Below are 56,415 nucleotides of genomic sequence, written 5' to 3'. Positions count from 1 at the left end.
GAAGATGCTGGATGGGCTGTATCTTAATTTCTGCCACGATTCCTTGAGGGCTTTTGGAATCAGTAATTTCTGATAAAACCTCCGGAGTTACGATGGTTACCTTCGTATCGACCTTGATTTTATCAACAAAGTCTTCCAGAACAAAGACATGTTCAATCGGAGCCTGATGATTGACAGCTTCTTCATAAAGATGCCAGCCTTCAATCAGGTAAGAGTCTGTTCGGTATTTTTTTTGATGAAGTTTTTTAACTTTTTTAATCCCATTATTGGACTTAGAGGTTATAATATTCATAAGACTATTATACCACATTCACAGGAGGAGCTTCTCCGTCCTGAGTAGGAATTCCATCACAAGGAGAACAAGTATGCAAAAAGTTAAAATGACAGCCCAAGGTCGGGTTCAAGGTGTTGGCTTCCGTTGGGGAGTTTATAGCTTAGCACTAGAAATTGGAGGCATTACAGGTCGGGTCTGGAACAATGATGACGGAACGGTCACTATCCTTGCCGCCTGTGAAGACAATGCCCGCATGGCCAAATTTATCCAAGAAATACGAAAAGGTCCTACTCCTTTTTCAAAGGTTTCTTATTTAGATGTTCATCTGGCAAACTTCGAACCCTATAAAGATTTTAAAATTTCAAATTAAGTCCAGAGAACTATTGTTAATTTGATAAAAAAACAGTAGAATAGAAAGGTATTATTTAAATTAAAGGATTAAAACTCGTGAAAAAATATAAACGTTATTTACTTGCAGCCCTCAGCTTGTCTGCCCTTCTCCTCTTAACGGGGTGTGTCAGCATCGACAAGACAACTAAACAACCAACCGGTTTCATCTGGAATCTGATTGGAAAACCGATGGGGGAAGCCATCAATTTCTTTGCGACAGATCTTGGCCTTGGCTTTGGTCTAGGGATTATCCTCGTAACAGTGATCGTTCGAGTCATCATCTTCCCTCTAGGTATTTATCAATCATGGAAGGCAACTTACCAGTCTGAAAAGATGAACTACCTCAAACCGATCTTTGCACCGATTCAAGAACGTATCAAAAACGCAGAGACTCAAGAAGAAAAGCTTCTTGCCAACTCCGAATTAATGAATGCCCAAAAAGAAAACGGCGTCAGCCCATTCGGTGGTATTGGATGCCTGCCTTTGTTGATTCAAATGCCTTTCTTCTCTGCCCTTTATTTTGCAGCTCAATATACTCCGGGTATTAGCAAGGACTCTTTCCTTGGAATTGGTCTCGGTTCAAAAAGTCTGGCTTTAACCTTAGTTGTTGCTGTTCTTTACTACATTCAAAGCATGCTCTCTCTCCATGGTATCGAAGATGAAAACCAAAGAGAAACCATGAAGAAAACAGCTCTTGTAAGCCCAATTATGATTGCCGTCTTCTCTTTGATGGCACCAGCTGGTGTCACTCTCTACTGGGTAGTCGGTGGTTTCGTACAGATTATTCAACAATTTGTCATCAACTACCTCATCCGTCCAAGATTGCGGAAACAAGTTGCTGAGGAATATAAAAACAATCCTCCAAAAGCTCCAGCATCCAATGGACGTCGCGTTAAAAAAGATATCACACCTACCAATCCAGCCAACGCTAGTCGTTCCCTTCCAACTAACGGAAACAAAAAACGAAACGCTGGAAAACAACGCAACCGTAACTAATACTAGCAAAAAGGCCGAGAAGTCATCTCGGCCTTTTCTATTTCTACAAAAAAATGAGAGTGGTTCACTCTCATTTTTTTATTCTGTTTTTTCAACATTTAAGATTTTCACTTGGTAGCTTCCTGCTGGAGTTTCAATCGTCACAGTGTCCCCTGTTTTCTTACCAATTAAGGCATGACCGATTGGACTTTCATTTGAGATCTTACCAGCAAAAGCATCCGCTCCAGCTGAACCAACAATGATGTAGACATCTTCTTCGTCTTCGCCAATTTCTTGCACGGTGACTGTTTTTCCGATTGCTACTTCATCAACAGCGACAGCATCGCTATCAACAATTTCAGCATAGCGAATCTTTGTTTCTAGGCTGGAGATTTGTCCTTCAACAAAAGCCTGTTCGTCCTTAGCTGCTTCGTATTCACTGTTTTCTGAAAGGTCTCCGTATGAACGAGCAATTTTAATCCGCTCTACAACTTCTGGACGACGGACTAATTTCAATTCTTCTAATTCAAGTTCTAACTTTTGCTTTTCAGCAAGGGTCATTGGATAGGTTTTTTCTGCCATAATTCTTTCTCTTTTCTATTATTTTTTTCGAACTAAAAAGGTGTGGCATGCCACATCCTCCTTAGTTTGAGCTGCTTTCTGCTAATTTGCTATTCACGTGTTCTTCCACGTTTTTAGTGTGTTCCTCATAAGTTTTCGCAAAATAGACTTCCCCTGTCTCTACATTTGCGACAAAGTAGAGGTAGTCTGTCTTGCTTGGGTTAACGGCTGCTTCAATTGCAGATAGTCCAGGACTATCTACTGGACCAGGCATCAAACCAGTATTCTTGTAGATATTATAAGGTGATTCAATATTGGTATCAATTGTTGCGTCCTCTTTAAGAGTCGTCTTCTTACCTAACTGGCCTTGTGCGTACAAGATGGCAATATTACTTTGAAGAGGCATGTCTTGATTCAAACGGTTATAAAAGACACTTGCAATATCCTTGCGATCTTTATCAGTTGCGCCTTCTTTTTCAATCAAAGAAGCCAAAGTCAATGCCTCATTGACATCAATATTTTTAGCTTCCATAGTGTCATAGTAGGCTGAAAGATTTTGGTCCATCGCAGCTAACATTTGGTCAACAAGATCTTCCATTTTACTATCTTTTCCATAGCCGTAAGTAGCAGGAAAGAGATAGCCTTCTAGGCGGTAGCGTACGCCACTTTCTTTAGACGGCAAAGTTGCTAGTAACTTAGGATATTTGGCTACCATCTTTTCAATAAAAGCATCATCTTGGATGACTTTTAAGAATTCTTCTTGCGTATATGGAGTCTTGGCACCAGATTTGGAACTCGCATCCACAGAAACCACTTCCGCGATTTGATCAATCGTGTAGCCCTCAGGAATGGTAATTTTTCCTAAGACTGGTGGTTCCGGAGTTTTAGTCCCTTGCTCTTGCAATTTTTGAATAATGGTATCTAGATCCATACTCTTTTGAAGATTGAAATAACCGGATTGGAAGTTCCCATAATTCTTGAACTTGGTGTAATAGTTGAAGAACTGACCATTCTTAATCAAGCCTTTTTTCTCCAAAATAGTCCCAATTTCACGATTGCTAGAACCAGCAGGAATTTCAACGGTTACAAACTCTGTAGCCTTGGCATCCATGGCATTTAAGTTCGATTGAACATAGGTCACTGCAAAAATTCCAGTTGCAACCATTAAGACGAAAAGAATTCCTAGAACTGTCAAGACAATCCGCTTCGCAATGGTATTCTGTTTTTTCTTTTTCTGAACGCGTTGATCCCGATCCTTGCGCGAAACACTAGATATCGGTTTTTCTTTTCTCGAAACAGCTACAGGCTGACTTGAACTTTCTGGTTCACGAGTTGGCTCTTCGATTGGTAGAGGTGTTTCTTCTTGGTTCTCTTCGGCTACTTCCTGAATTGCAGAGACCTCTGTAGCCTCTGGCACTTCTACTCTTTCTACTTCCTCTGGAATCTCTACTTTTTCCTGAACCTCGGGCTCTTCTGATACAAGCTCAGAATGCGACCCTTCCGTCTCGTCTTCTTTGTTTTCTGGAGTAGAGATTTCTTGAACAGGTAAGTCATATTCTTTTTCAACCTGTACAATCTGTTTATTGGCTTCTTCAAGATCACGGAGAATCCGCTCTTTAAAGCTTAATAATTTTTCATTCTCTTGTTGGTTATCAGTCAAATACTTGACCCCCCTTGTCATAATCCTTAATATTATATCTTAAAAGGAATAGAAAAGCAATAGGAACGAGGCTTGAGGGACTCAAATCCTATTGATCACTTACTTGATGGGACTTCCCATACTAAATCGTACCATATTTCCCCAGCATAGTTAGAGGCCGAGCGACCTTCGTTTACAAAGCCGTTCCTTTCATAATACTCAATCAAGTAATCATGACAGGTCAAGCTAACCCCTTTGCGTCCTTCCTCTAAAGCAAGATTCTTCATGGCCTCAAGCAGGGCTTTCCCAACCCCTGAGCCTTGGGCAGACTGAGAAATCGAAAGACTCGTAAGGGTAATAAAACCACCTGGTAGATGGGACTCATCTTTTACTTCTGTTGTAAAAGAGCGGTCCTCAACATATCTAGTTTGTGTTACTGGGCCTTCTAGATAGCCTAGAAGTTGGCCATCCTTTTCAGCGACTAAAAAGCTATTATGAAACGTTTCGATATGTTTTGCAAGCACTGTCTCATCTATTGCCTCTTCTGGACTAAAATTTTCCAGTTCAATGGCAAGAATGGCTTCTAAATCATCAATAGTTGCACGACGAATGTTCATTTTTCTTCCTTTCTATAGGGATAAGTACCACATTAGGTGATAGCCCTCAACTCCTTCTTCCTTATCCCCTATCTCTAGTTGGAAATCATTCATTTCAAAATACGGAATCAACTCTTCCTGGCAGGTCACATGAATCCCTAACAAGGACTCTTGAGCTACAAGAGACTTGAGTGTGGCGAGTAGCAAGGTACCAAACCCTTGTTTTCTAAAGTCTGGAAGAATTTCCAACCACAATAGTTTTAAAGAGGATTTTTCGAACTGCTCCTCTATCTGAATTAGGCAACTTCCAATCACTTGCTCTTCAAATTCCAAGACCAGGGCCCTGAATCCATTCAGTTCTTGCTGCTTGTCTCTTTGAAAAGAAAAATTTTGGGACGTGATCTGTTCGATCTCATCCCAATCATTTTCTTTAGCAAACCGAATTCTAACGCTTGGTTGCATGGTATCTCCTTATTGAACGTTATTGGTCAAGTTCCCAAGTAAACGTTCAAAAGAATATTCATAGGTCTGGATATCTCCCGCTCCCATGAAGACATAGACGGCATTGTCATGATCTAAAAGTGGAGAAACATTTTCAGCTGTAATCACACCTGATTTCTTAATAATTTTCGCTTCTAGATCTTCCACTTTGACATCGCCATGGTCCACTTCACGAGCTGATCCATAAATCTGAGCCAAGTACACCGCATCTGCCTGGTTCAAAGCATCCGCAAACTCATCCAAGAGGGCAATCGTCCGAGTAAAGGTATGAGGTTGGAAAACGGCTACGATTTCCTTACTTGGGTATTTTTGACGGGCTGCATCCAAAGTGGCAATAATTTCAGTTGGATGGTGGGCAAAGTCATCAATGATGACGGTATCGTTGACAATCTTTTCTGTAAAGCGACGCTTCACCCCGCCAAATGTTTTTAAGTGTTCCCGAACCAAATCAAGATCAAAGCCAGCGATATAAAGCAAACCAACGACCGCTGTAGCATTCATGATATTGTGACGTCCAAAGGATGGGATTTGGAATTGTCCCAAATCTTCTCCACGGAAATGAACAGTAAAGGTTGATCCCGTAGTAGAACGCAAGAGATCACTTGCTACAAAATCATTGCCCTCTTCTTCAAATCCATAGTAATAGATTGGAGCATTAGCTGTTATCCGACGAAGCTCAGGATCTTCACCATAGATAAACAGTGCTTTGGAGATTTGTTTGGCATAATCATTGAAGGCATTGAAGACATCTTCTAGGCCAGTAAAGTAGTCAGGATGGTCAAAGTCAATATTAGTGATAATCGAATACTCTGGGTGGTAAGGCATAAAGTGACGTTCGTACTCATCTGATTCAAAGACAAAGTACTTAGCCCCTTTCGAACCACGCCCAGTTCCATCACCAATCAAATAGCTGGTATCTGTGATATTAGACAGAACATGAGACAAAATTCCTGTAGTAGAAGTTTTCCCGTGAGCTCCTGCCACTCCCATGCTGACAAAATCACGCATAAATTCACCCAAGAATTCATGGTAGCGTTGATAGGTATAGCCTTGTGCATCTGCATAAGCAATCTCCACATTATTCTCAGGTTTAAAGGCATTCCCAGCGATCAAGATTTGATCTCCAGTAAGATTCTCTTCGCTGAATGGTAAAATGGTAATCCCTGCTTGCTCCAGACCTCTTTGTGTAAAATAGTATTTCTCTACATCAGATCCTTGTACAGTGTGTCCCATCTGATGGAGCATGAGAGCCAAGGCACTCATACCAGCTCCTTTTATTCCGATAAAATGAAATGTTTTTGACATAGTTTCTCCTCCTACTGGTCCAGATTGGTCACATTGAGTTCTTGTTTAATGGGTCTTTGTTGACTATTTTGTTGATGTTTATTATAGATTTGACTCTTCTTCAAGAAATCATAATTATTTTTCTTTGGTTTTTCTTCTTGAGGGGACTCCTGAACTGGACGTTCTTCCGCAGTTTCTAAAAGAATCAATTGGTCTTGTTTCAGTCGTTCGCCATATTGGATTAATTCACCAGGATTCTCCTTTTGAAAAGGTGCTGTTGGCTTCACTTTTGCCATGAAAGAAGGGGTGATTTTTTTACGATTTGACTTAGACGCAATATCCGCTGTCAAATACGGAGCCGTCCGCTTCTTTTTCAAATCAGCACGCGCTGCTTCACGAGCTTCTTCTGCGTAGCGATTCGCCGGGCTCTTTTTATCAACAGGCTCCTTGAAATCAGGAGTCATTGGTTGCCTTCTTGACTTAGGCACTTCAAATGGTTTTTGAGGGGATTTTTGTAGATTTTTTTGATAAGGTTGCTCTGCTACTTTTCCGGTAGCAATTGGCTCCCATTCTAAATAGTTTTTATCTGTATACTCCCCAAGAATATTACTAATGAAGTCCCCATCATCATATAAATTCATATGGGGCATTTGAGTTAGCATCAATTCATCATCTGCTACTTGAGGGAAATGCTTATCCGTCATCCTATTTCTTCCTTTCGACACTTCATTAATTATAAACTATTCATTTTATTTTTCAAGTTATTCTACCGAAATACCCAAAATTTCCCGAATTTCTTCAATAGAAAGACTGGAGCGCGTTTCGGTACCATCTAATATGGTAGAAACTAAATGACGTTTGCTGGTCTGGAGCTCTTGAATTTTTTCTTCGATGGTCCCTCGGGTAATCATCCGGTAGACCTCAACATTCTTATCTTGTCCCATTCGATGGGCACGGCCAATGGCTTGATCTTCTACCGCAGGGTTCCACCATAGGTCAACTAAAATAACCGTATCTGCACCTGTCAAATTCAAACCAACCCCACCTGCTTTCAAGGAAATGAGAAAGGCATCTCCTTGACCGGAGTTAAAGGCATTGGTCATGTCCTGACGTTCATTAGCTGGCGTAGATCCCGTGATTTTAAACGAAGTCATCCTCAGAGCGTCCAACTCTTTTTCAATGATATCCAACATGCCCCTAAATTGTGAGAAGATCAACACCCGTTGGTTGCCGTCTTTGATCTGCTCTAACAGTTCTCGAAGGCTATCCAACTTCCCGCTTTCCCCAGTATAATCCTCTAAAAAGAGGGATGGCGTATCACAAATTTGACGAAGACGCATCAAGCCAGATAAGATTTCAATCTTACTGCGATTGAGTTCCTCTTCAGAAGAGCTTAGAATGCGATCTTGCATTTGCTTTAACTGAGCCAAATAGATCGTTTTTTGATCGTCAGCCAATTCATTTTTATAGGTCATCTCAATCAAATCTGGAAGTTCTTGCAAGACTTCACTTTTTTTCCGTCTCATGATAAAAGGCTTGACGTATTGAGAAATTGTCTCTGGACTCAATTGTTTAAATTCTTTTTTACCCGGAAACAAACCAGGAAGAACTATTTGGAAAATAGACCAGAGTTCCTCTACATGGTTTTCTATTGGTGTTCCCGACAATGCAAAGGTATGAGGAACATCGAATTTCCGTAAGTATTGAGCAATCTTGGTTTGAGAATTTTTCATGACCTGGGCTTCATCCAAGATGAGGTATTGGTACTGATTTTTTTCGTATTGCTCTACGTCCTGACGGAAGGAAGCGTAACTGGTAATAGCTACCTGAGGATTGCTTGCAATAATCTCGTCGCGACTTGCTTTGAGGCCATAAATGACCTCCACTTCCATTTGTGGAGCAAACTTTTCGAACTCCTCTTTCCAATTATAGATTAGACTAGATGGAGCCAAGATCAAAATCTTAGAATCTGCTGTCGCAACACTCGAGAGAAAAGCGATGGTCTGGAGTGTCTTTCCAAGTCCCATATCATCTGCCAAAATCCCCCCAAAACCGTAGTGATTGAGCATGGATAACCAGCGGACTCCTACTTCCTGATAATCTCGAAGTTTAGCAGTTACTTGTAGCTTACCTAATGGAAATTGCTCTGGATGAATCAAATCATGAGCCAAATGACAAAACTCTTCAGAAAATTGGGCATTGTCAGCTGTCTCAAATATCTGCGAGAGCTGAAAAGCTGCAATGCGATTGGTTTGCAACTGACCTGTTTTTGTCTTCTTTGCGCGAAGATTCAATAAGGTTTGACTGATCCGCTTGGTTTCTTCATCAAAGATAAGGACCTTTCCTGTTTGACTCACATAATAGTCATTCTTCTCGATTAAGGCAGTCATGACTTGGTCAACTTCAGAGGGATCAATTGAGTCAAATTCAAATCCAATCTCAAGGAGGCGACCACTGGTTTGAATAGCAATCTTAGGCTTTTCAACCTGATACAGGTTTAACAACTTGTCTGAAACTTCCACCTCTCCTAGTTGTTCAAATAATGGAAGGGTCTGCTGAAAGAAAGGATAGATTTGTTTAGGAAGAAGTGGAGACCGTTTGGTTTGAAATTGATTGGTAAAACCAGCTGCCAAAATAGTTTCAAAAACCAAACGTTCCTTATCAAAATTACTGGAATAAGGCAGATCCTTGAGTTCTTGGTCGGAACGAACGATACGGTCCTCATAGACAAAAATTACATCCAGCACGACTTCTCCTTGTTCAGACAAATCGAAAGTAAAGTGAGGTTGAAAATCATGAATATAGAAGTTACTTGGTGCTTTCACCTCACCAATTTTCTTAAATTGCTCTAAGCTATAGGTCAATTTGGTCTGATCTGACAAATCAAATTGAACATGTCTCTTCTGATCACTGGATAGGGGTAAACTCTGAACAGCCTCAATCAAAATCTTTTGAAGTGGTGAGATTTGGTGAAAATGGCCATTTGCCAAAAGAAAGCGACCTTCCACCATTTTATAGGAAGCCACTTGGACCTGTAGTTCGATAAACTCCTTCATTTCCACTACTTGGAAAGAAAACAAGCCTGAATCTTCTTGGAGTTCTTGAAAGAAAACTTCCTGATAGGTATCCATCCCGACTTCAAGGGTAAAGGACGGTAGATCCATTAATAATTGTACAGCTTCTTCAAAGAAGCTCATTGGAAAGTAAAGGTGACGGCCTCCATTTGGAAAGAAGAGGGCATCATGTACCGGATCCCCCGATAATAAGCCTTCTAAAAATCGTATCAAGGCACGACTTTCAGGGTCAAAGGCTGCGTAGGAAATCGGCTCATAATAACTTTTCCCAATTGCAAAATGGGACTGTTTTCTGATAGCTTGCAAAAATGCCACAACATCCCGCACTACATAAGTTCTCTCATCCGGTCTGCGATAGATACGAAGGGTCCACAAAAACTGACCAGAATAGTCGTCTACATGACCGGTCGCTGAGAGCCCAAAACGGACTTCTTTGCTTTCAATCTTTGGCAGGACCTGATCTAAAAACAAACTTCCAAAAGATACTTTTTCCTTTGTTTCTTGACTTTCTGTTGCATCTTGCTCCAAACCAAGTAAGAGTTCCTTCCCTTCTTCATCATTTTTTAAAAAGGCTTCTCCCGCAGCTAAATGCACACAGAATTTCTTCTTTTGAAAAAAATCACAACTACAAAAAATTGCTTGATCATCAAGACTATACCGGAGGGAGTCATTGTCAATTCTGAAATAGAGGTACTGATTCTTCATTTCCTGTAGGGATACTTTCCCGTTTTCATAGAGAAGGATTCCTTCCGAACGGATTTTCCCAGGAATTAATTTTGCCATATTTACCACCTTATGTTTATCCCTTTATTATATCATATCCCCTCTAAAATAGAAAAAAAGACAAGGAATTGCAAAAGATTCAATGCCTCATTTTACGATCATCTAAGTCCTCTTTTCTTTTTCCATTTAAAAAGAGGCTGGGACAAAAGTCCGGCCTCTCAATTGTCTTTGGATTGTCGAGCAAGACGCAGTGGTTGAGTGGGCTCTACTACGCTGATTTCATCAGCTTTTACAGCCCTACTCAACTGTGCGGAGGTGGGACGACGAAATCGAATTCTAACGAATTACCGATTTCTGTCCCACTCTCTTTTATTTTATTCTCTTATAACCCTCTTTTTTGAAATTTTTGATATGTTCTGAATAGTTGGCCAGTTCTCCAAACGTTTTTTTCTCATCGTTGGCTTTATTTAAGGCTTCAACATCTAAGTCTTGGTAGACGATCTTGGTATGAATCATCAGTCCACCTTCTTTCGTCCGACTCACATCTGTTGTATAGCCCGAAATTCCTTTTTTAGGTTCAACAATTTCTTTTTTAATATATTCGAATTCAGAGTCATCTTCAATATTTACATTAAAATTATCAGCCCAAAACTCTTCAGAGATCATTTGGTTGGATCTATGTCGAATCGTCACTCGAAGAAGAATGTCTTTATCTTTTTTCTCATAGGTTTCTTCTCTTTCAACACTGCAAGCTGTCAGTCCCAGAAATACTATGAATGTGACTACAAGCAGGAGTCCTTGTTTCAAAGTTTTCATAAACACCTACTTCCGTTTCCGAGCAATCAAATGGATCGGAGTCCCTTCAAAGACAAAGGCTTTCCGAATTTGATTTTCCAAGAAACGAAGGTAAGAGAAGTGCATGAGCTCCTCTTCATTGACAAAGACCACAAAGGTTGGTGGCTTGGTAGCGACCTGAGTCGCATAGAAGATTTTCAGACGTTTTCCTTTATCTGTCGGTGTCGGATTAATGGCAATGGCATCCATGATGACATCGTTCAGGACAGCTGAAGGAATGCGTGTATTTTGGCTCTCACTGATTTGCTTGATCATGTCTGGTAGCTTGTGCAAGCGTTGTTTGGTCAAAGCAGAGACAAAGATGATAGGTGCATAAGAAAGGTATTGGAACTGATCTCGAATATCATCTTCCCATTGCTTCATGGTGTGGTTATCCTTTTCAAGGGTATCCCACTTATTGACCACGATAATCATCCCTTTTCCAGCTTCATGGGCAAATCCAGCAATCCGCTTATCGTACTCGCGAATTCCTTCTTCTGCGTTCAAGACCATCAAGACCACATCCGAGCGATCAATAGCCCGCATAGCCCGCATGACAGAATATTTCTCTGTATTTTCATAAACCTTACCTGATTTTCGCATTCCGGCTGTATCAATCATGGTGTATTCTTGGCCTTCTGCATCCGTGAAATGGGTGTCAATCGCATCCCGGGTAGTCCCTGCTACAGGACTCGCAATGACGCGGTCTTCCCCAAGGATGGCATTGATCAGACTAGATTTTCCGACATTTGGGCGGCCAATCAAGCTGAACTTAATGACATCTGGATTTTCTGGCTCCCGATCCGTCGGAAGGTTTTCAACGATGGCATCCAAGACATCCCCTGTACCAATCCCGTGCACAGATGACACTGGCAAGGGTTCGCCCAGGCCAAGAGCGTAGAAATCATAGATGTCAGTTCGCATCTCTGGATTATCCACTTTATTGACTGCTAAAATGACTGGTTTGTGGGTCTTGTAGAGCATCCGAGCGACATACTCATCTGCATCGGTAATCCCTTCTTTTCCAGATACGACAAAGACAATGACGTCTGCTTCATCCATGGCAATCTCAGCTTGGTGCTTGATTTGCTCCATGAAAGGTGCGTCCACGTCATCAATCCCGCCAGTATCAATAATACTAAATTGGTGGTTGAGCCACTCTGCCGTTGCATAAATACGGTCCCGAGTAACCCCTTCGACATCCTCGACAATGGAAATCCGCTCACCGGCAATCCGGTTAAAGAGCGTCGATTTCCCGACGTTGGGACGTCCTACAATGGCAACAGTAGGTAAAGCCATGGTGTCCTCTTTTCTCTTATTTTTCTAGTTGGTGTTTCTTTAATAATTCTGCCGTAGCAGCTGGTTCTTCCTGTCCAAATTGGGCAGCCAATCGTTGGCTCCAAGTATCCGTTGCCCGTGCTCCAGCATAGGCAGTCTGTACTCGATCAAAGGCCTCAATCACTTCAGGAGTTTGCTCCTGGTAACTTTCTTCGAAGACAACAGCTTCTAAAGGAAGGCGAGGCTTCACAGGATGGTTCTGGTTTGGCACTCCTAAAGCCATCCCAAAGACGGGATAGGTGTAGTCTGGTAAGTTAAATAGTTTAGCCACTTCAGCCGCTTCATACCGAACCAAGCCAATAATGACGCCTCCGTAGCCTAGACTTTCAGCAGCCAGCAAGGTATTCTGACCTGCCAAGGCCGCATCTACAGAAGTAATTAATAAATTATCTGGTCCTTCTGGATGGAATTGATCCGTATGCATCCGAACCCCTTTTTCAGCTCGGTTGAGATCTCCTACAAAAAGTAAGAAAACAGAGCATTGACGAATAGCTTCCTGAGGGACCAATTGATAGAGCGCCTCTTTCTTTTCCTGGCTTCTCACTAAGATAATGGAGTAAGACTGGAAGTTCTTCCAAGAGGAAGCCATTTGTCCAGCTGTTAGGATTGCTCGGAGGTCTTCTTCTTTGATGTCCTCCTCCTTAAAACGACGGACAGAAGAATGAGATTTCATCAAATCAATAACAGTATTCATCGGCGATTTTCTCCTTCTAGGCGGACTTCTTTAGCCAGGAACTTGATTCGCTCCATAACACGCTTGGCTTGCCAAGTCTCATCTCCATTCCGAGATGTAGCAAAATGACGTTCCAAATCTTCAAAGTTGAAATTGGAGGTAAAGAAGGTTGGAAGAATCTCCTGCATCCGGTGTTGCAAAATCACTTGCAAGACTTCATCCCGAACCCAAGGCGACATTTGCTCTGCTCCAATATCATCTAGAATCAAAATTTCAGCCTTCTTGACTTGATCCAGCATCTCTTTGACTTGGCCTGTGTTGATGGCATTTTTGACATCAATGACAAAACTTGGAAAATGCAGAATCGTTGAAGAAGCCTGCCGTTTTTCGGACAAGTCATGAGCAAGGGCTGCCATCATATAGCTTTTCCCTACTCCAAAATCTCCGTATAGAAAAATTCCTTTACGGGCTTGAGGATAGGAAGCAACAAAATTGGCTAACTCTTCAAAGGCTCCAAAACGTCCACGATCATCCAAGTCGACTTTGGCTAAGGAAGCTTCCTTCAAAGTGCTTGGCAAGTTGATTAGTTGCAAGCGTCTATTGATAGCGGCTTGTTTTTGTGCCTCAATCAACTCAGGTGTCTCCTCGTAGGAAACATCCGCATAGCCCTCATTCATGACCAATACAGGCTTATACCCTCTTGCAATATAATCCTCATCCCCGAGGACAAAGCGATTCCGTTCACTGATGTATTGGTTAAACTTGGAAATACTGCGACGGATTTCAGCATCCGACAAGGCTTCCTTTTGAATAAAGGTTGCAATCTCAGGTTCGGCGAGAATTTGAGCTACCAATTCTTCATAATTGAACTGCTGTGATCGATTCATCTGGGACATGGTTTTCCCTACGCTCTCCATTTACTCCCCTCCTTGATTTAATTTTTCGAGCAAGGCCCGTTTTTGTTGTTCCAGATCAGCCTGTTCTTCCTGGCTGGTCTGGTTGGTATAGTTAGGCTGACTCCACTTCGGAACATTGGTCTTTCCAGTCGCTGACCCACTCTTAGCTGCTTTCTCTTTTGCTTTTTGTGTATGGGAGTCTTGGCGCTGGCGGATCTTCAGGACGGCCTCCTCAGCCGTTTTAATCCCCTCATAAGCAAAATCATTCCCAACCTTTAAAGCGTATTTTTCATTAAGATTGGCAGAAGCAACCTTGTTAAAGGTCAACAACAAGATCACATTTATGACTTCATCTAAGAGGCCTAACTGCGCCAAGTCAGAAACTACTTGACGTTCTGATTGGGTCACGACAGCCTTACGCGCTTTTTTAATTCCTGCTAAAAATTGACGACTGGTCTTATTTTTAGCTTCTCGGATTATGGCTTTTTCCTGCGGAGTGAACTCATCCTTGCCTTTTTCTGGTGGTTGTTGGGTCAGTTTTTGTCTCATCCGTTTGGTCGAAATGATTAAATTAGCCGCTGTCTCCTTGGCCAATAGATAGGTCTCATACCAGGTCCAATTCTTCTCTTCAGTGATGGCATAGAGAACCAAGAGATCCTCCTGTTCGTTTTCAAAACGGAGACCATCCCGCGCCATTAATTGTTTAAAGTGCTCCAAACTGAAGGAAGATGTTTTCCTCTGAGGGGTCAAAACACCATCAATCCCAAAGACAGAGGCAAAGTTTACCTTCCGTTTCTCGCCCTCTGGATTTTCAGGTAGCAAGTCACGAACTGCTGCTTCTCCTATTTTTTTCTCTAGCAACTTCTGATAAGCAACATTGGCAAAAAATTGATCTGCTTCTAGTGGAGGCACAAATCGGAACTGAAGTCCTTCTTCTGTTTCATAAACCTCTAATAAATTCATGGCAATCAAGCGGTCTAGACTTTCAAGAAAATGAGCGAAACCTAGATCCAAATGATTTAAAATGACAGCAATCAGCCGTTTTTCTTTCCCCTGATCATAGAGACTCAGCAGAAACGTATATAATTGACTTGCTTGAACACCTAATATTGGTCCATACAGGTGCGTAAAGGAGGCTCCTGTAGGCGCTAAATAATTATTCTTCAAGAAAGAAAATGAAGTATTGGGCTTCATCTATTTTTCCTTTTTCTTCTTCGTTCCTTTGGTAATCTGTTTTAAGAGACTTTCCAATTCACCAACATCCTTGAAACTACGATAGACACTCGCAAACCGAACATAGGTAATTTCGTCCAACTCTGCTAACTCGTCCATGACCAGCGATCCGATATAGTCACTCTGAATCTCATTTTCACTCTGGCTACGAATCTTTTGTTCGATTCGACCCACAATTTCCTCAATTTCGTCACTCGACACGGGACGTTTCTGAGCAGATCGAATAATCCCATTAAATATTTTATCTCTAGAAAACTGTTCCCGGGTGCCATCTTTTTTCACCACAACAAGAGTCCGCTCTTCTACTCGTTCATAAGTGGTAAAGCGATGATGACATTCATCACATTCTCTTCTTCTACGAATCGTTTTCCCATCTTCTGCCTGGCGACTATCTACAACACTAGACTTGTTTCCGCCACATTTTGGACACCGCATGGACACCCTCCTTATCGTTTCTTAATACTTTATTCTATCATATTTAGGGCTAAAGTGAAAGCAAGGGAAATAAAGAAAATCCCTAGCCTCCTGAAGGCATAGGGATTTGAATCTTATGGTAAATACAAGTCAGCTGACAAACCATAATGGTCACTGACGAGCGGCTGACTAGAGCCATCAAACACAACTTCCAGCCGTTCGATAACCCATTCTTTTGAGGTGAAAACATAATCAATCCGCAAGGGTACCTGATTATCATCCCAACCATCAATTCCAGGACCTACAGTGTAAGTCCCCTTGGTCTGACGGGCTTCAATAAAGCTATCTTGAAGAGCTAGCGGGCTCGCTAAAATGGCTTCATAACCTTCTTGACCAGCTGGATTATTAAAATCTCCGGCTAAAATCAAGGGTTTCTGCAATTGGCTAAAGCGTTCTTCTAAACGCGCCCACTCTTGTTGGAAACCTTTGTCCCACCAGGACAGGTGGACACTGGCAACCGCAATTTCTTTCCCATCTACTTGAGTTTCTGCAATGGCAATCCGTCGTGTATGATAATCTGTTGGATCATTCGCATCTGAAACCAAGAGTTCGCTTGCCTGGATTGGGGTACGCGATAGAATCGCCACCCCTTCATGATAACGGTCGTAGCCGATATGGTTATAAGCCCAAGTCCAGTGATAGCTCAATCCTTCTTCTTCTAATTTTTCAACTAAACAACGAACATAGTGATCCTGATGGATCGGCTCCGCAGAAGGAGTTGGATGGTACAAGTCATTAACAGGAACAACTGGACTTTCGATGGCCTGGTTAATTTCTTGGAAACAAATCAGATCGTATTGCTTTTCAAGAATGTCTTTTAATAAGTCCTCAAATTTTTGTTGGGGATTTTCTTCCATCCAACTATGAGTGTTTAAAGTTAAAAATTTCATGATCCTACTCTCCTAATAGAGAATTCCCTGTATCCAATAGATACAAGGAATGACTCTCATAGATTATAATTCAACCTTGGCAACCACAGCATCTGCTGGAAGTTGACCAGTTTGTGTAAGAGTGACAGATTGAATAGCTGCCGCATTTGTGAAGACTACAACTGTTGAAGTTGCACGTTCAGCTTCACGAATAGCATCCAAATCTGCTTCTACCAATAGGTCTCCCACTGCTACTGTTTGTCCTTCTTCTACCTTCACTGTGAAAGGTTTACCTTCCAAACTTACAGTATCAAGACCGATATGAACGAGAACTTCAAGACCAGATTCTGTTACCAAACCAAGCGCATGTTTGGTAGGGAAGACGCTTGTCACCTTACCAGCTACTGGTGAAACAATCTGACCATTTGCTGGTTCAACTGCAAATCCATCACCCATCATTTTTTGTGAGAAGACTGGATCTTGAACTTTTTCTAATTCAATGACTTGTCCTTCAGCAACTGAGTGAACTTCTTCTGTCACCCCTTTAAAGGCAACTTCTGCTTGTTGAGCCGCTGTCTGTTGACTTGGAAGGGTTTCAGGAATTACTTCACCTGAGTCTAACAAATCTTGGATATCTGATTTCAATACGTCCGCTTTTGGACCGTAAATCGCTTGGACCCCTTGTCCTTTCATGACAAGTCCCATAGCTCCTTCAGCCTTCCATTGTTCTTCTGTACCAACTTTTTCAGCATCTTTAACAGTGACACGAAGACGAGTCATACATGCGTCCACATCGACGATGTTAGCACGTCCACCAAGAAGGTTGATGATGTTAACTGCTTGAGAAGCAGCAGCTACTTTACCTGAACCTGAAGTTTCAGACTCATCTGCTCCACCTTCAGCTTGTTCGTAGTTTCCGTTACGTCCAGGAGTTGCGTAGTTAAATTTCTTGATCATGAAGTTTGCAATGAAGTACATGATCACAGCAAAGAGAACAGTTACCCAGATGAAGTTAATGATATCCATACCAATACCGGCTTTAATGGTCATTGGTGTACGAGTCAAGAACTCAATAGATCCAAATGAATGGACACGGAGATTGACGATATCTGCCATCGCGAAGGCTGCACCTTGTACCACTGCATAAACGAGGTAAAGAGGCATCGCTACGAACATAAACATGTACTCGATTGGTTCTGTCACCCCTGTAAGGAAGGTTGCAAGAGCAGTCGCAATCATCATCCCTTTGTATTTGTGTTTCTTATCAGGGTCTACATTACGGTAAATAGCAAGGGCAACCCCCATCAAGATACCAAATGAACCAATCATTTGACCTACCTTGAAACGAGCAGGTGTGACGGTATCCAACAAGTGTTGGTAAGTAGCAGGGTCAGAAACTTTTGTATTTCCTAAGTCAGTCACCCAAGCCAACCAAAGTGGATCTTGACCAAATACAGTAGTTCCTTTTGAGATACCAGAAAGTACTTCATAGGTACCACCCAATTGTGTGTAGTTGATTGGGATAGTCAACATATGGTGAAGACCGAATGGAAGCAAGAGACGTTCCAAAGTACCAAAGGCAAATGGTGCTAAGATTGGAGCAGTCTCTTTTGAGTTAGCAATCCAAATACCAAAGTTGTTAATTCCTGTTTGGACTACTGGCCATAAGAATGACAAGACAAGAGCCATAATTACAGAACGAAGGATAACGACAAATGGTACAAAGCGTTTCCCGTTAAAGAATGATAGGGAATCTGGTAACTTGCGGTAGTTGTAGTATTTATTAAAGGCTGTCGCCCCTACAAAACCGGCAATAATCCCAACGAAAACTCCCATATTCAAGGCAGGTGATTCTAAAACACTCGTAAAGTAATCAGCAACCTTGATAGATCCGCCAAGAAGAGTATGAACTTGTGCCTTTGGATCTTTCAACATATCTCCTGTCACACCGAACATCACACCTGTGATCCGGTTGATCAAGATAAAGGATAGACCTGCCGCAAAGGCACCACCCGCACGTTCTTTTGCCCAGCTACCACCGATAGCCAATGCAAAGAGAATATGAATATTCCCAATGACTCCCCAACCGATCTGTTCAAGAACACCACCGGCCGTCACCAAGAAACCAAGTTCTGGATTAATCATTGCAACAGTTTTACCAAGACTGATCATCAGACCCGCCGCCGGCATAACTGCAACGACCACCATCAACGCTTTACCGAATTTTTGCCAAAATTCAAAGCTAAATAGACTTTTGAATGATTGTTTATTCATCATTCGACCTCCTTATAAAATTGAAATGCCCGTCATATAAGAAAACGTTTGCATATTTCACTTACTATTATACCACTTTTTTTTCTTTTGTAAAGCCCTTACATCTACATTTTTAATTCACAAAGTTTAACACAAAAGCCTTTGAAAACCTATAATTTGAGCAAACGTTTGCTTCTTTCACAAATTTTTTTAAAAAAAATTTTTTCTTTTTACAAAAAAATCCCTTTGAGATTTCTCATCAAAGGGAATGTTTTTATTCTTGCATTTGGTAGCCGACACCTCGGACAGTTTTGATATAGCTCTTTTGTCCTGGGAGATCTATTTTTCCACGAAGATAGCGAATATAGACATCAACAATATTGGTTTCTGCTGTGCTCTCATACTTCCAGACTCGCTCTAATAGTTGCTCCCGACTGAGGACATGCTTGCTTCCCATCAAAGTCGCTAACAAATCATACTCACGACGAGTCAGGTCAATCACCTCTTCTCCCCGATACACCATATGATTCTCGACATCGATTCGCAAATTCCGATAAGAGGTGGGAACTTTCATTTGATTACAATGTTGGTCAATAAAATCACGACCTCTAAAAATAGCGATGATTTTCTCAACTAAATCACTGATCACAAATGGTTTGATGACATAAGAAACTGCAAATCGCTGGATACTCTCCATATGCTCAGAAATTTTCTCACGACTATCTAAGACTATCAAGACTGCTGCAGGACGAATCTTACTCAGGCGTTGAGCAAAATCTTCCCCACTCATATCTTCTAGTTCGTAATTGAGAAGAATTAAATCATATTCTGTAGCCTGCAGGAGTTTCAAGGCCATTTCCCCTTGTTCTACCAAATCAACTACATAGCCTGCTTTTTGAAGTTCTAAATCAATAAAGCGCGCTAAATTCTTTTCATTTTCTACTAGTAATATCCGCTTTGTCATAACCTACAATTATTTTTCGTCGTACCAAGAATAGTGGAAGGTACCTTCTTTGTCCTTACGTTGGTATGTGTGAGCACCAAAGTAGTCACGTTGCGCTTGAATCAAGTTTGCTGGAAGGTCCGCTGAACGGTAGCTATCAAAGTAAGTGATGGCTGCTGAGAAGGTTGGTACTGGTACACCTGCTTGAACAGCAAGAGCTACGATATCACGAACTGATTGTTGGTACTTAGCAGTGACATCCAAGAAGTACTCATCCAAAAGAAGGTTAGCAAGATCTGCATCACGGTTGTAAGCATCTGTAATCTTTTGCAAGAAACGAGAACGGATGATACATCCATCGCGCCAGATAGATGCGATATCTGCAAATGGCAAATTCCAGTTATTTTCTTTAGAAGCTACACGCAATTGCGCAAAACCTTGTGCGTAAGAAATGATTTTTGAGAAGTAAAGGGCTTGACGGATCTTTTCAATCAACTCAGCCTTGTCTCCTTCAAATTTGAAAGCTGCTGGTTTTGGAAGCACCTTGCTAGCGTGTACACGTTCTTCTTTATAAGTTGAAATGTAGCGCGCAAATACTGACTCAGTAATCAGTGACAATGGCACACCAAGGTCAAGAGCTGATTGGCTAGTCCATTTACCTGTTCCCTTGTTTCCTGCAGCATCCAAGATGTAGTCTACGATTGGACCATCTTGACCTTCGTCGTCTTTGCGTCCAAGGATATCCGCAGTGATTTCGATCAAGTAGCTGTCCAATTCGCCCTTGTTCCACTCAGTAAAAATTTCAGCCATGTCTTGTGCTGAAAGGCCAAGCAAGTGTTGCATCAAGTCATAGCTTTCTGCAATCAATTGCATGTCCCCGTACTCGATCCCGTTGTGGACCATTTTCACGTAGTGACCCGCTCCATCAGGACCGATGTAAGTCACACATGGTTTGCCATCTTCTGGTGCTTTTGCAGAGATTTCTTCCAGAACATCTGCTACCAATTCATAAGCTTCTTTTTGTCCACCAGGCATGATAGAAGGACCTTCAAGGGCACCTTTTTCACCACCAGAGACACCAGTACCAATGAAGTTGATACCAGAGTTCGCTAACTCTTCGTTACGACGGATAGTATCTTTGTAGAACGTGTTTCCTCCGTCAATCAAGATATCGCCTTTATCCAAGTGTGGAAGAAGGGCTTGGATAGTTGCGTCTGTACCAGGTCCTGCTTGAACCATGAGCATGATCCGACGTGGTTTTTCAATTGATTTTACGAAGCTTTCGATATCATAGCTTGGCACAAAGTTCTTTTCAGGATGGCAAGCAACAACATCTTCTGTTTTTTCTTTACTACGGTTATAGATAGCAACTGTGTATCCACGAGATTCAATATTAAGGGCAAGGTTACGACCCATTACGGCCATACCAACAACACCAAAGTTTGCTTTTGTCATGTGACACTCCTCTTTATAGTTTGCCTATATTCTACCATTTTTTGGCATCAAATGAAAGTAGAAAATCATCCCCTGCCTCTTCATGTAGAAAGATAGCTCCTATCTACTTTGAATCCAAAAACAAAAAGCGCCTGAGTTACAGTTCTCAGACACTTCCTGTTGATCGTATTAATCTTCTTTAGAAGCTATTTCAGAGGCTTCAATGACAGGTTGTTCTCCTTCTTTGAGTTTATTGACTGTCATATTGACCCCAAGAGCTCCTGCTAACAATTGACGAATATCGAATCCAGCTCCTTGAGAGACTTGATCGATACTTTGCATGATATCACCCACCATCTTAGAGGCGTTTCCTTCACCATACATGGTGATTTTATCCACCTTGGTCAATGGTTCAGCCACTGCACGCGCAATTTCAGGCAACTTGTCCACCACCATTTCGGTAATGGCTGCTTCTTGCATTTTCTTCATCGCTTCTGCCTTTTGGTCCAAACCTTTGGCTTCGGCTTCTAGTTTCAAGCGAATGGCTTCAGCTTCCGCACGACCTTTGGCTTCGATGGCTTCTGCCTCTTGCAATTGGGCAAATTTCTCTGCTTCGGCTTGAGCTTTCCGAGCTTCCGCTTCTTTTTGTGTTTCGAAAAGTTCAGCTTCCGCCTTGCGTTGGCGTTCAATCAATTCAGCTTCGGCTGCTTGTTGACGAGCATACTTTTCAGCTTCGGCTTGCTTACGGATGTTGGCATCCAATTCTTGCTCACGAACCTTAACTTCTCGTTCTTTGACTTCCGCTTCTTTTTCTTGTTTCATGATATTGGCTTCAGCTGCCACGCGCTCTTGTTCACGACGTTGCACTTCTGCCTCAATCCCTTTAGCGGCATCTGCCTTGGCTTGAGCAATATCTGCTTCTTGTTTAAGGGCTGCTTGTTTGAGTTTCAACTCATTTTGTTTTTGCGCAATTTCAAGATCGGCTGCGACGCGTTTGTCGTTGGCCAGCTTATCTTGTTCCGCTTCAACTTCCTTGCGTTCGCGTTCTGCTTTGGCTTTGGCAATCAAGGCATCTTTCTTAATGGTTTCAACATTTTCGATACCAAGGTTATCGATGACTCCCCCTTCATCAGAGAAAGATTGAACCGTAAAGGCGATGACTTCAAGCCCCATTTTAGCCAAATCTGGCGCTACGTTGTCTTGCACCTTTGAAGCAAACTCTTGACGGTCGTTGACCATCTTACGGAGCTCCATCTGACCGATGACTTCCCGCAAGTTTCCTTCCAAGACATCTTGGACAGAATTGGAAATATCTGTCGTATTCCAGTTCAAAAAGTTTTCTGCAGCACGGGCAATCATCTCATCGGTTGTCCCGATTTTCAACTTAACAGCTGCATCGGCACGGACGTTAATGAAGTCCAGTGTTGGGACTGCTTCAGATGTCCGAACATCTGTAGAGAATTGCTCAATATCAAGGTAAGAACGTTGTTCTACGAAGGGAATCATAAAACCAGCTTTACCACGCAAATGGCGTTGCTTCCGAAGACCTGTAATAACAACAACTTCGTTTGGTTTAGCGTTCACGTAGCCTTTTACAAGCAAAACTACAATAATGGCAGCAACAATGAGACCTGTTATCAACCAGCCTGGAATAAATAATGTATCCATACTTTTCTCCTTTTTCAGAGGTCTCCCCTCTGTTGTTTATAAATCCTAGTATACCAAAAGAAGGCCTTTCCTCAAAGAAAAGACCTGTATTTATGTTTAGATTTTTAATATGTCATCTCTAGCCTATTCTTCCTCAAATAATCCTTGAAGACCAGCAAAAGGACTATTTTCTTCTTTCTTAAGAGCTTGAGCTTCCTGGTACTCTTCCTCTGTCATGATTTTCCAATCATTGCCCTCGATAAAGCCGTGTCCGGCCTCTTCATCCGGAGTGAGAACTTTGAGAGGAATATTGAGCAGGATATTGTCTGCCACACTCTCACTTAGGTCAATCTTTCCCCCTTCAATGGGAAGGATCAAATCTTCCTCAAGAGCTTCGATATCTGCCTCTGACTGTGCGTCCTCAGCAAACACCTCTGTCACAGGATAGCTCTCTTGAAGCTCAACGGGTTCCATGCTTCGGCTAGAGGCAAGGACGATGGTATAGGTCAATTGGTAATCCAAGATATAGAGGCCTGTATCGTAAACGACTCGACCTGTCGCTGTCACATCCTTTAAATCAAGAATTTCTGGATTGCGCTTTTGCAATTCTTTTAGCAAATCCAATTCTTGATCAAAAGCTAGTCCTTCAGGGTTTTTACGGATTTCTTGTGTGTATAAGTTCATTATTTTGTCCTCAAATCTTCTAGATACTATTAGTATATCATGAAGCTGTCCCTTCAACCAAGAAGTCTCCTCAAAAATTTGTTATAATCATGAAAAAAGATAAAGGAAATCGGATGGCAAGAGTTTACGATTTATCATTTTCAACTGTATATACAGCTTTAGTCAAAAAAGTCTTACGAAAGGGTGGAAAAGAGACTAGCCTTGACCAAATTACCTCGCGATTAACAGGCTATTCTCTGGCGGAACTGCAAGAATGGAAAAAGCGTGACGGAAGCTACGGAGATTTCTTTCGCAAAGCTCCCGCCTATCACCCCAATCGAACACTGATTACTGGGAAAGTTTGTGGCATTCAAATTGAAACAATTCAAGATCCTTTGATGCAGGAAATTCGTCGATTAGATCGTCTGGTCGATTGGTTAAGTAAGGGGAAGACCGTTGAGCAATTGGTTGAAAAATACCAGCTAAAAGAGGAGAAGGCATGAAAAAAATCGGAGCAGTTTTTCGACAAATACGTGAAAGTCGCCACATCTCTTTAGAGGATGCTACAGGTGGCGAATTTTCACGCTCCATGCTGTCCCGATTTGAGAGAGGGGAAAATGACCTCACTACGCAACGTTTTTTTCAGGCCCTTCAACAGATCAAAACCAGCCTCAGTGAGTTTTCCCATCTAGCAGAAATCGACCAGCACTCTTTTATTCCCAAATTGTTGAAAGAGCACTATGAAAACATGAGCTTGGAACATGATCAAGCCTTGTACCAACGCTACCAGCTAGCCTATCAGAAAGATCACAAAAAAGAAAACTTCATAGCTAGCATTATTCTCAAGGCCCAAATGCTTGGCAACTATCCTGAGGTAGAGTTGACTTCTAACCAAGAGGAACTAGATTTCCTCTATGACTACCTCTTCTCTGTCATGATCTGGGGAAATTTTGAATTAAGCCTATTTTCACTGACCTCTCCACTTTTTTCCAGTCAGCTCTATCGACAGTACACAGAGGAATTGGTCCAGCGGGAGGACTTCAAGCTTCTCCTAGACTCTTCTCTTCCTGCCCTCAACTCTATTTTTCTCAATGGCTTTTTTCTGGCCATTAGTTCAAATGAATTTGAAGATGCGACCTATTTTGATCAGCTGATCAAGGACCACTTTTACTCCGAAAACGAAGCCTACCTTCGGACGGTTTATCTCTATGCCAAAGGGGAATTCCTTTATCGAAAGGGAGAAAAAGAAACTGGTCTTGAAAAGATGGAACAGGCCATCCAGGTCCTCTCTATTCTGGATTGTAAGGTCAGTGCCAACTACTACAAACAGGGCATGCAAGAACTCATCAAGGAATCCTGAAAAGAGAGTGGGACAGAAATCGGTAATTCGTTAGAATTCGATTTCGTCGTCCCACCTCCGCACAGCTGAGTAGGGCTGTAAAAGCTGATGAAATCAGCGTAGTAGAGCCCACTCAACCACTGCGTCTTGCTCGACAATCCAAAGACAATTGAGAGGCTAGGACTTTTGTCCCAGCCTCTTTTTGTTGAAAATATGCAACTTTTTGTTTTCCATATTTTTGAAGTCTACAATAGGATCATCAAGAAAAGAAAGAAGGTCCCAGCATGATAAGCAGACTAAAGAATCATCTCCTTCATTATTTCCTTAAACAGACTAGTTTTTATGTTAAAGAGGAAAAATTAGAACTGACGGAAGAAGAGAAACTGTCTCTTCTCAAGCAGGCCTTGCAACATTTAAGAGAAGTTATTTTATCTGCTAAGCATAAGGAGGAAAGCTTATGAAACTCTTATTTCGCAATCACATCTTTGCCTTACTCAGTCTTTCTCGCTTTTTAAATAGCCTTGGTGCTGCGATTTACAACCTTGTCTTTGTGGTCTTCGCGGCTAGCATGCCTCACCCTAGTCTGGCAGTTGGGATCGCCAATCTCATTGTTTTCATCCCAAGTCTTTTCACCATTTTCATCGGAATGAAGGCCGATCACACCGCTAAAAAAGCTGACTGGCTGATCCGAATGGGCTTTCTGCAAGCTATCCTTTTCGTCATCATTGCACTGATGACGAAGATTCCAGGGTACCTGGCCTTTTCAATCGTTTGCTTTCTGAATATTGTGTCAGATTGTTTAAGTGATTATCGCGGGGGACTGCAACTTCCCATTATGCAGAAGAACATCCCTAGCGAGGATCTGATGGAAGCCTATTCCTTCAATCAACTGCTTAGTCTGGTTTGTTCCATTTCAGGTCAAGCGCTGGGAGTCTGGCTTTTAGCTATCAGTCACCAAAACTTTGCACTTGTTGCTTCGATCAATGCCCTGACATTTCTCCTGTCTTCCACTTGTCTTTTCATCCGACGACGTCAACTAACCCACGAACCGATTCAAGTGGATGCTCGTCAGAAAGTTTCTTTCCTTCAAGAATGTCGAGACATCTATCGCAATGTCACCACTATCTTTGCAGATGAAGAAGTTCACAACTTTGGGAAACTTCTCCTATCCTTAATTTTCATCAATGCTTTGGGCGGATCCATCTCCGGCATCTATAATTTGCAACTGCTTCACTCCCCCTTCTTTCATTTGAGCTTTAGCCAATCGCTCTTGATCTTAGAAGCAGTAACTATTTTAAGCATGGTCTGGGCTAGCCTGACACCTCACGATTATTTTTCCAAACAAACCCTCCACCATACTCTACTGTGGATTGCAGGTGGTCTGACCATGCTTGGCATCACAAATACTCTGGTCCACTGGGATATCCTTTCCCTTCTACTCATCACTTTCCTCGGTTATCTTGTTGCAAAAATCAACCCAAAAGTTTCCAGTCTTTTAATGAGCAAACTGCCAGCTGAGAAATTAGCCTCTACCTCTAGCTTTTTGGGTCTGATGGTAAGCTTTGCCATGCCTCTTGGAACAGCCCTTTTTTCTGGCCTCGCTATCTGGAACCTCGCTCTAGCTTGGGGAATCTTTGCCATCCTTGGTTTCACTACCATCCTCTTATCTAGCAAATAAAGAGGCTGGGACAAAAGTCCTAGCCTCTAAATTGTCTTTTGATTGTCGAGCAAGGCGCAGTGGTTGAGTGGGCTCTACTACGCTGATTTCATCAGCTTTTATAGCCCTACTCAACTGTGCGGAGGTGGGACGACGAAATCGAATTCTAACGAATTACCGATTTCTGTCCCACTCTCACTTTACATTCTTCTTAGTCTTTCCACCCGCTCGGCAATGGGTGGGTGGGTATAAAAGAGCTTTTGAAAGCCGGATTCCTTTTTGGGATCGTTGATAAAGAGAGCACTACTTGCACTATCAACTTCTCGCTGCATGGGTGCACTATGATCCAGTTTCAAAAGAGCATTGATCATTCCTTGAGGATTCCGTGTCAATTCGACACTGGAGGCATCCGCCAGAAACTCCCGTTGGCGAGAAATAGCTAACTGTACCAAGGTCGCTGCTAATGGAGCTAATACGATGGCAATCAAGGAAAGGATCAGAATAATAATTTCTAAACCACTGCCTCCTTCTCGATCATCATCCCGTCTACGGCCACCGCCCCACCACATCATCCGTCCTCCAATACTAGAGAGCATGGTGATGGCACTAGCAAGGGCAACTGCAATCGTAGAGATGCGGATATCGTAATTGCGAATATGGCTGACTTCGTGTCCGATGACTCCTTCCAATTCCTCACGGTTCATCACAGCCAGAAGACCTGTCGTTGCTGCAACAGCAGCATTTTGAGGATTAGACCCCGTCGCAAATGCATTCATGGACGGATCATCTACAATATAAACTCGAGGCATAGGAATCTGAGCCACCATGGCCATGTCTTGGACAACATGGTAAAGTTGAGGAGCTTGATTTTCTGTCACCTCGCGTGCACCATTCATCCGCATTACAACTTCCGTTGATTGAAAAATCATGCTAAAGGCATAGATGCCACCAATGATCAAAGCAAGGATGACGCCACCAAGAGAGGATCCTAACCAGAGGTAGCCAACGGCTGCTCCGATAAGAGCCAAGAGTATGAAAAAAGCAATAAGGAGAATCCAGGTTCTCCTTTTATTGCTTGCAATTTGGTCAAACAGCATATTAGTCTCCTAATCCGCTAAAGTCCACCTTTGGTACTGCTTTTTCTTCTTCAGGTACTTGAAGGAATTCGGCTTGTTTGAAGCCAAACATTCCAGCAATCACGTTTGTTGGGAAAGTTTCCAACTTGACATTGTAGTTGCTAGTTACACTGTTGTACAATTGACGGGCATAAGAAATTTTATTTTCTGTATTGGTCAATTCTTCTTGCAATTGCATGAAGTTGGTGTTAGCCTTCAAGTCTGGGTAGTTTTCAGCAACCGCAAAGATGCCTGCTACTTGACGTGAAAGAGCATCACTGGCTGCCATTGCTTCTGCAGGTGAAGATGCTTGAGCTACTTGTTGGCGAAGTTGAGTGACCTTAGCAAGTGTATCTCCTTCGTACTTGGCATACCCTTTAACCGTTTCGATCAAGTTTGGAATCAAGTCATTCCGCCGTTTCAATTGTACATCGATTTGACTCCAAGCTTCGCGAGTTTGCATCCGACTTTTTACCAAACCGTTGTAAACTGCTACTACCATCAATACAAGGACCACTAAGATCCCAAGAATAATCCAAATCATTTTATTGAATTCCTTTCATTTCTTTCTACCAGTATATCAAATTTCTCTTATTTTGTGGTAAAATTATCTTATGAAACCAGAAGAATTTTATACCCATTTAGCCGATCTCGGCTTCCCATTAACTAATCGACAAAAAGAACAATACGAACGCTATTTTGAGTTATTGGTTGAGTGGAATGAAAAGATCAATCTCACTGCTATCACCGAAAAAGACGAGGTCTATCTCAAGCATTTCTATGATTCAATCGCCCCCATCTTGCAGGGGTTGATCGAAAACAAACCCATCCGTCTTTTGGATATCGGAGCTGGTGCTGGCTTTCCAAGCCTTCCAATGAAAATCCTTTTCCCTGAGTTGGATGTGACCATCATTGATTCCCTCAATAAGCGGATCAACTTTCTCCACCTACTAGCTGAAGAGTTAGGCTTGAGCGGGGTTCATTTCTACCATGGACGAGCTGAAGACTTTGCGCAAGACAAGGTCTTTCGTGCCCAATTTGACCTCGTAACTGCGCGCGCCGTTGCTCGGATGCAGGTCCTTTCTGAGCTGACCATTCCTTTTTTGAAAGTAGGGGGGCGCCTTCTCGCACTTAAAGCTAGCAATGCTCCAGAAGAGCTGGAGGAAGCCAAAAACGCCCTGAATCTGCTATTTAGCAAGGTTGAAGACAATTTACAGTATGAATTGCCAAATGGGGATCCTCGCTACGTTACTGTTGTGGAGAAGAAAAAAGAAACCCCCAATAAATACCCAAGAAAAGCAGGCTTGCCCAATAAGCGACCATTATAAGACCAACTCAAAAGAAGCTGACAGTTTGTCAGCTTCTTTTTGACTGGACTAATTGGTTCAACTCTTGCTGTAAGGTATGGTAGTGATGACGCTCAACATGAACTCCCTTGGTCGCCACAACCTTGCTTGCTAGACGGTTAGCAAAGCTTAAAGCATCCTCCATATCTAGCCCTTGCAAGGATGCTGCTAAAAAGGCTCCCAGATGACTGTCTCCCGCCCCTACGGTATCAAGAACTTTTGTCGGAAATCCGGCCACCTCGTAGAACTTACCATCGTAGGCAAGTGCTCCATTTTCTCCCAAGGTGACGATGACTAACTGCCCCGTTCTTTGGTAGAGCTTCTTAGCCGCGTCAGCAATCTCTTCACAAGCTGAAAAAGCCTTGGCTTCTGCCTCATTAAGATGGAGGATGGGGTGGAGATCATAAATCGCTTCTAGTCGATCCTTGGGAATCAAGAGGCCTCGAGGTCCTGGTGCAAAGATAACTTGGCCTTCAAGTTTTGACACGGATTGAATGAGTTCCATTCCGGTCAGCTCTTCTACTTCAAGGCCACAGAGATAAATAAAGTCATAGCGTTTCTGCTCCAGAGACTGCAACCATTCCTTCTGAAAACCATATTCTACTCCATGATCTGATAAAAAAGTTCGTTCCCCATCCGACTCAATGAAACAATAGCAACAACCATTCGCTCCTGCTACGGAGATTGGGGATTGGATGCCTAACTTCTCTAGTTCTGCCCTGACAAAGTCCCCGTAGACACCTGTCCCCACTGGCGAGATGAAGTCAGCCTTTTGACCTAAAGCATGAAGAACGGAGACGACATTAAAGGCACACCCTCCAAGTGACCAAGTCTGCTCATGAATATGGGCATCCCCTTCCCGACTTGGTAGACGATCCAGATAGACCATAACATCACAAACAGTGGATCCAATCACTAAGGCTTTTGACATGGGTTTTCCCTCCTATTCTCTATCTATAATTAAGAAATAACCAGCACCGGATAGAGCTGGTTAGTAAAACTAGTCGCCCCGATAGACCGGCTGAGGGCCAAAGGTTTGGGAAACCGGCATGATTTCGATACGATTGACATTGACATGCTTGGGCTGTTGAATGAGCCAAGACACCGTGTTGGCTATATCTTCAGGCTGAATGGCATGGGCATCTCGATAGAGAGCTTCTACTCGTTTTTCATCTCCTTTAAAGCGAACCGCTGAGAATTCAGTCCCTTCACAGAGACCTGGTTCAATATTGGTCACCCGAATCTGCTTTCCAGCTAGGTCAGCGCGCAGATTTAATGAGAACTGTTTGACGAAGGCCTTGGAGGCACCATAAACATTGGCACCTGGATAGGGCACTGTTCCAGCAGTTGACCCCATATTGATGACATAACCGTCATTTCTTTCCACCATCTGGGGGAGGATTTTCCGGGTCAAATAGGTCAGACCGATAATGTTGGTCTGAATCATGGTCAACCAATCTACGATCTCTGCTTCATGAGCTGGAGCGAGGCCTAGGGCCAAGCCAGCATTATTGACCAAGACATCAATTCTCTCCCAAGTTTTTGGCAAACTAGCAAGTGCATGATCCACCTGAGAAAGATCCGTCACATCCATTTGAAGGGGATAAAAAGCTTCTCCCAGCTCTTCTTGAAGAGACTGTAGTTTTTCAATGCGTCTAGCTGCACCAATCACCCGATGCCCATCGGCAACTAAGCGGTGACAAATGGCTTGCCCAAAGCCAGCAGATGCTCCTGTTACTAAAATTGTTTCTGCCATTTTCTTACCTCCAAGGATTATAGAAGCGACCTTGGTTTACCCAAATCAAGACTATACTTAAGACTACCATAAAGATTGACCCCAGGATAATCAAGTGATCACGAGTCGTCATCTCCTGATAGGTGTACCAGGTTCGTTTTTATTTTTTCCAAAGCGTCGCAATTCCATCGCCGTAGAAATCGTTTCAATCCGCTCTAGAGAACTAAAAATCAAGGGAGAAATCATCTGAAGATTTCCCTTCACCCGCTGGACAAAGTTGGCTTTTTTGGACAACTCCAATCCTCTTGCTTCTTGGGAGAGCTTGATAATCTGGTATTCCTCCTGCACATCTGGAATATAGCGCAGGGTCAAGCTGACTGAATAAGCAATCTTGTAGGACACCCCTATCTGATTGAGACTCGAAGCAAATTGACTAGGATGGGTGGTCATCAAGAAAATAAGAGCCAAAGGAATGGTACAGACATATTTCAAAGTAAGGTTGAAAAGATAAAACAACTCTTGGGCTGTAATACTATATGCCCCTAAACCATCTAGAAGAACTGTCTTTGCTCCATAGATTTCTACCCCATATTGAGGGGCAAAAAGATAGACCATCAAGACATTGAGAAGGGCAAAAGCTAAGGCAAAACTCAGAACAAAGGAGATGTCTTTCCAACGAATGCCTGAGGTTGCAAATAAGGCGAGGGCACCCAGACCAATGACCAACAACAAGCGGGTATCGTAACTCAACATGGCAGCTAATGATACCAACAATAAGAAAAGAAGCTTGCTAGCGCCTGAAAGGCGATGCAGAAAACTGGTTCCGGCATGGTAGCCGACTAAGCGATTATTCATGACCTTCCCCTTTCTGATTCATATAAAACTGGGTCAAGGCAAGAGGATCGACACCAAGTCGATTTGCCAAGGCGAAAATAGACGTTTCTTTCAAATTAGCCCGTCTTAAAATTTCTGGTTGAGTCAAGAGCTCTGCCGGCGTCAAATCTGCTAAAATCTGCCCATCCATGACCACAATTGCCCGGTCGGAATAATCCAGCATCAGTTGCATATCATGGGTAATCATGACAATGGTATGCCCCTTTTGCTGGAGTTCATCAAGGAAATCCATAATTTCTGTATAGTTTCGTTGATCCTGGCCTGCCGTCGGTTCATCCAGTACCAAAACCTCAGGCCCCAATACTAAAATCGAAGCGATGGTCACCCGCTTTTTCTGACCATAGGATAGAGCAGAAATCGGCCACTTACGAAACTCATAGAGACCACAAGTTTTCAAGGCTTGATGGACACGACTTTCAATCTGGTCCTCTGGGACATTTCTCAAGCGAAGACCGAGAGCTACCTCATCAAACACCATGGTCGATGAAATCATCTGGTTAGGATTTTGCAGGACATAACCTACTCTCTCTGCCCGCTCCTTGACACTATCACCCTTGATATCCTCTCCCTTTGAGAAATAGGTTCCTTCCGTCTGGATGAAGCCACAAATCGCCTTAGCAAGGGTTGATTTTCCAGCCCCATTTTTACCAACAATCGCTAGCCGTTGGCCTTTTGGAACGGTTAAAGAAAGATCTTTAAGAATAGGCTGGCTTTCTCGATAGGCAAAGTTCAAATGACCAAGCTCTAAAATTGCTTCTGCCTCTGCACCTTTTTCAAAATGTGGAGTTGGAATTTCCACTGATAAATCTTCAAGTGGTATTTTTTCTACGTTATCCAAATTCGGTAGCTTGCTGATATCCTGGCCTAACTGGCGAAGAGTTGTTAAATAGAGGGGCTCCCGAATCCCATTTTCAGCTAGCAGTGTCGTTCTCAACAACTCATCTGGCTCCCCATTAAAGAGGACTTGTCCTTGATTGATCAAGATGACCCGATCAATGGGACGATAGAGCACATCCTCCAAACGGTGTTCGATGATAATAGTTGTTGTCCCTTGCTCTTCATGAATTTGATCGATTAGATCAATGATATCCTGACCCGACTTGGGATCTAGATTAGCCAGTGGCTCATCAAAGAGCAGGATCGGACTTTCGTCGATCAGGACGCCTGCCAAGCTGACCCGCTGTTTTTGCCCACCGGATAAATCTTGAGGCCGATGGTCCAAGAGCTTACTCAAATCTAAGCGCTCCGCCCAGGTGTGAACCCGAGATTTCATACTTTCCGGTTCCACCATATCGTTTTCAAGAGCAAAAGCCAAGTCTTCTGCTACACTAAGACCGATAAACTGGCCATCCGTATCCTGTAAAACCGTACTGACCAAGTGAGATTTTTCATAAATACTATGATCAAAGGCTTCTGTCCCCTGAATGAGAAATTGCCCACTACTGGTTCCCTTATAGATATTGGGAATAATCCCATTTAGACACTGACCAATGGTTGACTTACCAGAGCCAGATGGTCCCACAATCAGGACCTTTTCCCCCTCGTAGATGGTCAGGTTAATCCCCTTTAAGGTCCGCTCAGACTGAGCCTTATACTGGAAGGAAAAATCCTTCAATTCGATGATTGCTTCTTTCATTTAGTTTGCCTTTTCCCATAAGAGCGCAAATTGCATTGCCAACTCCGCGATTCGGTCCTTACCATCTAAGTCCTCATGACTAGATAAGGTTCGGATATCCCATTTTTCTTCAGAGAGGTGGTCCGCTGCGTAGAAAAAATGGCAGAGTTCAAAGCCCCTAAAAGCTGCTAAGGCCGCAACGGCAGAGCACTCCATATCGACGCAGATGGCTCCTGCTTCCTTTCGACGCTTCATCTTGTCGATGGTTTCCCGATAGGGAGCATCGGTTGTCCACACTTTTCCTGACTGATAAGAAACCTTGTGACTGTCCAGAAAAGCTTGGAAGAGAGGACGGCTTTCCTTATTTACTTCCACTTCATCACTAGCCGGAAGATAGTGATAGCTGGTCCCTTCGTCTCTAAGAGCTGCTGTTGGAATGATGATGGAGGTCGCCTCAATATCTTGGTCCAAAACCCCACAGGTCCCAAAGAGCACTAGTTTTTCCATCCCAAATTGAATCAAATCCTCTATAATCCCCACACAGGAAGCAGCCCCAACTGGTGCATTAAAGACAGCAATCTGTTGGTCTTCAATCGTAATCCCATAGACAATGACTTCAAAGTTAGCCATGGAAGTTCTTGCAATCACCTCATGTTCATAATTTTCAAGGAGGCGCGCAAAAGTTACTCTGGAAAAGCAAGAGATGACTACTTTGGGAAATCCTTCAATTGGTTTGTGTAAGTCTTGTGGATTGATAATCGCCTGTCGATTGGCATCAAATTCTTCTAACAGCATCTCTTGCTCCTCTTTCATATATTCTACTTCTAGTCCTCTATTATACCATAAAATCGGCTTCTTTCCTTCTAACAAAGGAGCGAGAAGCCCCACTTGTTCGCCTTTTGTGCTAGGAAACAACACAGCTGTCCTCCCAAAAAAATAAAGAGGGAGCACACACCCACTTCGTCAATCGCTGACCTCTTTTCTGATGCAAAAATGAAAACCTTAATGACTCCCTCCTCGCTTTCTCATTTTCTGGCTCGGGAAAAGGGAGAGGGACAGAAATCGGTTACCATTTAAAATGACGGTTTCGTCGTCCCTCCTCCGCAAAGTTGAGTAGGGCCATCCAAGCGAGAATTAGAGCGGGGGATTGGCCACTCAACCACTGCGTCTATCGCAGACCTCTTTCTTGATGATAATAGATAACACTTACTAACTCCTACCTCGCTTTCTAATTTTCGGGCTCAGGAAAAATTCGTTTACAAAACGAATTTTTTCTGCTATACTTCTTAGAAGCAAAGGTTTTTAATGTCATCCCGTGAGGTGACAAAGACACAGAATATGAATAATCTGAGGGCCCTTGCTATGCAAAAAAATCATGGGCTCTTTTTTGGTGCCCAAAAGTGAGGTTATTATGGAAGAAGAATCAACTGTTGATTTGCTCCTGGATGTCGACCAAAGTCCGGCACCCCTAAAAGGAATCTTATTAAGTTTCCAACACGTATTTGCCATGTTTGGGGCAACCATCCTGGTACCACTCATCTTAGGCATGCCCGTATCTGTTGCGCTCTTTGCATCAGGCGTTGGGACGCTAATCTATATGACTTGTACCGGATTTAAAGTCCCTGTCTATCTCGGCTCTTCCTTCGCCTTTATCACCGCTATGGCTTTGGCGATGAAGGAAATGGGCGGAAAAGTCGATGCAGCACAAACTGGGGTTATTCTGACTGGTCTGATCTACGTGCTTGTTGCTGCAGGTGTTAAAGTTGCTGGCACTCGCTGGATTGACAAATTACTTCCTGCCGTTGTCATTGGACCTATGATCATCGTCATCGGTCTAGGACTTGCAGGATCAGCTGTTAAAAACGCCGGTTTTGTCGAAGGGGGAGACTGGAAAAATGCCCTTGTCGCTGTCTTGACCTTCCTGATCGCTGCCTTCATCAATACCAAAGGAAAAGGCTTCTTCAAAATTATTCCTTTCCTCTTTGCCATTATCGGTGGCTATGTCTTCGCAGTCTGCTTGGGCTTGGTTAACTTCGATCCAGTCCTCAAAGCCAACTGGTTTGAGATTCCTGGCTTCTATCTTCCTTTCAATACAGGTGGTGCCTTCAAACAATACAACTTGTATTTTGGACCTGAAACCATTGCCATCTTGCCAATCGCTATCGTAACTATTTCAGAACATATCGGTGACCATACAGTGCTTAGCCAAATCTGTGGCCGTCAATTCTTGAAACAACCAGGACTTCATCGTACCCTTCTTGGTGACGGGATTGCAACTTCTGTATCGGCCTTCCTTGGTGGTCCAGCCAATACCACTTATGGAGAAAACACCGGTGTAATCGGAATGACCCGTATCGCTTCTGTTTCTGTTATCCGAAATGCAGCCTTGATCGCTCTTTCTTTGAGCTTCTTTGGTAAGTTTACTGCCCTCATTTCTACCATTCCAAACTCTGTTCTCGGTGGAATGTCCATCCTTCTCTACGGAGTTATCGCAAGTAACGGTTTGAAAGTCTTGATTAAAGAACGCGTCGACTTCAGCTTAATGCGCAACTTGATTATTGCAAGTGCTATGTTGGTTCTTGGACTTGGTGGGGCTACTCTGAAACTTGGTCCAGTGACCCTCGCAGGAACAGCTCTCTCAGCTATGACAGGAATCATCCTTAACTTAATCTTGCCACATGAATCAAATTAAAAGAAAAAGTTCTCAGAATTGAGAACTTTTTTTATTAGAGTTGGGCTAATTGCAACAAGCGTTCCTTAGACAATTTTTTGATTTCAATTTGATTGGCATCCAACAATTCAAATTCACTTGAGTCCAAAGAACTCAGTAAGGCTTCTAAATTCACAGCTGCCACTGGCTTATAACTCTCTGGCATATCGGGATTTCCAGTAATTTCCACTAAATTCACTTTCCAGTCGATGATTTCATCCATATTCACCTTCTCTACAAACTCAGCAGGTACAAAAGTCACTCGTGGCAAAACAGTATCCGTATCTTCTGTTAGACTGTAACTGCCAATAATACCTCCCGTTTCGTTCTGACGGTAGAAACGAACTTGACTAAAGAAGGCGGAGCTGTATTGAACCTTTTTAACCACTTGACTGAACTCCTCTAAAGGTTGAGCGGAGTCTAGGATTTTACGAAGGAGCTCACGATCTAAAATTACAGGATGAGCAAATCCCTGAAGCTGATATTGATGAAGGTCTGGATCTTTTTCTAGATTCTGTAGATTCTTCAGCAAATAGTTCTCATAGTCAAAAGAGAAAATAGAATCTGCGTCATAGCTGGTTCCTAAATTATCGTGAATCTCATTCCCCAACTGGCGAGCTAGGGCACTGAGCCATTCCAAGATGAGTCGCCAATCTTCAAGGGTGGCAAAATCTGCAAGGATGAACTGATAAGCATGCTCTTGATCCAGGTAACGAAGGATGATGGGCAAGCAGCTCTTGCCATAGCGGATACACATCATGGCTGGAAAATCTTTGAGAGAGCGACCAAGCATGGCTTCCTCAAAACTGTAGGTAAGAACTCCTTCCACCAAATTCAATACATCTTTAGCTGGCATCACTTTTTGATAGCCAAACATACTCTTTTTATTTCGAATTGAAAACACAACTGACATTTGTTTTCTCCTTTTTGTAATCGCTTACCAAATTATAGCACAAATTTTCATGACTTTCCATAGAAAAAAACAGCCGAAAGGCTGTTTTTAACTTATGCAAGAGTTCCATCAAGCGTCTCACCGATAACGGCCAAACGTTCAGCAACCTCTGCTTGTGACAAGTTGTGTTCTTCTACATAGCGATTGCGTGGATGAACACGGCACTCATGTGAGCAACCACGGAGGTACTTGTCTTCGTTCTCTTCTGAAGTCAAGATGCGACGGTTACAGAAAGGATTTCCACAGTTGACATAGCGTTCACATGGTGTTCCATCAAACCAATCTTTTCCGACAACACTTGGATCAACATGGTTAACATCGACAGCAATCCGCTCGTCAAAGACGTACATTTTACCATCCCACAGCTCTCCTTGAACTTCTGGGTCTTTTCCGTAGGTTGCAATTCCGCCGTGCAATTGACCGACATCTTTGTAGCCTTCACGCACCATCCAGCCTGAGAATTTCTCACAACGAACGCCACCTGTACAGTAAACTACGACACGCTTGTCCATGAATTTTTCCTTGTTATCACGGACCCATTGTGGCAACTCACGGAAATTGCGGATATCTGGACGAATAGCGCCACGGAAGTGTCCAAGATCGTACTCATAGTCGTTCCGAGTATCAAGAACAACTGTATCTTCATCTAGGAGAGCTTCTTTAAATTCTTTTGGAGACAAGTAAGCACCTGTCGTTTCAAGGGGGTTGATGTCGTTATCGAAGTTATCATCCTCTAATCCAAGGTGGACAATCTCTTTCTTATAGCGGACGAACATCTTCTTGAAGGCTTGCTCTTCTTCCTCATCCATCTTGAACCAGAGGTCTTCCATACCCGGAAGGCTGTGAACGTAGTCCATGTATTTTTGCGTCGTTTCGTAATCACCAGAAACGGTACCGTTGATTCCTTCGTCAGCGACTAGGATACGGCCCTTGAGGCCGATTGATTTACAAAAAGCCAAGTGATCAGCCGCAAATTGTTCTGCGTTTTCGATGGGAACATATTTATAGTAAAGTAAAACACGAATAGGTTTTGCCATAAGATTCTCTTTTCTAAGATTAAATTATCAGAATTTTTCATTCAACTATACCAGTATACTCTCCCCAGAAAACGAATGCAATTTATTTGACTGAAAAATAAAAGCCTGGGGTTCCAGACTTTTATTCAAATTCTTAAATAACTTTATGAGCTCCCCCCTTAGTCCTCCAACTCTGCCTCGATCTTCTTCTGTTTTTTCCGATTGATAAGGGCTAGTGGTTTCTCTAACAGATAAGTCAAAAGGGCAAAGACTAAAATAGCAAGAACGATTTTGAGCAGATACTTGGGACTGAACATAAAGCTCATCGTTTCTCGCTTCCCAATCACATCTGCTGCAATCACAAATAAGGCAAATAGGATGCCTGACCCAATGCGGCTGAACCAGCTATCTTTTTCTAACATATCTCGAACATCAATCCCTGAACTGATCCTTCTCACAAAGGCATAAGCTCCCATGGCAATCAACAAAAAGAGCTCTGGAATATAGGCTATTAGGTCCAAGTCCAGGATACTAGCTTTCACAAAGGCAGAGACTGCAATAAAGCAGGTCATTCCTAGAACAAGTTCCCCTGCAATTTTTCCATCAAGCAGCATGGTCCGCTCATCTTTTACAATTGGTTCTTTCTTTTGTTTCATATATTTCCTCTTTCTATTGTTAAAACTGTTACTCCCAGAACAGTTGATCCAGCGTCTTATCCAAGGTCTTACAAATTGCTAGGCAGAGGCTGAGGGTCGGATTGTACTTCCCTGCCTCGATCAGGCCAATGGTCTGACGTGTCACCCCGATGGCATCTGCAAGATCCCCCTGGGTCATATCATGCTCGACCCGGGCCATTTTTAATTTGAGATTTTTCGCCACATGCTTTTCCTTTCTTGTTTTTATAACTCTATTATACACTATATTTTCTATTTTGCAACATATATCTTGCATTTTGTAAAAAATATTTTTTACTCACAAAAAGAGGCGGGGACAAAAGTCCTAGCCTCTCAATTGTCTTTGGATTGTCGAGTAAGACGCAGTGGTTGAGTGGGCTTTACTACGCTGATTACATCAGTTTTTACAGCCCTACTCAACTGTGCGGAGGTGGGACGACGAAATCGAATTCTAACGAATTACCGATTTCTGTCCCACTCTCTCTTCTTATTTACGATTAATCTTTAGACAAACTTCCATCTTTTGTTTGGGTACGAGCATAGGCAATCAAGAGAAGAGAACCTGCAATAGCTACCACTAAAGCATTGACAGAACCTGCTACAACACCTTGTAGGAAGACTTTATTTGGATTATCGTGGTAGATCAAGACATCCCCAACCGGAGCAATCAATCCCCAAATAAGCAAATTGGCAATGACTTGCACAACGTTAAAGACGATCAATTCTTTCTTGGTCACTTCTCCTTTTAGGTCACCGATTTGTTTGCGGAAGATACCAACAAAGAGACCAAACAAGCCACTAGAAATGATCCAAGTCCACCAAAGACCACCTGACATAGCGTCCTTAATAGCATGACCGATTAAGCCCATCAAGAAACCAACAATCGGACCAAAGATCACACTAAAGAGGGCTTGAAGAGCAAATTGCAACTGAATGTTGGTATTTGGAGCTGGCGCTGGAATTGGAATCATCGCAATGACCACAAAGAGGGCTGCTCCAACCCCGATAGCTACAACATCCTTAATTGAAAAAGCTTGTTTTTGTTTCATATTTTATCTCCTATTAATTTTCCATTTTTCTAATTTCGATATGCCAAGAAGCCCCAACTCCTACGTTATAGGCCTTAGCAAAGGATCCCTGGTTGATGGCAAGGCCAACACGGTAGAGGGAATTGATATAAAGGATTGGCTGTCCAATCCGCACATCGGCGAAAGACTTGCCGTAAGTTACTTGGTTTTGATAAACCAGCATGTCATTGTTATAGATGGTCACTTCAAAGCGTTCCCCAAATTCAGGTTCCAAATGATTGAACTCTTCCCGAGTAATCGAAGTCCAGAGAGAACCAAAGCGTACATCCAAGATGTCAACGGCTCCTTTGACAAGATTGTCCTCCATAACAGTTTCCACCACAGGGATTTCTACAATGTGTTCAACACTGAGTTCTGGTCCCACTTCCTCAAAGCTGATATGGCCACTGGCTAACTTAGCTCCTGTATAGGCATAGACATCACGCCCATGGAAGGTATAAGAAAACTCTGTATTGGCCCGGCGGTTCTTCACCTCTGAAATCTCACGAATGGCAACGATTCCTACATGTTTCTTGATGAAAGAGAGGGTCCCATTATCCGGTGTAACAATGTATTGATTCTTGGCCGTTTTGGCTACAACACTTTTACGTTTGGAGCCGACACCCGGATCGACGACCGATACAAAGGTTGTCCCTTCTGGCCAGTAATCCACCGTCTGAAAGAGGCGGTAACTTCCTTCAAAGATATTATAAGGTGTAATATCATGAGTCAAGTGGTGAATCTTGAGGGTTGGTGATTCCTCTAAGGCAACCCCAATCATAGCAGAGACAGCCCCATCCACCAGACCAAAGTCTGACTGAAGGACTAGTAAATTATTGTGCATGTTTCTTCTCCATTATGTTATTTTCTATTTAGTTTTTGACAGACCAAGTATCCAAGAAGATAACCTAGCAGAGCTCCAAGAAGAAGGGTCAGTAAAAACCAGCTCACCGTTCCCATATTCGACGGTACCATAACGCGTTCGATATAATCCATCGACTTCCCACGGGCTAGTAAAGAAGCACGATAACTAGCTGGTTGGAACCACATCATAAGGATAGGCCCTGTCGTCGTAAAGGAAAAGAGGAGGAAAGACACCGCATTGCCTAACTTCGACTGGTAGTGGCCACGGCTTGCGACCAATTCTGCCAAAAGCCCTCCAACAAGAGCAGGCAGAAAAGCTCCAGCTCCATGACGAGTGAAAAGGAAAAAAGCACCAATCACAAGAGCAACGACTAGAATGGCTCCTGTTCGTTGAATTTTCTCAATATAGACCTGATAGATTCCTCCACCAACCAGGGCAGAGAAGGCTGGAGCATAGAACATGTTGCCTTGATGATCAACCAAATTTCCAAGTAGGACACCTAAGCCAATGGCAAGAAAATACAAGCCTGCAAAGGTCGCAACCTGCTTAAACTGATGTTTCTGTATTATTTTCATGTATCTATCCCATCCTTACCGGTGACTAATTTTCTTGGTCAAGAAATCACCGATAAACTGAATAAAGAAAATCAAAAGCAGAATCAAGAAGGTTGCTAGCAAGGTAACGTCATTATTAAAGCGTTGGTAACCATATGAAATAGCGACGTTTCCGAGACCACCTGCTCCAATCGCACCCGCCATGGCTGTTTCACCAACCAAGGAAATGAGGGTAACGGTTGTGACACGAATCAAATCAGGAAGTCCTTCACGAAGGTAGACACCAACAATATCCCAAAAGGTTGCCCCACTAGCTTGAGCTGCTTCAATCACCCCACGGTCCAATTCAGACAAAACGACTTGAACTTGGCGAGCAAAGAAAGGAAAGACAGCTAAAGATAGGGGGACTAAAGCCGCCGTAGGACCAATCCCAGTTCCGACAATCATACGAGTAAAGGGATTGATCAAGGCTAGCAAGATGATAAAAGGAATGGCACGGAAGATGGACGTGATTTTATCCAAGATATGGAAAACCAATTTATTCTCGATAATCCCACCAGGTGCTGTCAAGACTAATAATAATCCTGCAATGAGTCCCAATAAACCACCAATCACAAAAGAGATAAAGGTCATGTAAAGGGTCAGATAAATCGCTGTTCCCCATCCAGCTTGGCCACTCCAGCCCATCCGGTAAACATTTGGTAGATAGGTTTGAATAAAGTCAATCATGCATTACTCCCTTCTTTTAAGACACGCACAGAAACACCTGCTGCTTGTAGATCCCGCTGTGCTGCAGTTAGATTCGCTGCTTCCCCAGTAAGGATAACAACCAACTCCCCAACAGGGGTATGATCCAAAATTTCAATATTTCCGTGTAGAATATTAGCAGACACTTGGTACTGTTTATAAATATCGTTGATAATCGCAGTGTCTGTCACCGAACCAGAATATTTCAAATGGGCCAAAACAGAATCAGCCGGCAATTTCTTAACAATTTGTTGCTTGTTGATTTTCACCATAGCTTCCTCGATTCCTGTTGCAGTTGTGATGAAGTCTTGTGTCAATTCGTTTTTAGGATTAGAGAAGATGTCTAAAACAGAGCCTTCTTCAATCAATTCACCATTTTGCATGACAGCCACTCGGTTGGCAATGTCTTTAACGATCTGCATTTCATGGGTAATCAAGACCACTGTCAAGCCCAACTTCTGATTCAGCTCTTGCAGAAGAGCAAGGATTTGTTTGGTCGTTTTTGGATCTAGTGCGGATGTTGATTCGTCAGAAATCAAAATCTTTGGATCGTTGGCGAGCGCACGCGCAATCGCCACCCGTTGTTTTTGTCCACCTGACAATTGAGCAGGATAGTTGTCCGCCCGATCTGACAGACCAACTAGTTCCAACAACTTGGCTACTTTTTCAGCCTTTTGCTCTTTAGATAAGTCTGAATGTTTAAGGGCAAAGGCCACATTTTCAGCAGCGGTCATTTGGGCCATTAGATTGAAATGTTGGAAAATCATACCAATGTCTCGGCGTTTTTGGCGTAAAGCCGCAGCATTCAAGGTCACCTGGTCTTGATAGATGACATCGCCATCTACGGTAATAGTACCTGCTGATGGTACTTGCAAGAGATTGATGACCCGTACAAGAGTTGATTTCCCTGCTCCAGAATAACCGACAATCCCGTAAATATCCCCTTCATTGATATGAATGGTCACATCCTTCACGGCTGTAATTTCCCGTTTTTTCTGATGAAAGGTAACATCGATATGGTCCAGTTTGATAATTTCTTTACTCATAACTTGTGATTAACTCCTTAATTAATTCAATATGGGTATAGTAGTCTGCAATTTTCACATTCTCATCCCCACCATGATCTCGACTATTGGCATTTCCAATACCAAAGGCAGCCATTGGAACTTGCAAGGCCTCAAAGACCGTATGCATGGGACCAGTGCCTGCAGTTGTCGGAAGGACACAGACCCCTTCTGGATAAAAGCGTTTGGCCAGATCAATCACATTGAGGATGGACGGCGCACTCATATCACTCCGATAGCTCATTTCTCCTAGTGTGAAAACAAGTTCAATCTTCTCAAAGCCATTTTTATTCAACTGAGCACGAATCAATTCTAAGACTTGTTTGGGTTCCAGGCCTGGTACCAAACGAACTTCCATCTTGGCTCGAGCTTCTGCAGGGAGAATCGTCTTGACGCCTTGTCCCTGATAGCCTGTCCCCAAACCTTCAATGTTCATGGCTGGCTCAAAATAAAAACGTTTCAAGAACTCACTTCGTTCCTCTTTCAAGATAGGCAATTGGAGATTATAGATTTCTGTCACATCGTCTGCCGTTTTATTGGCATAACGATTAATCAAGGCCAGTTCCCGCTCGTTAGGCTCCTCAATCAATTCATAGAGGCCATCCACCAGGATCCGACCGTCTTTATCTCGTAGACTCGACAAAGCATTGAGCAGATACCAGGATGCTGAATCCACTACTCCACCATAGCTGGAATGGATATCCACATCTGCACTTTTGACCACCATGTCAAAGGTCACAATCCCCTTGTTTCCACCTGAGATTTCCAGCTCTCCTTGTTGGTTGCGGGTCCCTTGTTCCCAAACTAAGAGATCTGCTCCACGCAAGTGTTTTTTGTGCTTGGATAGATACTTGTCCAGATCCGTTGAGGCAGATTCTTCTGCCCCTTCGATAATGAAGGTAATGTTAACCGGAAGGTCGCCATTTTCACGGATATATTTTCGAATAGCCGTCAAGCGTGCAGTAATATGACCCTTGTCGTCATCTACCCCTCGACCATACATGGTCCCGTAATGGACCGAAAGCGTAAAGGGATCACTCGTCCAAGGTTGGTCACCATCTGCTGGAACTGTATCGTAATGGTTGTAGAAAATGATGGTCTTCGCATCCGGATTGGGTGAAACAAATTTAGCAATAACAAATGGAGCTGTGTAGCTGTCATCCACAGTTACCTTAGCTCCTGCAGCTGTGAAGATTTCTCCCAGGTAGGTTGCTACTTCTTTTAAACCAATCTGCTGGGCAAAGATAGACCGCTTGGAGATGAGAGTCCTTAGGACTTCAAAATAATGCTGAGCCACCTCATCATTTTCAAATTTGCGTATTTGTTCTGTCTCTCTTGGATTGGACATCATTTCCTCCTACTATACACGATAAGAGGTAGAGAAAACCTTCTCCACCTCTCTATTCATCCTCTTGATTACCAAACTGGTTGGTCCATACCGTCTGAAGATTCTTCAATGACTTTCTTCACGTTATCAGTATGGTAGGCTTTAATAATGGCTTCGATTGCTTTCGCTTTATCAGATGATTTCCAATCTTTCTTAGCTGCAATCAAGTTGTACCATTGTTTAGAGTTGCTGTTTGCTTTTTCTACAAAGAGAGCTTTCTTGTAATCAATACCTGCTTCACGAACAAAGGTGTTATTGATGATTGCTGCATCAACTGATGGAAGTGAAGAAGCTGTTTGAGAAGCGTCCAACTCAGAAATTGTCAAGTTCTTTGGATTGTCTTTGATGTTGCTGATGGTAGCCAATTCCCCATCTTTTGTATCCAACTTGATCAAACCAGCTGATTCCAATACATACAAGGCACGGCTTTCGTTTGTTGGGTCGTTTGGTACTGCAATGGTACCTTTTTCAGGAATGTCTTTCACATCTGTGTATTTGTTCTTTCCATCTTTTGTACCAGAGTAAAGACGGATTGGCGCAATGTAAGTATCTGCTACAGAAACTAGGTCTGCGCTGTTTTCTTTGTTCCAGTTTTCAAGGTAGTTGTAATGTTGGAAAGCGTTGATATCCACATCCCCATCGCGAACAGCTTGGTTTGGTTGAGAATAGTCTGTAAACTGAGTGAATTCCAATTTGATGTTCGCTTTTGCATCATCTAAGTTCTTTTGCACTTCTTTCCAACGTGCTTCTTCTGTATCACTTAAGTTCATCACCCCAACTTTAACAGTTGTCACACCATCTTTATCAGATGAGTTTGATGAGTTTGATGAGTTTGAAGAACCGCATGCTGCTAAGGCAAAGGTTGCAACGGTAGCAAGAGCTGCTACACCAAAAAGTTTTGTTAATTTCATATTCTTTTCTCCTTATGATGTTTTTAAATAACCTTATTTAATATCAGAAGCTTCTGGAAGGTAAGTTCCACCGAAGTACTTCTTAGACAATTTTTCCAGTGTCCCATCTTCGTACAACTCTTTGATCCGTTTGTTGACGAAAGTTTCCAATTCTTTCTCACCTTTGGCAAGGATTGGGTATACGTATGGTTGTTGATCGCTTGGTAGTTCGATGACCTCCAAGTTATCCAAGCCTTGGTCCTTGATGATGGCCTCAACTGTCAAGCGTTCAAAAATCTTATAATCCGAACGGCCATCGCTCAAATTAGACAGAATGGATTGGATGGTCCCCTCTGTATATTTGAGCTCTGTTGGATTGTCCTTATGCTCTTTATTGTAGGCTTCCAATTGTTTCGCTGTAGAAGTTCCTTGGATGACCTCTGTAGACTTGCCACCGATATCATCTAATGACTTGATGCCTGAATCTTTACGGACTACTAAGACCACTGGGTTCTTAGCGTAAGGATTTGGGTACAAGTATTTCTCCGCACGTTTTTTATCGTAGCTAAGGTTGCTGACACCGATTTGGTAACGATCACCGTCTAAGCCCGCAAAGATTGAAGACCACTCTGTCTTATTAAAGTTGACTTCGTATTTATCTGAACCTTTGAAGATTTCACGCATGACTTCGATTTCGTAGCCAGTCAATTCCCCATCCTTATCATAGGTGAAGGGTTTGGTTGTCCCAACTGTTGCGACTTCAATGGTCCGTTTTCCACTTGATTTACTTGATGACTTGGATGAGCAAGCAACCAAAGTCCCAACTGCAGCTAAGCCCACAAGGCTTAGAGCAACATATTTGATGAATTTATTCAATTTCATTTGTTCTCCTTTTTCACTAAAATTGTTTATTCCTCTGTAAAAAAACAGCTTTTTCCATCATATCAAAATTCCCAACTCTTGGGTATTATATTTTCTTTATAGAGGTGATAGGTTTTATCTATCACCTCTCATTTGGTTGAGAATTTTTCCAGCAAAGCGAGGGCATTTTCAACGTAATATGGAACCGATACCGCAAAAGCCGCGTCATCTATCACCATGCTATCATGGTGGAGATCCGGTGCATCCGCTGCACCATTGGATCCTATAAAAGCAAAGACTCCCGGGATCTTCTCTTGATAGAAGGCAAAATCTTCACCCGCTGTCGACGGCTGAGCCTCCACAACTTCTGCGAAAGACTTGGACCAGCGAAAGACTTTTTTAGCCAAGGTCTTATCATTATAGGTAACCGGTGGCGTCTTGCCCCAATCAAATTGGACCATGACTCCGGTACTGTTAGAGATCTGTTCGATCACGCGAATGAAATCCGCCTTGAGACGTTTCTGAAGATCCGGATTAAAGGTTCGAATAGTTCCTTCAAAGAAACCAGACTTGGGAAGAACATTCCAGGTTGAACCAGCTTCGATATGCGTCACTGATAGGACGGCTGTCTCAAATGGCGAAACCGTACGTGAGACTAAGGTCTGTAACTGCTGTACCATACTAGTAATCGCTACAACAGTATCCAAACCAAGATCCGGTCGAGCCGCATGACTGCTCACCCCAGTGACAGTCACCTTGAACTTTTCAACTCCTGCCATCATGGCGCCTGGACGCAGGGCCAACTGACCCGCAGGCAATGACGGCATGTTGTGAAATCCAAGGATGGCTTGGACATCCTCGAGGAGTCCGGTCGCTAATACCGCAGATGCTCCCTCAGAAGTCTCTTCAGCCGGCTGAAAAATTAACCGAACCGTTCCCTTTAAGTCCGCTTCCATACCTTTTAGGACTTCTGCAGCCCCTAAGAGGCTCACCTGGTGGAAATCATGGCCACAGGCGTGCATGACACCAGGGGTTTGGCTTTGGTAGTCGAGATCCGTGTTCTCCTGAATCGGGAGGGCATCAATATCTGCGCGCAGGGCAATGACCGGTTTGCCGCTTCCGATTTCAGCAATCAGACCAGTTTTTAATCCACTGTTTAAAATGCGTACACCTAGCTTTTCCAAATAGGCTTTGAGATAAGCTGTGGTTTGGTATTCTTGTCCAGACAACTCTGGATGCTGATGCACATAATGCCGAATGGGCACTAGATGTTCATAGGATAATGATTCCATTTCTCGTCCCCTTTCTAGCATAGTTCTATTCTATCACTGCCTCCCCTATTCGTCTAATTCCTATTTTTTTCTCTCAGTTATAGCCAGGAGCTATATCACTTTTTATTATTACTTCATACTCGTTCCTTAAAAAGCCGCGCTACAAGAAAAAAACCTTTGAAGAAATTATCTTCAAAGGTCTATTTCTATTAGAATCCATCTACGTTGGTGTAGATTTTTTGCACGTCCTCATCGTCTTCAAGAACGCTGTAAAGTTTTTCAAAGGTTTCCAAATCTTCACCCGACAACTCAACTTCTGATTGAGGAATCATTTCCAATTCAGTTACTTGGAATTCTTCGATACCAGATTCACGCAAAGCAACAATCGCTTTGTGAAGGTCAGTTGGAGCAGTGTAAACAGTGATGCTTCCTTCTTCTGCTTCCACATCGTCTACATCCACATCTGCTTCAAGCAAGAGTTCAAAGATAGCATCCGCATCGTCACCTGCAAAGACGATGACTCCCTTGTTGTCAAAGAGGTAAGATACAGAACCTGAAGCTCCCATGTTACCGCCGTTTTTACCAAAAGCCGCACGGACATTGGCAGCTGTACGGTTGACGTTTGACGTCAAGGTATCAACGATCAACATAGAACCATTTGGTCCAAATCCTTCATAACGCCCTTCTGTAAAGGTTTCGTCTGTATTTCCTTTTGCCTTATCGATCGCTTTATCAATCACGTGTTTTGGCACTTGCGCTTGTTTAGCACGGTCGATAACGAATTTCAAAGCAGTATTCAATTCTGGATCTGGCTCACCTTTTTTTGCGGCTACATAGATTTCTACACCGAATTTCGCATATACTTTTGAGTTAGCACCATCTTTGGCAGTTTTCTTGGCTACAATATTGGCCCATTTACGTCCCATGAGGATTCTCCTTGTGTTTGGTTCATATTATTTTCAATCTTTAACATTATATCACAAATCGTCATCATTAGACTAGATTTTTCTATTTTTAACGGGGAAATTCATGGGAATTTTCTATGAGGTGGAAACTTTAAATAGCTCGTTTAACTATAAAAAAGACTCTCTATTAGAAACTTAGTAATGGTCTTTAAAAGAGAGGAAAGCGACACCTGACTCATCTAGCATATAAATCAGGCGATTTTCTGCATCAATCCGCCTTGACCATGCTCCTTGAAAGTCATATTTCAAGGGTTCAGGTTTACCAATCCCTGCAAATGGATCCCTTTGAATCTCCTTAATCAGGCTATTAATCCGCTTCAGTGTTTTTTTGTCCTGACTTTGCCAGTAACAATAATCCTTCCAGGCATCTTCTGTAAACTTGAGTAACATCCGTTACCCCTCAATCTCATGGAGTTGAACCTGACCAGCTCGGACTTCTGCCATGCCCCGCAAGACCTTATCTGACAATTCTTTGTTCTGAGCTAGTCTTAGGGTTTCTTGTAGGCTGTCCCACTCGCTCTTAGAAATAACCACAATATCTTCGTCTGGATTCTTATTCACGACTGTCAAAGGCTCCAACTCATCATTCACCTTCTTCATATAATCCTTCAAATGATTGCGGAATGTTGAATAAACAACTGCTTCCATTACCATACCTCATTCTACTGCTTTTCTATTATTATACATGAAAAAGAAAAACTTGTCAGGAACTTGTACAAGTTTTCCCTCTCCACTTAATTATTCGTAAAAGCTTCTAAATTTGGTAAAAAAAATCCATTGTCTAAAAAGATTTTTTAGACAATGGATAAACACTGTTTCCGTGCATCATCACTTTCTTGCTTTACGTGAATAAGGGCAGAGAAAATTTTATGTAAGACCGTTTATTCTTCCACTCTCACCGGCACCCGACCCCAGGTTTGTTCCGGTAGTTGGGGATGGCCCAATTGATAGACTTGGTCTGCTTGCTGGGTCAAGGCATCCCAAGCTTCCTTACCAATTCGCGTTACCAAGTCCACTTGACCTTTTAGTGACTTGAGGTGGGCCTGGCCCTTTTCAGTGAAACCCAAGACATGGATAGCGGTCGGCAAGATTTCTTCTCTCGCACCTACTAAAATATAAGTCAAAATGCGGCGGACACGCGCCTTGGTATAGCGCTTGGTTGCCACTTTCTCCACCAAGTATTCCACAGAACTCGCGCTTCGAATGGCATCCCTTATCCGATTAGCCAACTCTTCATTGACCTGAAAAATATGTGTCAGATCCGGATGGGTTAGGATTTGATAACGGAGCAATTGATAGTAATCCTCCCAAGATACCTTTGGAGCCGACTGAAAGAGTTGGCTATTGGGCATGAACTGATCCACAAAAGCGTGGTCCTCTTTATGAAGACGAAGGCTGGTGGCAGAAGCATAGGCCACCTCTTTTTCTTCTGAATGGTAGCCCGCACCTTGACGTTGGATAGGTTTGAGCGCAATCCCCTTCCCAGCACAAGCCTTGGCATAAGCCAAGCCCAGGATATGGTTGGGAGTAGCTCCTGTGAACTCCACTCCAGCAAAGGTTTCCCACATTTTTTGGGTCTTCTGTGGATAGGATAAATCGTCAGGAAGGCTTCGCAAGAAAACTTCCATTTCCGATGATTTCTCCGAGTAAACTGCTGCAATCGCTTGATAATCTATGACCTCTTCTGTCCCAAAGGTCAATTGGTCGATTCCCAGACGGGACAAGATTTCTACCGCTCCCTTGGCAAAATGATCAGCCGACTGAACAGCCACGAGAAAGGGGAGCTCGACCACCAGATCCGCTCCATTTTCCAAAGCCATCTGGGCCCGTGTCCATTTGTCTACAATGGCAGGTTCACCACGTTGGACAAAATTCCCAGACATGGCAACGATTTTCAGCCCTTCTGCCTGTTCCAGCAGGTACTTGTGCCCATTGTGAAAGGGATTAAATTCTGCAATAATACCTGTAACTGTCATGCAGGCCTACTTCTGTGCTACAAAAAACCATCGTTTACTGGTCTTTGTTGGGGCCTTATCTTCAAAGTCTGCATACAATTTGAAAGATTTAAAGCCAGCCTGCTCCAATAAGATGTCATAGGTTAAAACTTCATAAGTGCGTTCCTCATGAACTTCATCGTGACGACTAAAGGAGCCATCCTCCTCTTGGACAAAGAAGGTCAGCTCATGGACAATCGAGTGAGGAGCTTCATCCTCATAGGTATCCCAGAGCATGGCAAAATCTTCCGCATTTTCATGGTAAGAATAGCCCGGGAAAACCTCATCCGTCTGGTAGGTCGAATGGACATCAAAAATAAAGATACCATCTTCATTAAGAGCGTTATAGACTTCTTTGAAGACATCTCCCACTTCCACCTCGTCCTGCATATAGCAGATGGAATCAGAGTAGCAGGTCACAAAATCGTAGGTACCCGCTTGCGACAGGTCCAGCATATTGCCCTCGATAAAATCAATCTTTTGCTTGGCTGAAGCCGATCTTTTTTCAGCAATTTTCAGCATATCAGCACTCAAGTCTAATCCTGTTACGTCAAAGCCAGCTTGGGAAAAGCGGACAGACTGAATCCCTGTCCCACAAGCCAATTCCAGTAATTTTTTCCGATCCTTGCTTTTAGGGAGATGCCGGAGAGAAAAATCCGTCCACAAATCATACAGACTGTCATCCATGACCGCATCATAGACCGCTGCAAACGTTTCATAAGTCGCCATAAATCAAGATACAAAGAGCGTTAAAAGCAAAGAGAAAATAGGAAACTTTCTGCCGTATCGTCAGATACAAAGGAAGTTTATCTTTTTCTCACAGCTTTTAGCTCGTGTTCAGTTGACAAATTAACTAAACACGACACCCTATCCTTTCTATTCTAAAATTAGTCCGCCCGTAATCCGATAGAAAATTAGGGGAGTGAGACAGAACGAGTTTTTTAAAAAATTCGTTCGTTGTCTCACCCCCGCAAGGCTGATTAGGTACTCTTCCGAGCTAAAAAAGCGAATGAAGAATCCAATCAGCTACTGCGTCAAACAATAATTTTTATAGTTAACAATTTGACATAACCCTATCTATTTTCCGAGGATTACAGGACGGGTTCAAATCCTTTCTAAGATACAAAGAGCGTTAAAAGCATAGAGGAAATAGGAAACTTTCCGCCGTATCGCCAGATACAAAGGAAGTTAGGCTCTTTCTCTCAGCTTTTGGCTCGTGTTCCGTTACCAACCTAACTAAACACAAGGCCCTATCCTTTCTTTCCATAGAATTTCAATTTAACCAACAAAACTCAGTTGCTACCAACTGAGTTCACCTGCTTATGCTAAGGTTGCTGAAAGATCGACAGCACTTGCTTCGTGCCATAGCTTTTCTAAATTATAGTGGGCACGCATTTCTTCTGAGAAGACATGGACCACTACACCACCTAAGTCAAGAAGGACCCAACCTCCAGCTGAATTCCCTTCGACATGGCTAGCATTAAAGCCAGCTTCGATGACCTTCTCACGAATATTTTCAGCGATCGCCTCCAATTGGCGGCTGTTCATAGAGCTTGCGATAACAAAGTAATCCGTCACACTGGTCAAGCTTTGAACATCCAAAGCCACAATATCTTCTGCACGTTTTTCATCGGCAGCTTTAACAACAAGTTCAAGTAATTCTTTTTCTTTCATTTAATCCTCTTTCTTTAAAAAATTGTTTTGTAGTCTAAAACATCCGCAAAACGTTCTTCCCAAATATTTTCATAAAATTCATTGAGCGTTTCTGCTGGGATATCCTCTCCATCAAAGGTTGTGACAGCTCCTTCTGGAATGACCAGCTTATAGCCGTATTCGAATCCCACTTTGATGGATGTATCGACACAATATTCTGTCTGCATGCCACACAGGACCAAATGTTCAATCCCTTGTTGATCCAAGTATTCTTTTAATCCTGTCTCTTTAAACATGCTATTGTATCGCTTCTGAAATACCTTTTCATTCTCCTGTCTATTCAACAGGGGCGATAACTGCCAATCTTCTGAAGTTAAAGCCTCTGGCGTTTCAATATGCTGCATGTAGATGATTTCAATCTGCTGTTTTCTAGCCCGATCTTGCAAATAAGCAATCTTCTCTAAGAGTTTTTCTGTCTCAAAACCTGTTTCCACGAGAATATTTTGAACATCAATAATGATTAAAGCTGTTTTCACTCACTGCTCCTCTTTCAAATACTTCACAAAGGCATTGTAGGTTTCAAGGGTTTGGGGATAAATGGGCAATCCTTGGTGGGCTAGATGTTCGACTGTGCGAGCCGTCTCATAGGCCACCGCACGATCTAAGGAGACTTGGGCGATTTCACGAGCTTGATCTACCCCTGGAAAGGCCCGGTTATGCTCAATATAATCTGCTACATAGACAATCTTGTCTAAAGTTGACATCTGTCCACTCCCAACCGTATGAATCTCAATACTGCGAAGAATGGCTGGATCTGTCAGTCCTAGATCTTCTTGGATCTTATAAATCCCGACCATCCCATGCCAGACATTGTTGCCCCAGTTTTTTAATGCTGGATCCAGCTCATAGCGATCGATCAAGTCCAGAAATTCCTGATCCGATAATTTCTTGGCGTAGTCATGTAATAGACCGGCTAGGCCAGCCTGCTCTTCATCTGCCCCATAGCGCTTAGCTAAGTCACGAGCGGCCTTCTCAACCCCTAAACAATGGGTTAGGCGTTTTTCCGGAAGGATTTGGCCCATTTTTTCGAGCAAGCCCTCTCGAGAAAAGCCGAGATAGTTTTCATAGGTCATTAATACAAACCTTCTTTCTTGATGTAGTCCAAAACTGGTTTTGGCAACATAAAGTTGGGCGTCCGACCTTGAGCGATAAACTCTCGCACCATGCTTGAAGAGATATCCATCAGGGGAACATCGACCCAAATCACTGGATAAGAAGTTCCCGCTTTGTAACGGGGACGTTGAACACCGACAAACTGGACCATCTCCACTAACTCGTCAATCCGATACCATTTTGGCAGGTAGTCCACCATATCAGCTCCAATGATAAAGTAATAGTCTGTATCTGGGTCTCGCTCATTGAGCAACTTCATCGTATCGTAGGTATAAGAGATCCCTTTACGCTCTAGCTCAATCGTCTCGATTTCTAGCCCTTCAATCCCTTCGATGGCTAGTTCTAGCATTTTTAAGCGATGACGCTCATCAATGGTTTCTTTTTTATCCACATGCGGAGGCTCATATTCTGGCATGAGAAGGACCTGGTCCAAGCCCAATTGTTGTCGGACCTGGTCTGCAACCACGAGATGGGCATTATGGACCGGATTGAAATTCCCACCCAAAATACCAACTTGTTTGCGTTTCTTGTCTTTGATCTCTGGCTCTATCTCTACCTTGGTAAAGGGAGTCAATAGTTCAATTGCCATAGGTTTGCTCTCCTCGATGTCTTAGATTTCTTTTACTTTGACTGAAATCTTCCGGTTTTCTTTTTTGCTTGATTGTTTATACAAGATGAGGATGCGTCCAATTTTTTGAACCGTATCCACACCGATTTCTTCTTCCAAGATTTCCGCTACTTCATGGATATTCTCGTCCGTATTTTGAAGGAGGGTGACCTTGATCAGTTCGCGAGCGTCTAGCGCTTGGCGAACACTGGTTTTGATTTGATCGTTAAGCCCGTTTTTCCCGATTTGGATAATAGGTTTGAGGCTGTGGGCTTGGCTATTGAGGAAAGCCCGTTGTTTGGATGTTAATGTCATGTTTTTTTCATTGTTTCTTTTTTGATACTTTTCTGATGTTGCGGCGGTCGTCAGCGACCTCCTAGTGGAGTTCCATGACTAAAATTTGAGCCTAAGGTCTCAAATTTCCCGCGCCTAAGTAGTCAAACACCTACTTAGGCTTTCACCACAGCGAAAAGTATCCTTTCTAGGCTTGTTACACTCGCCCTGTCTATAAAGAAACTATTTCCTTTCAAATTTTTAAATAATAGCTTTGCGACTTACGACGGCGACGCCTTCTGGTGCCCACACAGCTACTCTTGCTTCCCCATTGACGCGGATCCAGCCGAGTCCTGAGATGACGAGGTCTGTCTTGTCCTTGATGGTAAACTCATGGGAAACCAAGGGTGGAAATTCTTCTTTTTCCTTGCTGTTAGGGGGTGTTAGTAAGCCACCGACATGCTTGTCATAAAAGGCAGTCGCTCCTTCGAGTTTGGTCCGATGAAGCTTGAGTTCGTTATCAAAGAAGGCGGTGAAACCTTGCTTTTCTCCCTTGATAAAGTCAAAGCGTCCCAGACCACCCAAGAAGAGGGTTTGCTCTGGGTTGAGCTGATAAGTCTTGGGCTTGATTTCCTTTTTAGGGCTGACATACTTGAGGTTTTTAGCCGTCAAATAGTGAGCCATCTGGTGGCGATGGATAATCCCTGGTGTATCGTAGATGTAGGATCCATCGTCCAGTGGGATTTCAATCTTGTCCAGTGTTGTTCCTGGGAAGCGAGAGGTTGTAATGATATCCTTGTCTCCAGTGATTTCTTGGATGATCGCATTGATGAGGGTCGATTTCCCTACGTTGGTCACACCCACCACATAGACATCACGTCCCTTGCGGTGCTGCTCGATCTTTTCCATCAAGTCCTTGATGGCACTCTTGTTTTGGGCAGAGGTGAGGACCACATCGACAGGACGCATGCCTTCTTCGTGGGCTCGCTCCATCAACCAATGGGTCACCTTGCTATCCTTGACAGACTTGGGTAAGATATCCTTTTTATTACCGACCAAAAGCACATCATTTCCTGCTACAAAACGGGGTAAGCCGGGGATGACGGAGCCATTAAAGTCAAAAATATCGACTACATTGACCACGAGGGCATCACTATCTCCTACCTCGTGTAGCAATTTCAGGAAATCATCATCTGTCAGATGTACATCTGTGATTTCATTGTAGTGACGGAGACGGAAACAGCGTTGGCAATAGACTTCGCCTATTTCTAAGCCCTTTTCAAGAGCTGATTGGGGAGTATAGCCTAGTCCCTCTTTGTTTTCTGTCTGAATGGGGGCTCCACAGCCAATACAGAATAATTCTTCCATTCTTAAATTCCTTTTTTATATACAATCGGACCATATTTTTCGGCCATTTGCTTCATGACACGGCGTTCACGCGCCCGGTTGATCTGGGTCTTGATGGAATCATGCTCGACCAAAGGTTTAACCAAAATCGAACGAATTCCCGCCCGATGAGCTGCCCGAATGTCGGTCATCAATTGATCCCCTACCATGACCACTTCATTTTTTTCATAGTGGAAACGTTTGAGAGCCCGATCAATCCCAAAGGTAAAGGGCTTGAGTGACCAAGCTTCAAAGTCAATATCAAATTTCTCAACCGCACGTTTTACCCGTTTAGGACTATTATTGGACACCACGATGACCCGAATCCCACCATCACGAAGGTCATGCAACCACTGGCGCATCTCTGGGGTGCCGTCCGGATTATTCCAAGCAATCAAGGTATTATCCAAATCCACGAGAACGGCCTTGATGCCCTGTTTTTTCAAGTCTGCAACGGTGAGATCATAGGCTGCTTCCACCGCAAAATCTGGTTTGTAATTTTCGATTGACACGTTTTTCTCCATTTTTTATATTCTCTTCATTGTAGCATAAATGGACGTATTTTGCACTTGCTTCGCTGTCTCCTCTTTGTAAGAGGCCCCAATCTATCTCTTTGATATTCCCTAAAATAGACAAAATCGTTACAAAGTTCCAAAAACGTGGTATAGTAGAAGAAAAACTACACGGAAGAGTTATGATAGCAAAAGAAAAAAATTGAGGGAGGTCTCACCTCTCCTCCAAAAAATCATCAATTGGTCCTCCATCATTGGAGCCCTCGCAACCCTTGTTTTCTGTATCTGGGCCTACTTTGCTGGCATTCTTCAATCCAAGGAGACCTTGTCGGCTTTTATTCTCCAAGCAGGTATCTTTGGACCCCCTCTCTTTATCTTTCTTCAGATCCTTCAGACAGTGGTCCCTATTATCCCTGGTGCTCTGACCTCTGTCGCTGGGGTCTTTATCTATGGCCACATCATTGGGACCATCTACAACTACATTGGAATTGTCATTGGCTGTGCCATTATCTTTCACCTGGCGAGAATGTACGGACCTAAGTTTGTCCAGTCAATGGTCAGTCAGAAGACTTACGACAAGTATATTAACTGGCTCAACGAAGACAAGCGTTTTGATCGTTTCTTCATCTTCATGATGATCTGGCCCATCAGTCCTGCAGACTTCATCTGTATGCTAGCTGGTTTGACAAATATGACCTTCAAACGCTACATGACGATTATTATTTTGTGCAAGCCGATTACCTTGGTCATCTACACCTACGGTCTCACCTATATCATCGACTATTTCTGGCAAATGATGTAAAAAAGATGTTGGGCAAC

60 protein-coding genes and 1 pseudogene (1 of these 61 running past the window's edge) are annotated in these 56,415 nt (G+C 43.0%); 9 read left to right on the top strand and 52 right to left on the bottom strand.

The features are described 5' to 3' along the window. A protein-coding gene (locus HMPREF9421_RS04350) for a TrmH family RNA methyltransferase (protein WP_006597288.1) crosses the window boundary here: on the bottom strand, window positions 1–292 show its beginning. Its footprint begins 455 nt before the window's first position; the window shows 292 of its 747 coding nt (coding positions 1–292); it begins with the start codon at window positions 290–292; its stop codon lies off the left edge, out of view. A 73-nt stretch (window positions 293–365) separates the two neighbouring features. On the opposite strand from HMPREF9421_RS04350, the gene HMPREF9421_RS04345 reads away from it, so the two are divergent. Next, window positions 366–644 carry an acylphosphatase gene (locus HMPREF9421_RS04345; protein ID WP_006595777.1) on the top strand — a complete coding sequence of 93 codons (279 nt, stop codon included), beginning with the start codon at window positions 366–368 and terminating at the stop codon, window positions 642–644. Between the two features lie 77 nt (window positions 645–721). After that, a complete protein-coding gene (yidC, locus tag HMPREF9421_RS04340) occupies window positions 722–1,660 on the top strand; it encodes a membrane protein insertase YidC (protein ID WP_006595776.1) in 939 nt (312 codons plus the stop codon). Between the two features lie 78 nt (window positions 1,661–1,738). Here the strand turns inward: yidC and greA are convergent, their stop codons facing one another. The 19 genes from greA to HMPREF9421_RS04245 all read right to left on the bottom strand — a co-directional run bounded on the left by greA (window position 1,739) and on the right by HMPREF9421_RS04245 (window position 23,295). Next, on the bottom strand, window positions 1,739–2,221 hold the full coding sequence (gene greA / locus HMPREF9421_RS04335) for a transcription elongation factor GreA (RefSeq protein ID WP_006595775.1): 483 nt from the start codon (window positions 2,219–2,221) through the stop codon (window positions 1,739–1,741). Window positions 2,222–2,282: 61 nt separating this feature from the next. Continuing rightward, the gene (mltG, locus tag HMPREF9421_RS04330; protein WP_447441555.1) at window positions 2,283–3,893 is read right to left on the bottom strand and encodes an endolytic transglycosylase MltG; all 1,611 of its coding nucleotides are present in this window, start codon (window positions 3,891–3,893) and stop codon (window positions 2,283–2,285) included. A gap of 62 nt (window positions 3,894–3,955) precedes the next feature. After that, window positions 3,956–4,456 (bottom strand): GNAT family N-acetyltransferase, encoded by a 501-nt coding sequence (locus HMPREF9421_RS04325; protein WP_006595773.1) that lies wholly within the window; start codon window positions 4,454–4,456, stop codon window positions 3,956–3,958. Between the two features lie 12 nt (window positions 4,457–4,468). Next, window positions 4,469–4,897 carry a GNAT family N-acetyltransferase gene (locus tag HMPREF9421_RS04320; protein WP_006595772.1) on the bottom strand — a complete coding sequence of 143 codons (429 nt, stop codon included), beginning with the start codon at window positions 4,895–4,897 and terminating at the stop codon, window positions 4,469–4,471. 9 nt (window positions 4,898–4,906) lie between these two features. Then, entirely contained in the window at window positions 4,907–6,241 is a 1,335-nt protein-coding gene (gene murC / locus HMPREF9421_RS04315) for a UDP-N-acetylmuramate--L-alanine ligase (RefSeq protein WP_006595771.1), read from the bottom strand. Between the two features lie 11 nt (window positions 6,242–6,252). Continuing rightward, on the bottom strand, window positions 6,253–6,924 hold the full coding sequence (gene zapJ / locus HMPREF9421_RS04310) for a divisome accessory protein ZapJ (protein WP_006595770.1): 672 nt from the start codon (window positions 6,922–6,924) through the stop codon (window positions 6,253–6,255). Between the two features lie 57 nt (window positions 6,925–6,981). Further along, complete coding sequence (locus tag HMPREF9421_RS04305) at window positions 6,982–10,077, bottom strand: pilus expression-regulating Snf2 family helicase (RefSeq protein WP_006595769.1); 3,096 nt, start codon at window positions 10,075–10,077, stop codon at window positions 6,982–6,984. Between the two features lie 309 nt (window positions 10,078–10,386). Beyond that, window positions 10,387–10,833 (bottom strand): hypothetical protein, encoded by a 447-nt coding sequence (locus HMPREF9421_RS10955; RefSeq protein WP_006595768.1) that lies wholly within the window; start codon window positions 10,831–10,833, stop codon window positions 10,387–10,389. A gap of 6 nt (window positions 10,834–10,839) precedes the next feature. Further along, window positions 10,840–12,150 (bottom strand): ribosome biogenesis GTPase Der, encoded by a 1,311-nt coding sequence (gene der, locus HMPREF9421_RS04295; RefSeq protein ID WP_006595767.1) that lies wholly within the window; start codon window positions 12,148–12,150, stop codon window positions 10,840–10,842. Window positions 12,151–12,166: 16 nt separating this feature from the next. After that, window positions 12,167–12,883 carry an NADPH-dependent oxidoreductase gene (locus tag HMPREF9421_RS04290; RefSeq protein ID WP_006595766.1) on the bottom strand — a complete coding sequence of 239 codons (717 nt, stop codon included), beginning with the start codon at window positions 12,881–12,883 and terminating at the stop codon, window positions 12,167–12,169. Beyond that, window positions 12,880–13,779 (bottom strand): primosomal protein DnaI, encoded by a 900-nt coding sequence (dnaI, locus tag HMPREF9421_RS04285; RefSeq protein WP_006595765.1) that lies wholly within the window; start codon window positions 13,777–13,779, stop codon window positions 12,880–12,882. Before dnaI ends, HMPREF9421_RS04290 begins: the two co-directional genes overlap by 4 nt. Next, window positions 13,780–14,952: a replication initiation and membrane attachment family protein gene (locus tag HMPREF9421_RS04280; protein WP_006595764.1), complete on the bottom strand. Its 1,173-nt coding sequence runs from the start codon at window positions 14,950–14,952 to the stop codon at window positions 13,780–13,782. It lies immediately after the preceding gene. Continuing rightward, entirely contained in the window at window positions 14,953–15,426 is a 474-nt protein-coding gene (gene nrdR / locus HMPREF9421_RS04275) for a transcriptional regulator NrdR (RefSeq protein WP_006595763.1), read from the bottom strand. It abuts the gene before it with no gap. 113 nt (window positions 15,427–15,539) lie between these two features. Then, window positions 15,540–16,355 carry an endonuclease/exonuclease/phosphatase family protein gene (locus HMPREF9421_RS04270; RefSeq protein ID WP_006595762.1) on the bottom strand — a complete coding sequence of 272 codons (816 nt, stop codon included), beginning with the start codon at window positions 16,353–16,355 and terminating at the stop codon, window positions 15,540–15,542. A gap of 63 nt (window positions 16,356–16,418) precedes the next feature. Continuing rightward, the gene (locus HMPREF9421_RS04265; protein WP_040802985.1) at window positions 16,419–18,608 is read right to left on the bottom strand and encodes a PTS transporter subunit IIBC; all 2,190 of its coding nucleotides are present in this window, start codon (window positions 18,606–18,608) and stop codon (window positions 16,419–16,421) included. 253 nt (window positions 18,609–18,861) lie between these two features. After that, complete coding sequence (locus HMPREF9421_RS04260; RefSeq protein ID WP_006595760.1) at window positions 18,862–19,551, bottom strand: response regulator transcription factor; 690 nt, start codon at window positions 19,549–19,551, stop codon at window positions 18,862–18,864. A gap of 9 nt (window positions 19,552–19,560) precedes the next feature. Next, window positions 19,561–20,985 (bottom strand): NADP-dependent phosphogluconate dehydrogenase, encoded by a 1,425-nt coding sequence (gene gndA / locus HMPREF9421_RS04255; protein ID WP_006595759.1) that lies wholly within the window; start codon window positions 20,983–20,985, stop codon window positions 19,561–19,563. A gap of 168 nt (window positions 20,986–21,153) precedes the next feature. Continuing rightward, on the bottom strand, window positions 21,154–22,632 hold the full coding sequence (locus HMPREF9421_RS04250; protein WP_006595758.1) for a flotillin family protein: 1,479 nt from the start codon (window positions 22,630–22,632) through the stop codon (window positions 21,154–21,156). Window positions 22,633–22,755: 123 nt separating this feature from the next. Then, window positions 22,756–23,295, bottom strand: coding sequence for a YceD family protein (locus tag HMPREF9421_RS04245; protein WP_006597156.1), 540 nt, complete (start codon window positions 23,293–23,295; stop codon window positions 22,756–22,758). Window positions 23,296–23,408: 113 nt separating this feature from the next. On the opposite strand from HMPREF9421_RS04245, the gene HMPREF9421_RS04240 reads away from it, so the two are divergent. The 4 genes from HMPREF9421_RS04240 to HMPREF9421_RS04230 all read left to right on the top strand — a co-directional run bounded on the left by HMPREF9421_RS04240 (window position 23,409) and on the right by HMPREF9421_RS04230 (window position 26,291). Beyond that, on the top strand, window positions 23,409–23,777 hold the full coding sequence (locus HMPREF9421_RS04240; RefSeq protein ID WP_006597172.1) for a DUF2200 family protein: 369 nt from the start codon (window positions 23,409–23,411) through the stop codon (window positions 23,775–23,777). Continuing rightward, a complete protein-coding gene (locus HMPREF9421_RS04235) occupies window positions 23,774–24,634 on the top strand; it encodes a helix-turn-helix domain-containing protein (protein ID WP_006595755.1) in 861 nt (286 codons plus the stop codon). The genes HMPREF9421_RS04240 and HMPREF9421_RS04235 overlap by 4 nt, the downstream gene beginning before the upstream one ends. Window positions 24,635–24,897: 263 nt before the next feature. Further along, a complete protein-coding gene (locus HMPREF9421_RS10950; RefSeq protein WP_006595753.1) occupies window positions 24,898–25,074 on the top strand; it encodes a hypothetical protein in 177 nt (58 codons plus the stop codon). Continuing rightward, window positions 25,071–26,291: an MFS transporter gene (locus HMPREF9421_RS04230; protein ID WP_006595752.1), complete on the top strand. Its 1,221-nt coding sequence runs from the start codon at window positions 25,071–25,073 to the stop codon at window positions 26,289–26,291. Before HMPREF9421_RS10950 ends, HMPREF9421_RS04230 begins: the two co-directional genes overlap by 4 nt. 179 nt (window positions 26,292–26,470) lie before the next feature. Here HMPREF9421_RS04230 and htpX read toward each other — a convergent pair whose 3' ends face one another. Both htpX and HMPREF9421_RS04220 read right to left on the bottom strand, forming a co-directional pair. Next, entirely contained in the window at window positions 26,471–27,367 is an 897-nt protein-coding gene (htpX, locus tag HMPREF9421_RS04225; RefSeq protein ID WP_006595751.1) for a zinc metalloprotease HtpX, read from the bottom strand. Between the two features lies 1 nt (window position 27,368). Then, window positions 27,369–27,929 carry a LemA family protein gene (locus tag HMPREF9421_RS04220; RefSeq protein WP_006595750.1) on the bottom strand — a complete coding sequence of 187 codons (561 nt, stop codon included), beginning with the start codon at window positions 27,927–27,929 and terminating at the stop codon, window positions 27,369–27,371. A gap of 70 nt (window positions 27,930–27,999) precedes the next feature. On the opposite strand from HMPREF9421_RS04220, the gene rsmG reads away from it, so the two are divergent. Next, entirely contained in the window at window positions 28,000–28,713 is a 714-nt protein-coding gene (rsmG, locus tag HMPREF9421_RS04215; RefSeq protein ID WP_006595749.1) for a 16S rRNA (guanine(527)-N(7))-methyltransferase RsmG, read from the top strand. Window positions 28,714–28,741: 28 nt separating this feature from the next. On the opposite strand, the gene HMPREF9421_RS04210 is transcribed toward rsmG, so the two are convergent. From HMPREF9421_RS04210 to HMPREF9421_RS04190, 5 genes and pseudogenes are all read right to left on the bottom strand, one after another. Continuing rightward, window positions 28,742–29,662, bottom strand: coding sequence for a carbohydrate kinase family protein (locus tag HMPREF9421_RS04210; protein ID WP_006595748.1), 921 nt, complete (start codon window positions 29,660–29,662; stop codon window positions 28,742–28,744). Window positions 29,663–29,731: 69 nt separating this feature from the next. Next, window positions 29,732–30,487, bottom strand: coding sequence for an SDR family oxidoreductase (locus HMPREF9421_RS04205; protein WP_006595747.1), 756 nt, complete (start codon window positions 30,485–30,487; stop codon window positions 29,732–29,734). A gap of 4 nt (window positions 30,488–30,491) precedes the next feature. Then, window positions 30,492–31,321: pseudogene (locus HMPREF9421_RS04200) on the bottom strand (energy-coupling factor transporter transmembrane component T family protein). Then, a complete protein-coding gene (locus HMPREF9421_RS04195; protein WP_006595745.1) occupies window positions 31,314–32,996 on the bottom strand; it encodes an ABC transporter ATP-binding protein in 1,683 nt (560 codons plus the stop codon). Before HMPREF9421_RS04195 ends, HMPREF9421_RS04200 begins: the two are co-directional and overlap by 8 nt. Further along, entirely contained in the window at window positions 32,997–33,770 is a 774-nt protein-coding gene (locus tag HMPREF9421_RS04190) for a nucleoside phosphorylase (RefSeq protein WP_040803222.1), read from the bottom strand. 616 nt (window positions 33,771–34,386) lie between these two features. Here HMPREF9421_RS04190 and HMPREF9421_RS04185 point away from each other — a divergent pair. Beyond that, on the top strand, window positions 34,387–35,667 hold the full coding sequence (locus HMPREF9421_RS04185) for a uracil-xanthine permease family protein (RefSeq protein WP_006597157.1): 1,281 nt from the start codon (window positions 34,387–34,389) through the stop codon (window positions 35,665–35,667). A 34-nt stretch (window positions 35,668–35,701) separates the two neighbouring features. Here HMPREF9421_RS04185 and HMPREF9421_RS04180 read toward each other — a convergent pair whose 3' ends face one another. The 25 genes from HMPREF9421_RS04180 to HMPREF9421_RS04060 all read right to left on the bottom strand — a co-directional run bounded on the left by HMPREF9421_RS04180 (window position 35,702) and on the right by HMPREF9421_RS04060 (window position 55,596). Next, a complete protein-coding gene (locus tag HMPREF9421_RS04180) occupies window positions 35,702–36,598 on the bottom strand; it encodes a DUF4299 family protein (protein WP_040802982.1) in 897 nt (298 codons plus the stop codon). A gap of 92 nt (window positions 36,599–36,690) precedes the next feature. Then, the gene (trhO, locus tag HMPREF9421_RS04175) at window positions 36,691–37,674 is read right to left on the bottom strand and encodes an oxygen-dependent tRNA uridine(34) hydroxylase TrhO (RefSeq protein ID WP_006595741.1); all 984 of its coding nucleotides are present in this window, start codon (window positions 37,672–37,674) and stop codon (window positions 36,691–36,693) included. Window positions 37,675–37,832: 158 nt separating this feature from the next. Continuing rightward, complete coding sequence (locus tag HMPREF9421_RS04170) at window positions 37,833–38,309, bottom strand: DUF6773 family protein (RefSeq protein ID WP_006595740.1); 477 nt, start codon at window positions 38,307–38,309, stop codon at window positions 37,833–37,835. Between the two features lie 28 nt (window positions 38,310–38,337). Next, a complete protein-coding gene (locus tag HMPREF9421_RS04165) occupies window positions 38,338–38,532 on the bottom strand; it encodes a helix-turn-helix transcriptional regulator (protein WP_003005328.1) in 195 nt (64 codons plus the stop codon). Window positions 38,533–38,824: 292 nt separating this feature from the next. Beyond that, window positions 38,825–39,376, bottom strand: a complete 552-nt coding sequence (locus HMPREF9421_RS04160; protein ID WP_006595738.1) for an ECF-type riboflavin transporter substrate-binding protein — start codon at window positions 39,374–39,376, stop codon at window positions 38,825–38,827. A 13-nt stretch (window positions 39,377–39,389) separates the two neighbouring features. Beyond that, window positions 39,390–40,238 carry an SAM hydrolase/SAM-dependent halogenase family protein gene (locus tag HMPREF9421_RS04155; RefSeq protein ID WP_006595737.1) on the bottom strand — a complete coding sequence of 283 codons (849 nt, stop codon included), beginning with the start codon at window positions 40,236–40,238 and terminating at the stop codon, window positions 39,390–39,392. 17 nt (window positions 40,239–40,255) lie between these two features. Further along, complete coding sequence (locus HMPREF9421_RS04150) at window positions 40,256–40,834, bottom strand: MptD family putative ECF transporter S component (protein WP_006595736.1); 579 nt, start codon at window positions 40,832–40,834, stop codon at window positions 40,256–40,258. 15 nt (window positions 40,835–40,849) lie between these two features. Then, complete coding sequence (locus HMPREF9421_RS04145) at window positions 40,850–41,542, bottom strand: methionine ABC transporter permease (RefSeq protein WP_006595735.1); 693 nt, start codon at window positions 41,540–41,542, stop codon at window positions 40,850–40,852. Continuing rightward, window positions 41,539–42,606: a methionine ABC transporter ATP-binding protein gene (locus HMPREF9421_RS04140; protein ID WP_006595734.1), complete on the bottom strand. Its 1,068-nt coding sequence runs from the start codon at window positions 42,604–42,606 to the stop codon at window positions 41,539–41,541. Before HMPREF9421_RS04140 ends, HMPREF9421_RS04145 begins: the two co-directional genes overlap by 4 nt. After that, a complete protein-coding gene (locus HMPREF9421_RS04135) occupies window positions 42,599–43,972 on the bottom strand; it encodes a M20/M25/M40 family metallo-hydrolase (protein ID WP_006597153.1) in 1,374 nt (457 codons plus the stop codon). The genes HMPREF9421_RS04140 and HMPREF9421_RS04135 overlap by 8 nt, the downstream gene beginning before the upstream one ends. 68 nt (window positions 43,973–44,040) lie before the next feature. Continuing rightward, complete coding sequence (locus tag HMPREF9421_RS04130) at window positions 44,041–44,922, bottom strand: MetQ/NlpA family ABC transporter substrate-binding protein (protein ID WP_006595732.1); 882 nt, start codon at window positions 44,920–44,922, stop codon at window positions 44,041–44,043. A 33-nt stretch (window positions 44,923–44,955) separates the two neighbouring features. Continuing rightward, window positions 44,956–45,783: an amino acid ABC transporter substrate-binding protein gene (locus HMPREF9421_RS04125; protein ID WP_006595731.1), complete on the bottom strand. Its 828-nt coding sequence runs from the start codon at window positions 45,781–45,783 to the stop codon at window positions 44,956–44,958. 128 nt (window positions 45,784–45,911) lie between these two features. Beyond that, complete coding sequence (locus tag HMPREF9421_RS04120) at window positions 45,912–47,054, bottom strand: amidohydrolase (protein ID WP_006597168.1); 1,143 nt, start codon at window positions 47,052–47,054, stop codon at window positions 45,912–45,914. Between the two features lie 188 nt (window positions 47,055–47,242). Then, complete coding sequence (locus HMPREF9421_RS04115; protein WP_006595729.1) at window positions 47,243–47,959, bottom strand: YebC/PmpR family DNA-binding transcriptional regulator; 717 nt, start codon at window positions 47,957–47,959, stop codon at window positions 47,243–47,245. Between the two features lie 174 nt (window positions 47,960–48,133). After that, window positions 48,134–48,388: a Txe/YoeB family addiction module toxin gene (locus tag HMPREF9421_RS04110; RefSeq protein WP_006595728.1), complete on the bottom strand. Its 255-nt coding sequence runs from the start codon at window positions 48,386–48,388 to the stop codon at window positions 48,134–48,136. A 3-nt stretch (window positions 48,389–48,391) separates the two neighbouring features. Beyond that, complete coding sequence (locus tag HMPREF9421_RS04105; protein WP_006597166.1) at window positions 48,392–48,646, bottom strand: type II toxin-antitoxin system Phd/YefM family antitoxin; 255 nt, start codon at window positions 48,644–48,646, stop codon at window positions 48,392–48,394. Window positions 48,647–48,879: 233 nt separating this feature from the next. After that, window positions 48,880–49,974 (bottom strand): nucleotidyltransferase, encoded by a 1,095-nt coding sequence (locus HMPREF9421_RS04100; RefSeq protein ID WP_006595726.1) that lies wholly within the window; start codon window positions 49,972–49,974, stop codon window positions 48,880–48,882. Window positions 49,975–49,980: 6 nt separating this feature from the next. Beyond that, on the bottom strand, window positions 49,981–50,721 hold the full coding sequence (locus HMPREF9421_RS04095) for a class I SAM-dependent DNA methyltransferase (protein ID WP_006595725.1): 741 nt from the start codon (window positions 50,719–50,721) through the stop codon (window positions 49,981–49,983). Between the two features lie 591 nt (window positions 50,722–51,312). Then, window positions 51,313–51,666: a ribosome silencing factor gene (rsfS, locus tag HMPREF9421_RS04090; protein ID WP_006595724.1), complete on the bottom strand. Its 354-nt coding sequence runs from the start codon at window positions 51,664–51,666 to the stop codon at window positions 51,313–51,315. A 14-nt stretch (window positions 51,667–51,680) separates the two neighbouring features. Further along, window positions 51,681–52,181 (bottom strand): cysteine hydrolase family protein, encoded by a 501-nt coding sequence (locus tag HMPREF9421_RS04085; RefSeq protein ID WP_006595723.1) that lies wholly within the window; start codon window positions 52,179–52,181, stop codon window positions 51,681–51,683. Next, a complete protein-coding gene (gene yqeK / locus HMPREF9421_RS04080; RefSeq protein WP_006595722.1) occupies window positions 52,182–52,778 on the bottom strand; it encodes a bis(5'-nucleosyl)-tetraphosphatase (symmetrical) YqeK in 597 nt (198 codons plus the stop codon). It abuts the gene before it with no gap. Continuing rightward, on the bottom strand, window positions 52,778–53,407 hold the full coding sequence (locus tag HMPREF9421_RS04075; protein ID WP_006595721.1) for a nicotinate-nucleotide adenylyltransferase: 630 nt from the start codon (window positions 53,405–53,407) through the stop codon (window positions 52,778–52,780). The genes yqeK and HMPREF9421_RS04075 overlap by 1 nt, the downstream gene beginning before the upstream one ends. 21 nt (window positions 53,408–53,428) lie before the next feature. Next, window positions 53,429–53,740, bottom strand: coding sequence for a ribosome assembly RNA-binding protein YhbY (yhbY, locus tag HMPREF9421_RS04070; RefSeq protein ID WP_006595720.1), 312 nt, complete (start codon window positions 53,738–53,740; stop codon window positions 53,429–53,431). A 219-nt stretch (window positions 53,741–53,959) separates the two neighbouring features. Then, complete coding sequence (gene yqeH / locus HMPREF9421_RS04065) at window positions 53,960–55,066, bottom strand: ribosome biogenesis GTPase YqeH (protein ID WP_006595719.1); 1,107 nt, start codon at window positions 55,064–55,066, stop codon at window positions 53,960–53,962. Window positions 55,067–55,068: 2 nt separating this feature from the next. Then, complete coding sequence (locus tag HMPREF9421_RS04060) at window positions 55,069–55,596, bottom strand: YqeG family HAD IIIA-type phosphatase (protein WP_049514161.1); 528 nt, start codon at window positions 55,594–55,596, stop codon at window positions 55,069–55,071. Between the two features lie 202 nt (window positions 55,597–55,798). Between HMPREF9421_RS04060 and HMPREF9421_RS04055 the strand changes: the two genes are divergently transcribed. After that, window positions 55,799–56,398 (top strand): TVP38/TMEM64 family protein, encoded by a 600-nt coding sequence (locus HMPREF9421_RS04055; RefSeq protein WP_006595717.1) that lies wholly within the window; start codon window positions 55,799–55,801, stop codon window positions 56,396–56,398. Window positions 56,399–56,415 lie beyond the last annotated feature (17 nt).

Origin of the sequence: Streptococcus australis ATCC 700641, assembly GCF_000186465.1 — a bacterium.
In the GTDB taxonomy this organism is placed as follows: Bacteria; Bacillota; Bacilli; order Lactobacillales; family Streptococcaceae; genus Streptococcus; species Streptococcus australis.
This window is presented reverse-complemented; position numbering and strand designations above follow the sequence as displayed.

Bases quoted from the DNA above. Each gene is read 5' to 3' on its own strand.
- HMPREF9421_RS04345 (WP_006595777.1), top strand. From the start codon at position 366: ATGCAAAAAGTTAAAATGACAGCCCAAGGTCGGGTTCAAGGTGTTGGC.
- greA (WP_006595775.1), bottom strand. From the start codon at position 2,221: ATGGCAGAAAAAACCTATCCAATGACCCTTGCTGAAAAGCAAAAGTTA.
- HMPREF9421_RS04325 (WP_006595773.1), bottom strand. From the start codon at position 4,456: ATGAACATTCGTCGTGCAACTATTGATGATTTAGAAGCCATTCTTGCC.
- HMPREF9421_RS04320 (WP_006595772.1), bottom strand. From the start codon at position 4,897: ATGCAACCAAGCGTTAGAATTCGGTTTGCTAAAGAAAATGATTGGGAT.
- murC (WP_006595771.1), bottom strand. From the start codon at position 6,241: ATGTCAAAAACATTTCATTTTATCGGAATAAAAGGAGCTGGTATGAGT.
- zapJ (WP_006595770.1), bottom strand. From the start codon at position 6,924: ATGACGGATAAGCATTTCCCTCAAGTAGCAGATGATGAATTGATGCTA.
- HMPREF9421_RS04305 (WP_006595769.1), bottom strand. From the start codon at position 10,077: ATGGCAAAATTAATTCCTGGGAAAATCCGTTCGGAAGGAATCCTTCTC.
- HMPREF9421_RS10955 (WP_006595768.1), bottom strand. From the start codon at position 10,833: ATGAAAACTTTGAAACAAGGACTCCTGCTTGTAGTCACATTCATAGTA.
- der (WP_006595767.1), bottom strand. From the start codon at position 12,150: ATGGCTTTACCTACTGTTGCCATTGTAGGACGTCCCAACGTCGGGAAA.
- HMPREF9421_RS04290 (WP_006595766.1), bottom strand. From the start codon at position 12,883: ATGAATACTGTTATTGATTTGATGAAATCTCATTCTTCTGTCCGTCGT.
- dnaI (WP_006595765.1), bottom strand. From the start codon at position 13,779: ATGGAGAGCGTAGGGAAAACCATGTCCCAGATGAATCGATCACAGCAG.
- HMPREF9421_RS04280 (WP_006595764.1), bottom strand. From the start codon at position 14,952: ATGAAGCCCAATACTTCATTTTCTTTCTTGAAGAATAATTATTTAGCG.
- nrdR (WP_006595763.1), bottom strand. From the start codon at position 15,426: ATGCGGTGTCCAAAATGTGGCGGAAACAAGTCTAGTGTTGTAGATAGT.
- HMPREF9421_RS04270 (WP_006595762.1), bottom strand. From the start codon at position 16,355: ATGAAATTTTTAACTTTAAACACTCATAGTTGGATGGAAGAAAATCCC.
- HMPREF9421_RS04265 (WP_040802985.1), bottom strand. From the start codon at position 18,608: ATGAATAAACAATCATTCAAAAGTCTATTTAGCTTTGAATTTTGGCAA.
- HMPREF9421_RS04260 (WP_006595760.1), bottom strand. From the start codon at position 19,551: ATGACAAAGCGGATATTACTAGTAGAAAATGAAAAGAATTTAGCGCGC.
- gndA (WP_006595759.1), bottom strand. From the start codon at position 20,985: ATGACAAAAGCAAACTTTGGTGTTGTTGGTATGGCCGTAATGGGTCGT.
- HMPREF9421_RS04250 (WP_006595758.1), bottom strand. From the start codon at position 22,632: ATGGATACATTATTTATTCCAGGCTGGTTGATAACAGGTCTCATTGTT.
- HMPREF9421_RS04245 (WP_006597156.1), bottom strand. From the start codon at position 23,295: ATGAACTTATACACACAAGAAATCCGTAAAAACCCTGAAGGACTAGCT.
- HMPREF9421_RS04240 (WP_006597172.1), top strand. From the start codon at position 23,409: ATGGCAAGAGTTTACGATTTATCATTTTCAACTGTATATACAGCTTTA.
- HMPREF9421_RS04235 (WP_006595755.1), top strand. From the start codon at position 23,774: ATGAAAAAAATCGGAGCAGTTTTTCGACAAATACGTGAAAGTCGCCAC.
- HMPREF9421_RS10950 (WP_006595753.1), top strand. From the start codon at position 24,898: ATGATAAGCAGACTAAAGAATCATCTCCTTCATTATTTCCTTAAACAG.
- HMPREF9421_RS04230 (WP_006595752.1), top strand. From the start codon at position 25,071: ATGAAACTCTTATTTCGCAATCACATCTTTGCCTTACTCAGTCTTTCT.
- htpX (WP_006595751.1), bottom strand. From the start codon at position 27,367: ATGCTGTTTGACCAAATTGCAAGCAATAAAAGGAGAACCTGGATTCTC.
- HMPREF9421_RS04220 (WP_006595750.1), bottom strand. From the start codon at position 27,929: ATGATTTGGATTATTCTTGGGATCTTAGTGGTCCTTGTATTGATGGTA.
- rsmG (WP_006595749.1), top strand. From the start codon at position 28,000: ATGAAACCAGAAGAATTTTATACCCATTTAGCCGATCTCGGCTTCCCA.
- HMPREF9421_RS04210 (WP_006595748.1), bottom strand. From the start codon at position 29,662: ATGTCAAAAGCCTTAGTGATTGGATCCACTGTTTGTGATGTTATGGTC.
- HMPREF9421_RS04205 (WP_006595747.1), bottom strand. From the start codon at position 30,487: ATGGCAGAAACAATTTTAGTAACAGGAGCATCTGCTGGCTTTGGGCAA.
- HMPREF9421_RS04195 (WP_006595745.1), bottom strand. From the start codon at position 32,996: ATGAAAGAAGCAATCATCGAATTGAAGGATTTTTCCTTCCAGTATAAG.
- HMPREF9421_RS04190 (WP_040803222.1), bottom strand. From the start codon at position 33,770: ATGCTGTTAGAAGAATTTGATGCCAATCGACAGGCGATTATCAATCCA.
- HMPREF9421_RS04185 (WP_006597157.1), top strand. From the start codon at position 34,387: ATGGAAGAAGAATCAACTGTTGATTTGCTCCTGGATGTCGACCAAAGT.
- HMPREF9421_RS04180 (WP_040802982.1), bottom strand. From the start codon at position 36,598: ATGTCAGTTGTGTTTTCAATTCGAAATAAAAAGAGTATGTTTGGCTAT.
- trhO (WP_006595741.1), bottom strand. From the start codon at position 37,674: ATGGCAAAACCTATTCGTGTTTTACTTTACTATAAATATGTTCCCATC.
- HMPREF9421_RS04170 (WP_006595740.1), bottom strand. From the start codon at position 38,309: ATGAAACAAAAGAAAGAACCAATTGTAAAAGATGAGCGGACCATGCTG.
- HMPREF9421_RS04160 (WP_006595738.1), bottom strand. From the start codon at position 39,376: ATGAAACAAAAACAAGCTTTTTCAATTAAGGATGTTGTAGCTATCGGG.
- HMPREF9421_RS04155 (WP_006595737.1), bottom strand. From the start codon at position 40,238: ATGCACAATAATTTACTAGTCCTTCAGTCAGACTTTGGTCTGGTGGAT.
- HMPREF9421_RS04150 (WP_006595736.1), bottom strand. From the start codon at position 40,834: ATGAAAATAATACAGAAACATCAGTTTAAGCAGGTTGCGACCTTTGCA.
- HMPREF9421_RS04145 (WP_006595735.1), bottom strand. From the start codon at position 41,542: ATGATTGACTTTATTCAAACCTATCTACCAAATGTTTACCGGATGGGC.
- HMPREF9421_RS04140 (WP_006595734.1), bottom strand. From the start codon at position 42,606: ATGAGTAAAGAAATTATCAAACTGGACCATATCGATGTTACCTTTCAT.
- HMPREF9421_RS04135 (WP_006597153.1), bottom strand. From the start codon at position 43,972: ATGTCCAATCCAAGAGAGACAGAACAAATACGCAAATTTGAAAATGAT.
- HMPREF9421_RS04130 (WP_006595732.1), bottom strand. From the start codon at position 44,922: ATGAAATTAACAAAACTTTTTGGTGTAGCAGCTCTTGCTACCGTTGCA.
- HMPREF9421_RS04125 (WP_006595731.1), bottom strand. From the start codon at position 45,783: ATGAAATTGAATAAATTCATCAAATATGTTGCTCTAAGCCTTGTGGGC.
- HMPREF9421_RS04120 (WP_006597168.1), bottom strand. From the start codon at position 47,054: ATGGAATCATTATCCTATGAACATCTAGTGCCCATTCGGCATTATGTG.
- HMPREF9421_RS04115 (WP_006595729.1), bottom strand. From the start codon at position 47,959: ATGGGACGTAAATGGGCCAATATTGTAGCCAAGAAAACTGCCAAAGAT.
- HMPREF9421_RS04110 (WP_006595728.1), bottom strand. From the start codon at position 48,388: ATGTTACTCAAGTTTACAGAAGATGCCTGGAAGGATTATTGTTACTGG.
- HMPREF9421_RS04105 (WP_006597166.1), bottom strand. From the start codon at position 48,646: ATGGAAGCAGTTGTTTATTCAACATTCCGCAATCATTTGAAGGATTAT.
- HMPREF9421_RS04100 (WP_006595726.1), bottom strand. From the start codon at position 49,974: ATGACAGTTACAGGTATTATTGCAGAATTTAATCCCTTTCACAATGGG.
- HMPREF9421_RS04095 (WP_006595725.1), bottom strand. From the start codon at position 50,721: ATGGCGACTTATGAAACGTTTGCAGCGGTCTATGATGCGGTCATGGAT.
- rsfS (WP_006595724.1), bottom strand. From the start codon at position 51,666: ATGAAAGAAAAAGAATTACTTGAACTTGTTGTTAAAGCTGCCGATGAA.
- yqeK (WP_006595722.1), bottom strand. From the start codon at position 52,778: ATGACCTATGAAAACTATCTCGGCTTTTCTCGAGAGGGCTTGCTCGAA.
- HMPREF9421_RS04075 (WP_006595721.1), bottom strand. From the start codon at position 53,407: ATGGCAATTGAACTATTGACTCCCTTTACCAAGGTAGAGATAGAGCCA.
- yhbY (WP_006595720.1), bottom strand. From the start codon at position 53,740: ATGACATTAACATCCAAACAACGGGCTTTCCTCAATAGCCAAGCCCAC.
- yqeH (WP_006595719.1), bottom strand. From the start codon at position 55,066: ATGGAAGAATTATTCTGTATTGGCTGTGGAGCCCCCATTCAGACAGAA.